Genomic DNA, 57,345 nt, shown 5'->3' with positions numbered 1-57,345 from the left:
CGGGTTCAAGCTCTATGATCCGTGTTGTGGTTCGGGTTATCTGTTGACCGTGTTGGGTTTTTTGCATGCTTCCAAGATCCGTGAAATCGCGGCTTCGGATGATGATGAAAAAATGGTGGCGTTTGCGCGGAAAAATCTGTCCTTGCTTTCTTTTGCAGGGCTTCGTCGCAGAGAAGAAGAAATCCGGAAATACGTTAAGGAGTATGGAAAACCTTCGCATATAGAAGCGTTGGACAGTGTGCAGGTGTTAAAAGCTTATTTGAAGAAGGAACCCATCCAAATCACTTGTTTTCAAAGGGACATCACGAAGCCGGATGAAAACCCGGTCCAACGGGTCCAGGTCATCATCACCGATCTTCCATACGGGAATCTGGTTTCCTGGCGTGGAAATGATGAAAATCCGGTCCAATCCCTGTTTGAAAATCTGCGGAAAGCGATGGACTTAAACAACTCCGTCGCCGTCATTATTACCGGTCAGAAGATAAAACCGGAGCATGAGGGATTCAACCGGGTTCATCATTTTAAAGTCGGCAAACGGCATGTTTCATTTTTTAAACCGGTATCCTCATGAATTTTTTCAGCCGCTGATCAAAAAAAGCTGTCTGTGAAATCACAGACAGCTTTCGACTTCATTATTGAGAGACAGATTTTGCGGCATTGACACGGCCGTGTGCCCAATATTGGCCGGTTCCGGAGATTTGGTCAGCCGTTCCTTCGATGGCTTGACGGATTTCACTCGCACTTTTGCCTTGGGAGGCGAGCAATGCTGCCTGACCGGCAACCAGCGGTGTGGCCATGGAAGTTCCGGAAGCCGTTTGGTATCCCCCGCCGGGAACCGTGGATAAAATGTTTACCCCCGGAGCGGCTACATCAACCCAGCTTCCATAGTTCGAGAAGGAAGCGATTTTATCGTTGGAGTCGGTTGCGGCAACTGCGATGGCTTTTTCATAATAAGCCGGATAGCTGGGAGCGCTGGTGGATTCGTTCCCGGCTGCCGCCACCACAACAGCTCCTTTGCTTGCGGCATAATTCACGGCATTTTCCAATGTTGAAGCGCCTTGGGGAGATCCCAAGCTCAAGCTGATCACGTCAGCACCTTGGTCAGCGGCATGGGTGATTCCTTGTGCAACGGAATCCAGGGTGCCGGATCCGTTCGCATCCAAAACACGTTCTGCCAGAATTTTCACTTTCGGAGCCATACCGGCAATCCCGACGCCGTTGTTGGTCAAAGCAGCCGCGATTCCGGCACAGTGCGTTCCGTGCATATTTTCATCCATGGGGTCGTCATCGTTGTCAACGAAGTCTTTTCCTTTGATCACTTTTCCTTGCAGGTCGGGATGGTTGTAGTCAACCCCGGTGTCCACGATGGCCACCGTCACATTGGAAGAACCTTGGGTCACATCCCAGGCTTCTTCAGCACCGACGAGTTGAGGAGCATATTGCTCGCTGTATCTGGGATCATTCGGAGTGAAAAAGGCATGCACTTCATGGTTGGGTTCCACATATTCCACATTGGGGTTGGATTGGTATTGTTTCAGTACGTCTTCCATGTTTTGACCTTCGTTTACTTTCACCACTTGATAACCCAGTTGTTTATTGGTGGAAGTGATGGAGGCTTTTGCTTTGGCATGCAAGGCGGAAACGTCAGAAGATGTTGCGTTTTGTTTGAATTTTACGATAATTTCCTGAGGCTGTTTTTGAACCGTCTCCGCGTTGGCGTTGGATACGGTCGGAATGGACATAAACGTTCCCAATGCAAAGATGGCCGCCAGAGACAATACACGTTTCAGCAATGGGCTCATCCTTTCTATACTAAAATATTTTCAGTTAGGATTCTATTTTCAATTTGTTACAAAAGTTTAACGAATTTTATTCATTATTGTAAAAATGAATTTATATTAAAAAATAATAAAAATAACCTTTCAGAAAATAGAGCGTTGCCGGAGTTCCCGTCGAAAAATGCGGAAGTGTTTTCTTGTCCGCTTGACCGAAAGACGGAAGGAAACTTTTTTTTCATCGTATGAAGGCGGCGAAAGATGAGTTCCGGATTCCATCCGTGCTATAATGGGCGTGACGAATTGATGATGGGTGAAAATATGGACCAAACAAAACTCAAGATGTTGATACAAGCAGCCAAAATGTATTACCAGGAGGATTACAACCAGCAGGAAATCGCCAACCAGTTGGGGGTTTCGCGTCCGACTGTGTCGCGCCTTTTGCAACAGGCCAAAGAAGAAGGAATTGTGCGGATTGAAATCGTGGATCCTTCTCTTCGTTTGGATCAACTTGCAGCTGCTTTAAAAGAAAGATACCGGATGAAAAAAGTGTTGATTGTACCGGTTCACAACTATGACGAAAAAACGGTGAAAAAAATGCTTGGCAGGCAGGCGGCCTTGTACTTGGACCAAATCGTTGCAGACGGGGATTTGATCGGTGTTGCCTGGGGGACAACCTTGTATCAGGTTGCGCTTCATTTGAAGCACAAGCCGGTCAATCATGTGCATGTGGTGCAATTAAAAGGAGGCGTCAGTTACTCGGCGGAGCATACTTATGCCTCGGAAATCATGCAAAGGTTCGGGCAAGCTTACGGAACGATTCCGCATTATCTCCCGCTTCCCGCCATTGTCGACAAGGCGGTGGTGAAAGAAGCAATCGAAGCCGACAAGCACATTCAAAAACTGCTGAAAATGGGGAGACAGGCCAATATTGCGGTTTATACCGTCGGGGAAGCGTTGTCCGATTCCCTGTTGTTCCGGTTGGGTTATCTGAACAAGGAAGAGTTGGAACTGCTCTCCGCCAAAGCCGTCGGGGATATTTGCTCCCGTTTTTATGATGAAAACGGCAAGATTTGCGATGAACGTTTAAATCAACGAACCATCGGCATTGAATTGGACGAATTGAGAAAAAAGGAGCACTCCGTTTTGGTGGCGGGGGGATTGAATAAAGTGAAGGCGATCCGCGGGGCTTTGCGGGGACGGTATGCCAACGTGTTGATCACAGATCAGCACACGGCCCGATTGCTTCACGAACAAAGCGGCGGAGAAAACGAATGAGCGACGATACGGGGCATTCGGATTGAATGCTCTTTTTTATTTTCCGTTTCGCCGATCATAATAAGGAGAAAGAGGATTGGAAAGATGTTGGTTTTACATTTGTTAATATTTTAATTTACATATGTTCACCCCTTTGATATATTTGCTTTGAAGGCAGGAATGGAATAAGTCGGATGGCTTTGTGCGATAAAGAATGAAGGGAGTCGTTAGGAAAATGCGGATGATCGATTTGATCGAAAAGAAAAGAGATAAAAAGGCGTTGACCGAAGAAGAGATTCGGTTTTTGGTGCAAGGTTACACCCGGGGAGAGATTCCGGATTATCAAATGGCCTCCTTTTTGATGGCGGTTTATTTTCAAGGGATGACTCCTGAGGAAACCGCTCATTTTACCATGGAAATCGTCCGCTCGGGAGAGCAGATCGACTTGTCTTCCATTGAAGGGATCAAGGTGGATAAGCACAGTACCGGAGGCGTGGGGGATACCACCACATTGGTGCTGGCGCCGCTGGTGGGTTCGGTCGGTGTGCCGGTTGCCAAAATGTCCGGCCGCGGGCTGGGGCATACCGGCGGAACGATTGATAAACTTGAATCCTTTCCCGGATTTCATGTCGAGGTGGATAATGAGCAATTCATCCGGCTGGTGAATCAAAATAAAGTCGCCGTCATCGGCCAGTCCGGAAAGCTGACGCCTGCCGATAAAAAGTTGTATGCCTTGCGGGATGTGACCGGAACCGTCAATTCCATTCCGCTGATTGCCAGTTCGATCATGAGCAAAAAAATTGCTTCCGGTTCGGATGCCATTGTATTGGATGTGAAGGTGGGAGCCGGGGCTTTCATGAAGAGCATGGAAGATGCGCGGCAACTTGCCCGGACCATGGTGGAAATCGGCGGCAATGTGGGAAGAAAATCCATGGCGGTGATCTCGGATATGAGCCAACCGCTCGGTTTCGCCGTCGGAAATGCCCTCGAAGTCAAAGAAGCCATTGACACGTTGAAAGGAAAAGGGCCGAAAGATCTGGAAGAGCTTTGTTTGACGTTGGGCAGCCACATGGTTTGCCTGGCCGGCAAAGCCCAAACTCCGGAAGAAGCCCGATCATTGCTCAAAGAATCCATGAACAACGGAAAAGCGCTTGAAACCATGAAGCAATTTATCCGGGCGCAAGGCGGGGACGACCGGTATGTCGATCATCCGGAGCAGTTGCTGACCGCAAAGTATACGATGGAAGTGAAAGCGAAAGAGGACGGATATGTCTCCGAAATCACAGCCAATGAAATCGGAACGGCCGCCATGATGCTGGGAGCCGGACGGGCCACCAAAGAATCCGAAATCGATTTGGCGGTGGGATTGGTGTTAAACAAAAAGATCGGCGATTCCGTCCGCAAAGGAGAGACACTCGTCACCATTCACAGCAACCGTTCGTCGGTGACAGACGTCATTGAAAAAGTGGAACAGGCTTATGCGATCAGCCAAAAACCGGTTCAACCGCCTGCTTTGATTCACGACATTGTTCAAGGATGACAGGAGGAAGAAGAAATGGAAAAAAGTCAAATTGCCAAACTGATCGATCACACTTTGTTGAAACCGGATGCAACCAGGGAACAGATTGTCCGTCTGGCGGAAGAGGCCAAAAAATATGATTTTGCGTCCGTATGCGTCAATCCGGTTTGGGTTCCGCAGGTCTGTGAAATTTTAAAAGAGACTGATGTGAAGGTGTGTACGGTGATCGGATTCCCGCTCGGGGCAACCACACCGGAGACCAAAGCCTTCGAAACCCGCAACGCAATTGAAAACGGGGCGACGGAAGTCGATATGGTGATCAATATCGGTCTGTTAAAAAGCGGCCGGTATGAAGAAGTGGAAGAAGACATTCGTGCAGTGACCAAGGCGGCCGAAGGAAAAGCGTTGACCAAAGTGATCATTGAAACCTGTTTGTTGACGGATGAAGAAAAAGTCCGGGCATGTGAAATAGCTGCCAGAGCCGGGGCGGATTTCGTCAAAACGTCGACCGGTTTTTCAACAGGAGGAGCCACCGTGGAAGATGTCGCACTGATGCGCAAAACGGTGGGAGACGATCTGGGCGTGAAAGCATCCGGAGGCGTACGCAGCCTGGAGGATCTGATGAAAATGGTTGATGCCGGAGCCAACCGCATTGGAACCAGTTCCGGAGTCAAAATCATGGAAGCAAAATAAGCATTAAGCAGAAAGGTTGAGATCCATGGACCGTGACCAACTGATTGAGGAAGCCAAAAAAGGGATGGAACGGGCTTATGTCCCTTATTCCAAATTTAAAGTCGGCGCCGCTCTTTTGACCAAAGAGGGGAAAGTGATCCGCGGGGCCAATATTGAAAACGCTTCTTACGGACTGACCAATTGTGCCGAACGGACCGCCATCTTTAAGGCCGTTTCAGAAAACGAACGTTCTTTTTCCGCCATGGCCGTGGTGGCGGATACAGACGGGCCGGTTTCGCCTTGCGGTGCGTGCCGCCAGGTGCTTTCAGAGTTTTGCGATACGGACATGCCGGTTTATCTGTCCAATTTGAAGGGGGATGTCATGGAGACGACCGTTGGAAAACTGCTTCCCTATTCGTTCTCCAAAAAAGACTTATAGATCCACGATCTCTTGAGCCTTGCGAAGCCGGTTTCGCAAGGTATTTTTAATTAAAAGAAAATTAATCATTTTCTACATATATTTATTGACATAAAATAGCGTTTTTTCTAATATTAAGAGGAGCACCCTGAATGTCGGGGGTTCATGAATTTGCTTCATTTATCGGTGTTTTGAGATCCTCAAGAAGACAGAAAAAAGGGGGAAACAATTTGAGTATACTGATTTTCAACCGATTGCCCCATTATGATGTTCCTTATAACCAATGGTTGAAGGAACTGAATGAGGATCTGTATCTCATGACAAACACCACTTATGCCAAGGATTTTACTCAATATGCCCAAGTTTTTGCTTTTGAAAATTATGATTATAATTCTGCCATTGAATTTCAAGCTTTGCAATTGTACCGCGAACATCCGTATCACACCATCATTGCAACGGCCGAGAGAGATATCCTGAGGGCAGCCAGGCTGAGGGAATATTTGGGGATTGAAGGGCAATCCTGGGAAAGTGCCATCGCGTTCCGCGATAAAGTCAAAATGAAATCCATTCTAAGCGAGGCACGCATTCGGGTTCCTCAATATGCCCGTTTGAATTCAGCCATTGATTTGTATGCGTTTATTCAGGATCATCATTATCCGGTGGTGGTGAAGCCGGTTGACGGAATGGGGTCGAGGAATACCACCGTTCTGGAGAATGACCGCGACACCATCCGGTACCTGACCAAAGGCTTGGAGCATAATCTGGAAGTGGAACAATTTATTGAGGGAGAAATGTATCATATTGATGGTTTGATTCTAAACGGCGAAATCGTTTTATGCTGGCCGTCCAAGTATTTGAATGATTGCTTGGCTTTTCACGAGGGCAAATATTTGGGAAGTTATTTGTTGTCACCGCAAAATCCGCTGACGGCGCGTATGCAAGAGTATGTTTGTTCCGTTTTGAAAGTAATGCCGACGCCTGAGCACACTTCTTTTCATGCCGAAGTGTTCCATACACCGGATGATGAATTGGTCTTGTGTGAGGTGGCTTGCCGCACCGGGGGATCCCGGATTTGCGAAGAGTATCGCCAAGCTTTCGGGGTTGATTTGACGAAATTTTCTGTACAAGCCCAGTGCGGGATACCGGTTCAGCTGCCAAAACGGTTGCAGAAAGAGAAAAAACCAAAAACCCAATTTGGTTTTGTCGGGATTCCCCCGAAATACGGCACGTTTGTAAAGGGACCCAAAGCGGAAGAATTGCCGGAATGGATCACGGAATACCGGTTGCTCGCCAAACCGGGGCAATCTTATGCCGGAGCCAGCACGAGCGTGGATTACGTCGTGACCATGGTGATTACCGGACGGACGGAACAAGAAGTGCTCAGCCGGATTGAAGAGGCGGTCGAAATGGTGAACAGAAAAACGGAGTGGAAGTAGATCAGTATCGTCTTGGATATTTTTATCCAAGACTTTTTTTATTGAATGTATGATAATGGTGGAAAAGCAAAGAGTTTGAAAAGGAGGAGTTGGATGAATCAAGATGCATGGATCACCAGCCCTTTGGGAGTGGGGGCCGTAATCACTTTACTTATTTGGTTTTGCTTTTGGCTGGATCAAAAATACCGTTTTTTCTCTTTTCTCGGAACCGCGATCCTGGTGATCACCGGCGGGGCGGTTTTGGTCAATTTGCATGTGATTCCTTCTTCTTTGGGGGAATCAAATCCCGTTTATCAATTTGCCGGAGATTACGGTGTACCGCTGTCCATTGTCCTGTTACTGTTATCCACGGATTTTCGAAATTTGCGCCGATTGGGAAAACCGGCGTTTATCGCTTTTGGCCTCGCCGCCATCGGTACCGTTTGCGGGGCAGTGTTGGGAGGGCTTTTGACGGCCGGCTGGATCGGGGAAGAGAGTTGGAAAATCACCGCCCAATTTGCGGCCAGTTACATCGGCGGCGGGATTAATTATGCGGCGGTGGGAAAAGCGCTTGAAACATCAGAAACCATGTATGCGACCGGAGCTGCCGCCGACAACATCATGACCAACGTCTGGATGGTCGCGACAGCCGTGATTCCGGTGTTGTTCCGCCGCTTTTACCCTTCGGTTCAGGACAAGGGAGAGAAAGGGGAAAAAGCCGGTGAAGGTTTCTTCCAACCCAAAAAAGTGACGATTTTTGATCTGGCGGCAATGCTTGCGGTTGCCTTTTCCATCGTGGCAGTCTCCGAATGGGTCACGCCATGGATTCAGCAAGCCAGCGGCCTTGAAATCCCAAGTGTGATCTGGTATACCACATTGGCTCTGTTGTTGGCCTGGTTTACGCCGGTCTCCCGGTTGCAAGGGGGAGAGGCGATCGGGAATTATTTGCTTCATCTGTTTTTTGCCACCATGGGCGCCGGGACTATCTTGAATACATTGGTGGAAAAAGGACCGGTGGTGTTTCTATTTCTCGTTCTTGTCATCGCCATACATGCACTGATTGTTTTCGGTGTGGGGAAATGGTTCAAACTGGAAGTGGAGATGTTGGCGGTGGCCAGCCAGGCGGCCATCGGAGGGCCATCGACGGCCCTTGCGCTGGCATCGTCCAAAGGTTGGGCTTCATTAATGACTCCCGCCGTGTTAATGGGGATCTTCGGTTACGCGGTGGGCAATTATATCGGGATCATGGTGGGGAACCTCATGAGAATGATTATCTGAGATTTTTGGTTTTCGGTCAAAGGGACTCCATCCTTGGGCAGCCGGTGCGTCGCCTGTCTGTGTCTGCCCAAGGAACACCCCGTTATGTGTTGAACCACCCGCCCGTTTCCGGCCGGATCGGTTTCACCACATGATAAAACCTGTTCCACGGTCACTCCCCCTGATCCGTTAATTCATCCGTTTCGGGATCGGCCGGAGTCGGGGGGATGCTTTTGGGTTGGGGCAGGTTTTCCACTTTGTTCAGTTTCTTTTTCATGGTTTCCGTTTGCCGGCTCGCCTGGCCGATGGTTTTTCCGGCTTCTTCAATTTTTCTTTGTGCTTTGGCCAGGTAGTCTCCGAACCGGTACAAATCATTTTTTAAAATGCTGAGCCATTCCCAAGCTTCATGGGTATGCTTTTCAATTGCCAAAGTGCGAAAGCCCATTTGCAAACTGTTTAAAAAAGCGGACAATGTTGCCGGCCCGACAATGGAGACACGGTATTTGCGCTGAATGCTTTCCCATAATCCCGGACGGCGCAAGATTTCGGCATATAAACCTTCCAAAGGCAAAAATAAAATGGCAAAGTCCGTTGTTTTCGGGGGGGATATATATTTTTCGCTGATCTTTTTGGCTTCTTGTTTGACCCGGTTTTCCAGGTTTTTTCCGGCCTGGGCCATTTGATGGACATCTCCGCTTTCCTGCGCTTCCAAGAGGCGCTGATAATCTGCGAGGGGAAACTTGGAGTCGATCGGAAGCAATACAAATTTCCCTTCTTCCTGTTTCGAAGGCAGTTTGATGCAAAATTCCACATTTTCCTTGCTGTTTTCTTTGACACGCACATTTTTTTCATATTGTTCTGAAGACAACATTTGTTCCAAAATATTCTCCAGTTGAATTTCGCCCAACACCCCGCGGTTTTTGACATTGGATAATATTTTCCGCAAATGGTCCACACCGGTGGCCAGATTTTGCATTTCCCCCAAGCTTTTATGTACTTGTTCCAGACGTTCGCTGACCAGTTGAAAGGATTCACCAAGACGTTTTTCCAAGGTGTTGTGCAACTTTTCATCCACCGTTTTGCGCATTTCCTCCAGTTTTTTCTGGTTTTCGGTTTGGATGGCCGCCAGTTTTTCTTCGACTTGGGTCCGGAGATGATCAAATTTTTGATCGTTCATCCGGGTCAGATCATTCAGTTGTTTGGAAAAGCTGTCCAAGAGATCTTTTTGTTGCGATGCCGATTCGCGTAGCGTGGATAAAGTGGCTTTGGTCAACGTGGTGAAAGACTGCTGCAATTCTCTCCGGTTTTCCAGTGAAGACGTATTCCACTCCTGACGGTTGTACCCCATTTCTTCCCGCACTCTTTTTTCCAATTTTTCTTGCTGGGCTTGGAGCGTTTGCAGCTGGTAAAAAAGATCGTTCCAAGGATTTTCTTTCGTTTTCGTGAGCGATTGCCGGTACAAAAAATAGAGAACCCCCCCGTTCAGAAGAAGAGAGAGGATGGCGATCAGTGTACTCACTCTGCATCCCACCTTTTTGTCTTTGGTTAAAAATTCCTTATCTTATTATAGCGATCTTTTTTTCTTTCGTCTCCGGGAGCGGAAGATCAAGGATCGGATTTGTCGTTTTTTAGGTGTTGGAAAAAATTTAACAGTTTACCGGACCTGAATGTTTGTTTTCCACAATTGTGACCAGATTGATCCATGTTGTTCAATAAATCTTATAGAATACAAGCCGTGGAATCTTGACCCTCTCCGTATTCCTTTTTAAAATGAAAACACAGGACGAAGCGTTTTAATATAAGGAGTGAAAAATGAACAAAACGTCTTTTTTGATCATCGTAGCTTCTGTCATGACTCTGATCGTACTGATGCCACCAAGCAATAAAATATGGCTGAATCATTGGGAAATGCTGCTTCAGTCGGGAGGAATCGAAAAAGGCGTTTCTGCTGAGAAAAATCCGGAAAAACAAACCACCCTGTGTTGTTATATAAAAGAACGGTTGGAAGGGTTGGCGACGGAATGATGGATATATCCTTTTTGGAAGAGTTGCACCATGGCAATCACCAATGCTGAAAACGGGTGTTAATCTTCTCCCAAGATTAACACCTTATTTACTTTTTCTTTTTATCGTTTTTCTTCATCAGGGGTGCTGAGACAGACGGAGGTGAGGTCTGATGAAAAGTTTGACATCCTGGTTGTCCCGATCGGATCAATTTTTGATCCAACTGGTGAATTGCCATTTCAAGTGTCGTTTGTTGGATTGGCTCATGCCCCGGGTGACCCATTTGGGAGGGGCCACGGCGACCATCGTTTTTTTGTTGGGCTGGCTTCTTTTTATGCCCAAGCCGGTGAAAGGATGGGCGTTGGAGGCATTGATTGCGCTGGGGACAAGCCATTTGGCCGTCCGGTTTTTGAAAAAGTATAAGCCAAGAATCCGCCCTTATCTGAAATTAACGCATTTGCACACATTTCCAAATCCGCTGACGGATTATTCTTTTCCTTCCGGCCATACCACAGCCGCTTTTTCCATTGCCATGACGTTTGCCCTTCATTCGTCCGTCATGATGATGATTTTGATTCCATATGCCATGATCATTGGATTCTCCCGCATGTATCTGGCTTTGCATTATCCGACCGATGTGTTGATCGGAACCTTCTTGGGAAGCAGTTTTGCTTTCATCGTGGTCAATCTATTTGAGAGGATATAAAGGGAGAGAATTTCCTTTTTTTGATTCATTCTTTTTTCTTTTCAAAAAAATATGGTAGAATAAGCGTATCTAAATATTTAATTACCCCATAAAATGTTGGGGTTTTTTCTTTCTTCAGGGGATGTTTGGGTGCTTTACCCCGTCATGACATAAAAATTAGCTGAAAATTTTATATAGTGTTACATATGTGGTGAAATTTGATCAGGTGTCAGGGATGGTGAAGAACGTGGACTATATTCATCCAATTCAAATCGGGGAATTGCTCCGAAAAAGGAGAAAGGAATTGGGACTGAGGCTGGAAGATCTGGCCGACGATTTCATCTCTCCTTCCACGATCAGCAATATCGAACGGGGGATTACTTATGTCAATGAAGAAAAAGTGCGGTATATTGCGGAAAAGTTAAATGTGAATCTGGATCGGGCCCATGATTTGTTGGCCAAAGAAAAACAAGAAGAAGAGCAAATGGTTTTAAAGTTGACCGCCATCGAGAGCATGGTGGATTTGATGAATCCGGACAAGGGATTGGAACGGCTTCGCAAATTGGATGTGCCCGCCAATCATAAGCTGGCCGGCATGATTCATTATTTGCGGGGGAAAATTTATTTAAAGAAGAAAAACTGGGTGAAGGCCAAAAACTACTTTCTGGAAGCGATCCGGATCATGGAACAACGGGAAGACCGTTCCATGACCAACATCAAAGCAGCCAGTTACCATGAATTAAGCCGCATTGCTTATGAAAACAGAGAATGGAATCAAGCATTAAGCTATATCGAGGAAGGAATCAGCCACTTTAAGGAAGAGGGACAACGGAGCCATTACAAATATCTTTTGCAGGTTTCACGCATCATCTATCTGAATGAAGCCAACCGTCTGGAAGAAGCGTTGCGCCAAATCGAAAAATTCTGGAAGGAGATCAGCTGCATTGAGAGCGTTGATACTGTGTTGGAATTATACATGGTTCGCATCAAGGTGTTAATGAAGTTGAAGTTGCATGACGAGGCCATCCGGTATGCCATCCAAGGAATCGAACTGGCGCGGATCAACGGGAAAGCGGGAAAAGCGTGCAGGTTATGGCAATTGATGGGAAAGGTGTATTTGTTGATCAAAAAATGGGAAGAGGCCGAAGACTGTTTCCTGACGGTATTGAGCCTGCAGGAAAGACTGAAAAACGATCTGTTAAAAATCCGGGGGCAAACGCACCTGGGCCTCAGTTATTTGGGGCAAAACCGATGGAGCGAAGCGGAGGAAGTCTTGAAAGAAGCCGCTTTGGGTTGCGAACGATCCCGGCAGACGGAAGTGAGCCGGGAAACGTACATGGCTTTGGGCGATTGCTACCTGCAACAAGCCAGATATCAAGAAGCCATTTTGTATTATGAAAAAGCGCGGGAGTTGGCGGGAAAGGAAGGCGACCGGGAGGAGGAACACAAAATCATTTTAAAACTGGCACAGTGTTATGAACGGGTGGATCTCAACAAGTTTCAGGAGTATGTGACCGAGCTTTACAAAATCGAGATGGCCGTGGAACAAGAAAAAGAATTGTCCGTCCATTGATTGTTTTAACCGTTTTCCTCCACCTGAAGGGACAAACAGGTGGAGGAAAAAAATTATTTCCGGTTGTTGTAATACATGACCCGGCCGTTAAACAAGTGGAGTTCTCCCTTTAACTGTTTGGCAAAAAACTTGGAAAACTCATTTCCTTTGGCAAGGTCCCCGTGGGATGCATTGGCAGGAAGAACAATTTGGATATAATGGACGCCCGACGCTTCTTCCTTGCTTGTTCCAATGATTAAGCCGTTATATTTATCCGGGCTTTTGCCTTTGAGGTATAGATAAGAAATGCCGTCTTGCTCCTCGTGGCTCACCTCATAAGGAAAAGCCGCCGCTTCATAAGACCACCCCAATTGTTTTCCCGTCAGACCGGTCATTTCGCAGTAGGTGTCGAGCAATTGTTTGACCCCGTCCAAATCAATGGTTTCTTGTTTGGAACCGGGAACCAGTTTTATGTATGCGCTTTTACTCACGGCGATCGCTCCTTCATATCAATACTTCTTTCGTTATATTAACATGTGTATGAATATTTCATCAAATTGTTTGATGTTTTGTTGGCTTGATCAATAAATTTATGTTTGAGCATGATAATATACGGGTATATATTATTTATCTTCTGTATTTTAGGATTCGCGTTTGAAATGATATTCTTCTAAATTAAAGCGAGGAGGAGATAAGATGAGCCTTTATGAACGTTTGTATGACGAGGCAGAAAAGGCCAAAGTGCGATTTGTCGGTTTTATTTCGGATAACGGCCGTTATGATTATGGCATCGTCTACACCAATCTGTTCTTTGGAAAGCCGTTAGTGGTTTGTATGCAGACGGGACGCTCCTCGTTGCTTTCTTTAGAAGACGCCGAAAATTTAGATTATTTGAAAAGAATTTTCCATCTCCGATCCATGGATGAAGCGAGAGAAGTTTCGATCTTTTTGAAAAGCTGTCTCCCGGCATTGGGGAACCAGGCCGAACGGGAATATTGACAGAAAGAGCAAGTCTCCGGATTTGCTCTTTTTTAATGGAAAAATGAAGAATATGACATCCCATCCTCTCCTTTGACAAAATTAGTATATCATAATATACTATTAATACATCATAATTGAATCGTTTTCACTCTTTATGAGATGTTATTGGAGGGGGTTCCTGTGTTGGAAGTCATCGTATGCCAAACCTGCGACAAAGTGATTGCTTATGTCGAATCAGAAAAAGCAGGCACCTTGTACGGTTCCTGCCAAGGTTGCGAAGATCATCCGTCCAAATCGTCTGAAAAACAAGTGGAAGGCGTGGCTTAAAGATAAAGAAGGACAAAGGTGGGTATAAAAAAAGGCCGCATCAAGCGGCCTCTTTTTTATTCAATCACCCGGATCATTTTTACGTTCGGATCTTCCGTTCCTTTGACAGGCAATCCGGCGTGGATGTGCTCTTTGATATAGTCGATGTTTTCTTCCGTGATCCGTTCACCCGGCGCAAAAACAGGGATCCCGGGCGGATAAATCATGATGAATTCGGCACTGATTCTTCCGGCGGCTTCTTCCAGCGGAACCGACACCGTCGGGCTGTAAAACGCCTCGCGCGGCGACAAAACCAGTTCCGGAATTTCCGGGGTTTGAATGGGAACATGATTGGAACGTCCAGGCTGATAAAAATGATCGGATAAATCCTGAAGGGCATCTATTAACGGAAGAATCGTTTCTTCGCTGTCGCCCGGCGTGACCAGACACAAAATGTTGTATAAATCGCTCAATTCGACTTCAATGCGATGATGTTCCCGCAACCATTTTTCTGCATCATATCCGGTGATGCCCAAATGTTTTAAATGGATGAGCAGTTTGGTTTCATCGATGTCATATAATGCATCGCTTCCCAGCCATTCTCTCCCGATGCAATGCAGCCCGGGGATTTCATTGATCCGTTTTCGTGCCGTATCGGCCCAATATAATGTTTGTTCAATGATATCACTACCGTTTACGGCCAGATAACGGCGGGCGGTATCAAGGGATGCCAGCAAGGGATAGGAAGTGGAGGTGGTCGTCAACATGCTGATAATGGATTGCACCCGGTGGGGATTGACCAGTCCTTCCCGTAAGTTGAGCACCGAGCTTTGCGTGAGCGATCCGCCCAATTTGTGGACACTGGTTGCGGCCATGTCCGCACCGGCATCCATAGCTGACAAAGGTAACCGGTCATGAAAATGGGTGAGCACGCCGTGTGCTTCATCCACCAAGACGGGAATGCCGTGCCGGTGGACAACCTCGACAATTTCGCGCAGATTTCCGGCGATTCCGTAATAAGTGGGATTGATGACCAGCACCGCTTTGGCATCCGGATGTCGGTTCAACGCTTTTTGAACCTGACTGGCGGTGATGCCGTGGGCGATTCCCAACCGCTCATCCATTTCCGGGTGGACAAAAACCGGGTAAGCACCGGCCAGAATAATGGCTGTAATCACTGATTTGTGCACGTTTCTCGGCACAATAATTTTTTCCCCCGGATGGACGACGGACATCACCATGCTCATGATTGCTCCGCTGGTTCCCTGAACGGAAAAGAAGGTATGGTCGGCCCCGAAAGCTTCGGCAGCCAGCTCCTGAGCTTCCTTGATCGCCCCCTTGGGAAGATGCAAATCATCCAACGGCTCTATGTTAATGAGGTCGATCGACAGGATGTTCGACCCGACAAACTGGCGAAATTCCGGATCCATTCCCTGCCCTTTTTTATGGCCGGGGATGTGGAATTGCAATGGATTTTTTTGTGAGTGTTCAATCAGCTTGGAAAACAGTGGTGTTTGATATTGTCTTTGGTTCATTGCTGTTGCCTGCCTTTTCGAGTAAATCATGCACGACCGTTAGTATAACAAAAAGCATTCTTAAACAAAAGAAAAAAATCCATAAAAAAACCTGCAAAACCCTCAGGATTGCAGGCAAGAACCAAGGTCAGGAAGAAACTGCCAACCGGTACAAAGGATAAAGCGTTTGAAAGACCGATTCGCTACGTTGGATGATGTCTTTACCTTTTAGGGAAACCGCTTCATCCCGGGGGATGAGAATTCCGCACAAAAACTCGGCTTTTTTCACCTTTTCCAGCCGGTCCAGCCCTTTTTCCACATCCCAATCCTTTTTGGGAGTGGTTTCAGGAACGGTGTGATCTTCCGAAATGTGGAAGTGGTCAGGAATCGCCGGCCAGATCTCGTCCAATTGCATACGAAGGTTGCGGGCAAAACTTGGTTTGCGTCCGCATTCATAAATCAAAGCAAACCAGATGAAAAGATGCGTGTCGCGGATTCCCAGTTGAAAATGCGGATGGGCTTTATACCCGCGTTTGTTGGCGGCCCAGGCCATCCAAGTTTCATCCGGCGGATTCACGGTCCGGCGGGCATGTTTTGCAATATGCAGATAAAACGGTTCTCCGATCATTTGCTCAAGAAACGGAGTAATTTGTTCCCCGATGCTTTCAAACTTCGGCCGGATCCGTTTCTTTAACTCTCCCATGCGTTCTTCAAGGCCGTTTACTTGAAAGACAGCAAAATCTTCTTCCGTAAATGAAGGAATTGCCATCGATTTTCACCACCCTTTTCCGTTTTGATCACTATCTTACCACAAGGCAGTTCCATTCTGAAAATCATCCACTTTGTCAAGTGTCGTTCCGTTTGCAAGTTTTTAAGCATAGATTATAGAAAATCAGAACCGGAGATTTCGAAGGGACAAAACGTTTTTCCGGGCAGGTTTATTTCTTGAAAAACAGGCAATGCTGTAGCCAAGCAACAAGATGGCAGGCATCCTAAGATACCCGATTAAAAAATAAGGGGTGTAGCGGAACCATGGAGGATTTGATGAAGGCTTACCGTTGTCGGGATGCGGAAGAAAGGATCCTGGTGTTGAGAATGGAGTTGGATTATGAGCTGTTAAACCTGTACGATGCTCTCAAAGAAAACCATCCCCATAAAATCGACCAATGCAAAGCGCGACTGGAGGAAATCAGAAAAGAGATGATGATGCTGGAAGCGTTATGATCTACATCCGGACCCGCTCACGTGGGTCTCTTATTTATGGCGATAAATTATTTAAATATTATAAAAATTAAAAGGGATGAGAATTATTGATCGTGCGAAAACCGGCGAAAGAACAAACATGCCAAAGATGTATATAAGTATATATATTGTATATATTCATATTTCAATCCGCTTGATGCTTAGTTGTGTCTGTTATAAAACAATTTCGTCTATTTATCCAAGACAGGAAACGGGTCTGATTTTGTCGAAACTGTTACATGCAAGAATTTTTACAGAGATAATGCACTTTTAATTTAAGACATCCAGAAACCGATTTGGGGAGGCGTTTGAATGGAATGGAAATTGACGAGAGAACCGCTTGCTTCATTGTCTGCGGATGCGATTGTGGTTTTTCATTTTCAAAAGCGCGAATCTTTGCTGGGCGTTACCCGGGAAATCGATGAAGCACTCGGTTTTCGGATTTCCAATCTCATTTCGCTGGGGGAAATCACCGGAAAGTTCGGTGAGATTACGACTCTTCACAATTGGGGGAAAATTCCGTCCGGTCGTGTCTTTGTCGTCGGTTTGGGCAAAGAGGGCAAACTGGATTTGCCGGCGTTTAAAGATGCCGTGGCGGCCGTGGCCCGCACCGCCAAAAAGAAAGGCATTGACAGTTTGGGAATCGGTTGTCCTTCCATTGTCATTGAAAGGTACAATCCGGTTGATGTCGTACAATCGGTCGTTGAAGGCATGGAATTGGGTACTTATGAGCATCACACCTATAAACAAGAGCAATCGAAAAAGAAAATCAACGCTGTGTGGATTTCCGACGCAACGCTCCGGGAATCGGCGTTTGAAGCCGGAAAACAACGCGGCCAAATCTTTTCCAAGGCCACCAATTACGCCCGTTATCTGGTACATGAACCGGGCAACCGCATGACTCCGGACCAATTGGCCGAAGAAGCAAGACAAATCGCCGAAAAACGCAATTTGAAAGCTGATATCATCACCACCGGCCGGTTGGAGGAGCTGGGGATGTACGGGTTATTGAGTGTGGCACAAGCCGGAGCCCATGATCCGTACATGCTTGTGCTGACGTATCAAGGCGCGCCGGACAGCCAGGAAGTTCTGGGGCTGATTGGAAAAGGAATCACTTTCGACTCCGGCGGATTGCAAATTAAACCGGCACGCTTGATGGGGGAAATGAAAGACGACATGGCCGGGGGGGCAGCGGTCTTGGCGGCGATGGATGCCATCGGTGAATTGCAGCCGCACTTTAATGTATGCGCTGTCATTCCGGTGTGCGAAAACGGAGTGGGTCCGAAAGCATACCGTCCCGGCGATGTGATTTCCACTTTTAGCGGCAAAACGGTTGAAATCCAACATACCGATGCGGAAGGCAGAGTGGTGTTGGCTGATGCGATCGCTTATGCGAAACGGTTGGGAGTGACCCGGATTGTTGATGTTGCGACGTTAACCGGGGCGGTCCAAGTGGCGTTGGGCTATGAGGTGACCGGTTTGATGAGTAATGATGAGAAGTGGGCAGAGGAAGTGAAAGCAGCTGCACGCATCGCGGGGGAAAAGGTGTGGGAGCTTCCGCTGTACGAAGAATATGATGAATATCTGAAAAGCGATATTGCCGACTTGAAAAATGAAGGAGGTTTTCCGGCCGGAGCCATCCAGGGGGGCATGTTTTTAAAAGCTTTTGCCGGAGACACCCCGTTTGTCCATTTGGATATCGGCGGAACGGTTGAATCCCCCAAAGAAAAAGGGATATTCGTCAAAGGGGCAACCGGCGTGATGACGCGCACGTTGATCCAACTCGCCGTCCGGTTGGGATGAGGGCATCTTTTTTCCCGAATTGACAAGGAATGCCAAAGCGGCGTGTGGAAATCAACAGGAAAGAACGAAAGTATTGTGGGTGGAATCGGTGAGTTTGACCAAAGTGTTTGCCCACCGGGGCTTTTCGGGGGCGGCTCCGGAAAATACGTTGTCTGCCTTTGAAAAAGCCGTGGAAGCCAAGGCGGACGGCGTGGAGTTGGATGTGCATTTAAGCCGCGACGGGCATGTGATTGTGATGCATGATGAAAAAGTGGACAGGACCACCGACGGAACCGGATGGATCAAAGACATGACGCTGGCAGAGCTGAAACAACTGGATAATGGAAGTTGGTTTCATCCATCCTTTCAAAACGAACCCGTTCCCACATTGGGTGAAGTGCTGGAAAGGCTCGAAGGGGTTCCTGTTGAGATCAACATCGAGCTGAAAAACGGCATCATCCGGTATCCCGGATTGGAACAGAAAGTGATTGCAGAAGTGGAGCGGTTTCACGTGCAGGGCCGGGTCATTCTCTCTTCTTTCCGGCATGAGTCGCTGTTGGCTGTGAAACAAGCCCGTCCCGGCATGCAAACCGGTGCGCTTTACGCCTGCGGCATGGTCGATCCTTGGGTGTATGCAAAGTATCTGGGGGTGGATGCGGTTCATCCGCATCATCTGGCCGTCACCACCGGGATGATTGACGGTTGTCACCGGCATGGAATCCGGGTCCGTCCGTATACGGTGAATGAGGAAAAAGAGATGAAACGGTTGATGGATGCCGGGGCGGACGCAGTGATCACCAACTATCCGGACCGGATGAGAAAGTTGCTATCGCCAAAGGAAAAGTGATAAAATATGAACGTGAACGGCGCCTTTACCTCAGGCGCTTTTTGTCTTTACAGGAGGAGAAGTCCATGAAAATCGGTTGTCATATCAGCGTTGCCAAAGGTTTTTACAAAGCTGCGCAAAAAGCCCGCGAATTGGGAGCGGATTCGTTTCAGGTGTTTACGAAAAATCCGCGTGGCTTACGCCCCAAAAAATTAAATCACACGGATGCCGGGCGGGGAAGGCGATTTTGTGAAGAGCACGGCATTTCGTTGGTTTGCCATACACCTTATATCACCAATTTGTCCACCCCCAAACCGGATCTTCATGAAGTGACCATTCGTTCCATCAAGGAAGATTTAATGATTGCCGAAGCTTACGGCGCTGTCGGAGCGGTGGTTCATTGCGGAAAACATGTGGGGGAAGGGGAAGAGTACGGTCGTGAAAGAATGGTGGAGACACTGAATAAAATTTTGGCGGATTATGAAGGAAACACCAAGCTGCTGCTGGAAAACACCGCCGGGCAAGGCAGCGAATTGGGACTTACGATTCAGGAGCTTGTCGACATTCGGGAAGCCACCGATGCGCCGGAGAAAATCGGATTCTGTTTTGACACATGTCACGGGTTTGCCGCCGGGATCTGGACGGAAGAAACCTTTTCAGATCTTGTGAACGAAATGGAAAAGACGAAGTATCTTGAAAATTTGGTGGCGATTCACTTTAATGACAGCAAAGCCCCGGCCGGAAGCCGGAAGGACCGGCATGAAAAAATCGGCAAAGGGGAAATCGGGGAAAAAGCCTTGTCGCTGTTTCTGAAAGAACCCCGTTTTGAAGGATTGCCCGTGGTTCTGGAAACGCCGGTGGAGGATGAACAAGAATACAGTGAAGAGATGAAATATCTCCATCAATTGAAAGGATAAAAGGGGTGTAAGATGTTGGCATGGCTCAATAACTGGTTGAATTCTTTACCGATTTCAGGCATTTATCTCGTGATTTTGGTGTTAACGGCCGTGATTTACAAAACGGCATTTGCGGTCCGGCTGCCCGTGTTAAAAACGGTGTTGGTTTACATTACTTTGGCTGTCGGCTGTTGGCTGCTCGCCCTTTTTCATCTGATGGGACTGCCCATCGTTCCCGCGCTGCTGGTCACGGTGGTGTTGATTGCAGTGACGCGGTTGCGGCTTTATCTGGTGCGAAAGAAAGAACAAGACGAAAAAATGGCATGAAATCAGGGAGAGATGACCATGCAACTCAAGGATGCTCTGTTTAACTGGCTGCAAATTCAAGTGGTTCAGGATGCAAGGCCCAGCGATCGTTCTGCACGGGACACCGTGCAGTTTTTTGAGGAAATGTTGCGGGAAGATCACCGCGTGGAAAATTTGGAAAAGAGAAAAGAAAAAGACCGGTATGTGGTTTGTTATCAGGTGGATGGAGAAGAAAAAGAGGAGATTTTCCCAAAAGACACGGCGGAACAATTGCTCCGCGACATCATGGCGGAACCAAAGTACAATCAAGTCTTTGAAGATTGATTTTTTTTCCGTTCCGTCACTTGTTTGGTGATTCGTTCGTGACATTGCGGACAAATTTGAATCCGGTGCGGATGCTTTTTGATTTTTTTCTCTGTGAGCGGGTCCGGACGGAAAACTTGGTCACACAAAATGCAAATCACTTTCATGAGGCATCTTCCTTTAACGGATCAAATAGGCTATTTTCTAGTATACTATATTTTATGAAAGCGGAAGGCAAACAAGTTTGATCAATTGATTAACAAAAGAAAAAGAAGAAAAGCAAACATGGGAAAATCCCGATGTTTGCTTTTTTATTTCAGCCGCTGTTGATCTTCCTTCGAGGGGGGGTGTTCGTTTTTCTCGGTTTCCCTGGAAGGTTGCGGAACGATACGGGCTGCGATTTCGGCCAGTTCTTCCATCACTCCTTGAACCGGACGGCCGTTTTGAAGATCTTCATTCAGTTCCCGGATCCGCTGTGTGATGTCGGGGTCCGCGGTGACCAGTGCATTGGCTCCTTGCGGATCTTCTTTCAGGGCTTGGGCCACCGTATATTTGATGGTGCCGGTTCTTCCCCGGTCCAGGGTCGGATCCAGGTCCACCCCGACAATGGTGTATTTGCCAAGCACGATGGCGGAGGCCCCTTTGACGTTCGGGACGTTTTGAGCAATGGTCACCAGGCGGTTTGCAACGGCCTGGGACGACTGGTCTTTCTTTTCGTTCGGAGCGGTCTGCCTGACTTTCACAGTTTGCGGTGGCTGATTGGGTGAAGGCGATGCATTGTCCGCCGGAGGTTCATTTTTTTGCGAACAAGCCGAAAGAATCAAGACAAGGCCGGCAAGACCGCTGATGGTTTTCAGAAGTGTGTTCATCCGGTCCCACTTCCTTTCCGTATATTTGTGTTTATTTTGTCCGAAAACGGAACTTCCATGTACCGTTTTGCTGAAAAGCGCATTTTCAGTGTAGAATGAGCATAAATCCGATGAATGAGATGGGGTGAGAAGATGAAGGTGGAATCTTTTGTATTGGGGCCGGTGATGGTCAACACTTGGTTGCTTTATCTTCCGGATGAAAAACGCGGTGTGGTGATTGACCCGGGCATGGAACCGGCACCATTGGTTGAACGGATTCAGGAATTGGAACTCAAGATTGAAGCGGTGCTGTTGACGCACGCTCATTTTGACCATATCGGCGGGCTGGAAGAGGTTCGTTCATTGACCGGGGCTCCGGTCTATGTCCATGAGGCGGAAGCGGATTGGCTGACCAATCCGGATCTGAACGGCTCCTCGTTTTTCGGGTTGCCGAAAGTGCAAGCGAAACCGGCGGACCATTTGCTGAAAGGCAAAGAGGTGCTGACTTTGCTCGGAAAATCATGGGAAGTGATACATACGCCGGGCCATTCGCCGGGCAGTGTGACTTATGTGGTGGATTCCCTTTTATTGAGCGGTGATGTCTTGTTTCAAGACTCCATCGGGCGAACGGATTTGCCGGGAGGGGATCACGAGACCCTGATGCGCACCATTCACGACATCATCATGGAGTTTCCCGAAGAAACCCGTGTTTTGTGCGGACACGGACCGGAAACCACGATCGGGAGGGAACAGATGCATAATCCGTTTGTGACCGGAATGCTGTAAATAAGGTTTAAAGAATCCGGCCGTTGACATATACTTTGGACAACGAAGCAATGAGTCCATCATCAAAGGGTGTTTGCAATGAACAAGCGACAAACCGTTATTGCCGCGGTTTTGGCTGCAGCGGTGGCAGGAGCCGTCTTCATGGCCGTTGACAAACCAAAAGGAAATTCGACTTCCGTGATGAACCGGGTGGTGTGCCAAGGGGAACCCAAACCGGCACAAGGATTTTGTGCGCCCAATTTTAAGTTGCCCGTCTTATCCGGTGAAGAAGTGGAGTTATATCAAAACCAGGGGAAACCGACCGTCGTGAATTTCTGGGCTACCTGGTGCCCGCCATGCAAGGAGGAGATGCCTTATTTCCAAAAATTGCATGAAACATACGGCGAAAAGATCAATGTGATCATGGTGAATGAAACCGCGATGGAGCGCGATGAAAGCGATGTCAAACCTTATCTTGACAACCACCGGTACACGTTTCCGGTCGCCCTTGACCGGGACCGGAACGGGACGGTGGTCGGTGTGGACCAATATCAATTGTTCAGCATTCCCGCCACGTTTATCATCAATGAAAACGGAAAAATCACCCATCACTTTATGGGGGCCGTTTCGGAAAAACAGCTTTTTTCTGCGGTGCAAGAACTGATGCAATGAAAAAGGGAGGGAAGAAATCATGGTTGAGCAAGTCAGCTGGTGGTTGGCTTTTGGAGCGGGGGTGCTTTCCTTTGTCTCTCCGTGCTCTTTGCCGCTGTATCCGTCCTATCTTTCCTACATCACGGGAATTTCAGTCAACCAGCTGAAGGAAAAACGCCGGATGCGGGAAGTCATGTTGCATACCGTTTTTTTTCTTATCGGTTTTTCCATGATTTTTTATGCCATTGGATTCAGCGCAAGCTGGTTTGGCGCTTATTTTAAAGAATACCAGGATCTGATTCGGATGCTGGGGGCCGTTCTCATTGTGGCGATGGGTTTGTTTATGCTGGGGATTTTTCGGCCCGCTTTTTTAATGCGTGAGTATAAATGGCAGGTGTCCAAAAAAAATGTCAGCTATTTGGGTTCGCTGGCCGTGGGGATCGGTTTTTCCGCCGGATGGACCCCCTGCATCGGCCCGATCTTTGCCGCCATCATCACGCTTACGGCTTTGAATCCGGAAATGAGATTTGTTTATGTGACGGCTTATATTTTAGGATTTTCGATTCCATTTTTGCTGATGGCATTTTTCATGGGAAAAACCCGTTGGATTTTGCGGTATTCGGAAAAATTGATGAAGGCCGGCGGGGCATTGATGGTTTTGCTGGGGGTTTTGTTATATACTGATCAGATGACGGTTTTCACCGCCTGGCTGGCAAAAGTCACAGGTTTTCAAGGATTTTGATTTGAGGTACATTGGATTAGAAAGTCGGGTGAGGCCATGGACAAAAAAACGAGGTACTGGGTGCGGCGCATCTTGTTTCTTGTGATGGTGGTTTTAATTGGTTATGCTTTATATCAGGCCGTGACCCAGGATTCAAAAAGCAGATTGCAGGAAGGAGAACCGGCACCCAACTTTACCCTGACGACATTGGACGGGAAAACGGTGCAGCTGAGCGATTACCGGGGAAAAGCCGTTTTACTCAATTTCTGGGGGACATGGTGTGAACCTTGCCGCACAGAAATGCCGGCGCTGCAAAATGCTTATGACCAGTACAAAGACCAGGGGTTTGAGGTGTTGGCCGTCAATATTGCGGAAACCGATGTGGCTGTTTCTTCTTTTGTGGAGCAATATCAATTGAATTTTCCGGTTTTGTTGGACCGAAATCGTGAAGTCACTGAGCTTTACGGCATTGTTCCGATTCCGAGCTCTTTTTTCATTGATAAAGAGGGAAAAATCCGCAAGATAGTGGAAGGTCCCTTGAACCTTGACCAACTTCGCATTCATATTTTACCCATTTTACCAAAGGAGTGACCGGTGTGAGCAAATATCAGGATATTGAAGCCAAAGAATTAAGCAAGGCTTTTGACCCGGAGCAATATGTGGTGGTGGATGTGCGCACGGATGAAGAATATCAAGAAGGGCATATTCCCGGAGCGGCCCACATTCCATATGATGAAATGGAAAACCGTTTTCATGAATTGGAACATGCCAAAGACAAACCGATCTTGCTGGTTTGCCGGAGCGGCCGGCGGAGTGTGATCGCGGCAGAGGTTTTGTCCCAAAAAGGTTTTGAACAATTGTTTAATTTAAAAGGTGGAATGTTGGAATGGAACGGACCCGTCAGCAAAGAGTAAGCGTTGCGGAAAATATTTTGGAATTGGTGGGCCGGACCCCGATGGTCAAATTAAACCGTCTGGTTCAGCCGGACTGGGCGGATGTGTATGTGAAGCTGGAAAAATTTAATCCCGGTGGAAGCGTCAAAGACCGCACGGCGCTGAACTTGATCCTGGATGCGGAAAAACGGGGAGTCTTAAAACCGGGGGCAACCATTATTGAGCCCACCAGCGGCAACACCGGAATCGGATTGGCACTGGTCGGTGCCGCGCGCAACTATGAAACCATTTTGGTTATGCCGGACAATATGAGCCAGGAACGGATTAAACTCTTAAAAGGCTACGGGGCCAAAGTGGTGTTGACACCGGGCAGGGAAAGGATGCCCGGGGCAATTAAGAAAGCGGAAGAACTGGCCAAAGAAATTCCGAATTCCTTCATGCCTTATCAGTTCCAAAATGAGGCCAATCCGGAAGTTCACCGCAACACGACCGGACCGGAAATCTTGGAGAAGATGGAAGGAAAGATCGATGCATTTGTGGCAACGGCCGGTACGGGAGGAACCATTACGGGAACCGGAGAATATTTAAAATCTCATTTGCCGGATTTATTTATTGCGGTGGTCGAACCCGAAAACTCCCCCGTCCTGGCGGGCGGCAAACCCGGACCGCACCAAATTCCGGGGACAAGCCCCGGGTTTATCCCGCCGGTGTTGAATCAGTCCATTTATGATGAAATTTTTCATGTCAGTGATGAAGACGCCATTGAAACCACACGCAAGTTGGCCAGCCAAGAAGCCCTGCTGGTCGGCCCTTCATCAGGAGCATCGGTGTGGACGGCTCTGCAAGTGGCGAAGCGGTTGGGAAAAGGCAAGAAAGTGGTTTGCATGGCTCCGGATACCGGCGAACGGTACCTGAGCGCCAATGTGTTTGATTTCTCATAAGGGGAGCTTGTCATGAGTAATTCTCTCTTGGACGGGTTGATTCAAGAAATTGAATCGACCCGCCTCCGTGCCATCGGGTTTCCCCGGTTTATGGAACAGGCGTTGTATCATCCGGTATGGGGTTATTACGCAAAAGAACAGACCAAATTGGGGAAAAAGGGTGATTTTTTCACCAACGCGCACGTGGGTGACCTGTTTGGCAAGGTGCTCAGCCGTTTTTTTGCAGACTGGCTGAAAAGAAACCAAATCCGGTCCCGTTGGACGATTGTTGAATGGGGAGCCGGTGACGGCCGCATTGCCGAACAGTTTGCGCAAGGTTTGATGGAGCAGGGTTTTTCCCCGGAAGAGATCTCATTTTACTTAATCGAAACCAGCCCGTATCATCGCCGTTTGCTGGAAGAACGTTTCGCCTCGTCCCCGGTCGGTTTTCGGACCGTCAACCGCTTGAGCGACATTCCTGCACGGCCTTTCTCATTTATTTACAGCAACGAGCTGGTTGACGCTTTTCCGGTTCATCGGATAAAAAAAGATCAGGGCAGATGGACTGAGGCGTTTGTGACCACCATGAACCGGAAGCCTTATTTGAAGGAAAAGTGGATTCCTTTGTCTGAAGACAGTCCCGTCCGTCAACAAATGGAAAGTTGGCTTATGAAATTAAAAGAAGGCCAAGAGATGGAAATCTGTCTGGCGGCGCGTGACTGGCTGCAGGAAATTGCCGGCTGGATGGAGCAAGGAGTGCTGGTTACCATTGACTATGGCGGGACCGGCGAACAATTACTGCAAAAGGGAAAAACCATCCGCGCCTATCAAGCGCATCGGGTTTGCCATGATTTCTATTCGGATCCGGGTGAAAAGGATCTTACATATGACGTGAATTTTTCCCATTTGATCGAATGGGGCCGGGAGGCCGGGTTTACGGGGGAGCAGTTATGGTCCCAGTCCCGGTTTTTGATTGAGGCGGGCGTGTTTGACTGGCTGCCTGAATCCCCCGGGAGGGATCCGTTTGGCGAGGATGCAAAGCGGCTTCGGGCCATCAAGCAGCTCATTCATCCCGAAACCATGGGCGAAGCATTCCAAGTGCTCATCCAGACCAAATCCACTGGTGAAAAAAAATGAATGAAAGAGGATGAAAGATGATCATTAAACCGAAATTTCGCGGCTTTATCTGCACAACGGCCCATCCGGACGGTTGTGCGAAGCAAGTGCAAAATCAAATCGATTATGTCAAAAGCAGGCCCAAAATTGACGGGCCGAAAAAAGTGCTGGTTATCGGTTCTTCAACCGGTTACGGACTGGCTTCGAGGATAGTGGCGGCTTTTGGTTGCGGAGCCGACACCATCGGGGTGTTTTTTGAAAAACCCAGTGTGAAAAACCGGACGGCCACGGCAGGCTGGTACAACACGGCGGCTTTTGAGAAAGAAGCCCGTAAAGCCGGATTGGTGGCAGAGAGCATAAACGGGGATGCATTCAGCAAAGAGATCAAAGAACAAACGATCCAAAAGATCAAAAACCGTTTGGGGGGCAAAGTGGATATGGTGGTTTACAGCCTGGCGGCCCCCCGGCGAGTCCATCCGGAAACGGGAGAGACCTTCCATTCCGTTTTGAAACCGATCGGAAAACCCTTTAGCAACAAAGCGGTGGATTTCCACAGCGGAAACGTGTCCGAAATGACGATTGAACCGGCCACCGACGAAGAGGTTCATGACACCATTCAAGTCATGGGCGGGGAAGATTGGCAGATGTGGATGGACGCTTTGAAAGAAGCGGATGTGTTGGCAGAAGGCGTCACCACCATTGCCTATTCCTATATCGGTCCGGAATTGACTTTCCCCATTTACCGGGAAGGGACCGTCGGAAAAGCCAAAGACCATTTGGAAAAAACCGCTCATGAACTGGACGCAAAACTGAAAGACTTGGGCGGACGGGCATTTGTGTCTGTCAATAAAGCCCTGGTGACGCAATCCAGTGCCGCGATTCCGATTGTTCCGCTTTACATTTCCATCTTGTACAAAGTGATGAAAGAAAAAGGGTTGCACGAAGACTGCATCATGCAAATGTACCGTCTCTTTTCGGAAAGACTTTACCAAGGCGGAGAAGTGCCCGTGGATGAAAAAGGGCGCATCCGGATTGATGATTTGGAAATGATGCCGGAAGTGCAGCAGGCGGTGATGGAGCAGTGGGAGTTGATCGACAGCGCCACTTTGGAAGAAATTTCGGATATTGAAGGATATCGCCGCGATTTCTTCCAGCTGTTTGGTTTTGAAACAGAGGGCGTCGACTATGATCAAGAAGTGGATCCGGCCGTGAACATTCCAAGTATCGATGAAGCATGAAAAAGAGCCGTCAAAAAAGACGGCTCTTTTCTTTTGCTTTCACCACAAAGAAAAGAGCCGCCGGGATGAGGTTTTTTAAAGTGAAAACGCTTTGCAATCTTTTCGTAAATATTACATCATGAAAGTGGCATACCCAACCATACCGATAAAGGAAATAAACATATAACCACCAAACAGATACATATATGTTTTTTCCGTGAAACGCATGTAACCCAATACCGTGAAGAGGATGGTTTGCGCGATGAAAAGGAAGGCCGGGATGTACATTTGGCCAGCCAGGAACATGAGGGCGATCGCAAAAGCCCAGAAACCGAGAACACGAAACATGCGGTCCATGGTCCCACTCCTTTCTATGTACCCTGATACGTTGAGATCTCAGAAGACGATGACAGATTTATTATACCCTCAGTGTCATGCGGCTATCAAGCAATGAAGAAAGGATGTTCCATGATGGAGACAATTCAAGTGAAAAAAACGGGGAAAACCGGATGGATCCGTTTTCACCGGCCGGAAGTCCGAAATGCAGTGAATCAGAAGATGATGGAAGAGTTGGAGTCCGTATGGAATGAATGGGAAAAGGATGAACAATTGCAGGCGGTTGTATTTTACGGCGATGAGAAAGCTTTTTTATCCGGAGGCGATGTGGGGGAATTTCACCAAATGACCAAAACGGAAGAAATCCGGCCCGTCATGTTGCGGATGGGAAAATGCCTGGAACGGATTTACCAGTCGCATTTGCTTTCGATTGCGGCGGTGGAGGGGCCTGCCGTGGGAGGCGGGTGTGAGTTTGCCACCAGCTGCGACCTTTGTGTGTCTTCGGATTCGGCACGGTTCGGGATGATCCAGGTGAATTTGCATATTACTTCCGGGTGGGGAGGCGCCAGCCGGTTGATGAAAAAAATCGGACCGGGACGGGCCTTGCCGGTTTTGTTGTCCGGAAAAGTGATGGAGGCAAGAGAGGCTTTTGAGACGGGACTGGTTGATCGGGTATGGGAGCGTGACCGGTTTTGGGATGAAGTCAAGCGGTTTGTTGATTCCCTGGTGAAAGGTTCTCCGGAAGTCACTGCCCGATATAAATTGCTTGCCAAAGCAGTCCGGGAGGGCAAAGACACTGCGGAGCTTTTGCATCAAGAGGCGGAAAATTGTGCCGCTTTGTGGGAAAGCGAGAGTCACCATCGGGCGGTTTCCGATTTTTTAAAGCGTACCCGCACGAAATGAACAAAGGAAAACCGTAACTTCGATTTCTTTTATTTCGCCCTGCTGGGGTATACTTCTACATTCGGATGGTAATAAAAATTAGTAGATCCATATACTATGATTTATATCAATTGCATATAGTAAGGATAAGGAAGTTGACCTTGTGTGAGAGGGGCTTAAGAGGGATAGGAGGTACGGTTTATGGCAGTGAAACGCCAGGATGCTTGGACTCCTGACGATGACATGATTTTGGCGGAAGTGACTTTAAGGCATATCCGGGAAGGAGGAACACAATTATCCGCGTTTGAGGAAGTGGCCGAGAAGTTGGGAAGAACCCCGGCTGCTTGCGGATTCCGATGGAACAGCACGGTACGCAAAAAGTACGAATCCGCCATTCAAATCGCCAAGCAACAGCGGCAAAAAAAGTTACAGGAACGGGGCAAAACCGGTTACCGTTTCCGGCCGGATTCTTTGTCTTCCGAAAACATGGTTCAGTCCATCGATAAGATCATCCGCTTTTTGCGTCAATATAAAACGGAAGTGAGTGAACTGCAAAGGCAACAACAACAATTGGAAAAGGAATTGAAGGAACGGGAAAACCAGATCCGGAAGCTGGAAAAAGAAAACCAAGAGATGAAAGAACAACTGAATGATGTAAAGAGCGATTACCGTCTTGTCAATGATGATTACCGCACCCTGGTGCAAATCATGGAGAGAGCCCGCAAGCTGGCGATTCAAGGGGATGGGGAATTGCAAGACAAGAGCCGGTTCAAACCGGGGGAAGAATCCCTGGAGCAGATCGACAAGTAAAAAAAAGACCCGCATATTGAAACATGTGGGTCTTTCCGTTTATGGGTGTGAAAATCCCTCAATCTTTTAAAGCGACCCCTTCCGGCAACCAGACATAGGGACTTTCGCCGCGGTCGCGTTCCGGGTGGTATTTGACGGGGGTGAAGCCCATTTTTTTCCAAAATTCATCCGTCCGGCAGCGGGCATTGGTTTTGACCGGCAATCCCAAACTTTTGGCGTAGGAGACCAGCGCTTTTCCCATGCCTTGTCGGCGAAACGGGGGTAACACTTCCAACTTCCAAATTTCATAATAATCCTGAGCGGGTGAAAAATAGCGGTCATATTTGGCATCCACCCGGTATAAGCTGATTCTGGCCGCCAGTTTTCCATCTTGGTATATGCCGTAAAAAGGGGAATGGCTGTTGTTTTCCACCATATTCTCTTGCAGATCTTCCAACATGGATAATTCCGGAAGTCCGAACTCATGGAATTGTTGGAATTCCTCGAATGTTTTATAATTAATTTTCAATCTTTCGACTTTTAAAGCATTCATGGTTCCTGCCCCCTGAATTTTTAAGATTTTTATTCTTGTTCCCCCTATTTTACCACAAAACTTTGATTTATTTGAGAAGGAGTAAAAACCGTTTTTGTAGAACAATTTAAAATATAATCATTAATAATGATTATATTTATTTTAGAATAAAGAGGTGAATTATGTCGATAAAAAAGGTACTTGTTGCAAACCGGGGAGAAATCGCCTGCCGTATCATCCGAACGTGCCGGGAAAAAGGGTTAAAAACCGTGGCGGTCTTTTCCGAAGCGGATCAGGAAATGCCGTTTGTCCGGATGGCGGATGAAGCCGTCTGCATCGGTCCACCCCCGGTTCCCAAAAGCTATCTGAATATGGAAGCGATCTTGGATGCCGCTTTTCAAACCAAGGCGGATGCGATTCATCCGGGTTACGGCTTTTTATCGGAAAATGCCGTGTTTGCCGAAAAAGTGCAAGCCAACGGGCTGATTTGGATCGGATCGGATCCTTCCGTCATTTCGCGGATGGGCGATAAAGTCGTGGCCAGAAAAACCATGAAAAAAGCGGGAATTCCGGTCATTCCGGGCTCCGACGGTTTGTCCCGCCCGGATGACGCCGTCGCCGTGGCCGGGGAAATGGGTTATCCGGTTTTGGTCAAAGCAAGCGCCGGCGGGGGCGGAATCGGGATGCGAGTTTGTTTGAGTGAAGAAGAGCTGAAAAAGCATTTTCAATCGCTGAAAAGCCGGGCCAAGGCTTATTTTGGCCATGACGGTTTGTTTATCGAAAAAGTGATCTCTCCTGCAAGGCACATCGAAGTCCAAATTGCCGCAGACCAACACGGAAATGTGGTTCATTTGTATGAAAGAGAGTGCTCGGTGCAAAGACGGAATCAAAAAGTGATCGAAGAGGGATTATCGCCGTCCATTCATGAATCCACCCGCGAAAAATTGAGAAAAGCGGCGGTCCAAGCAGCCAAAGCGGCACAGTTTACCGGAGTGGGCACGGTTGAATTTTTGGTGGATGCATCCGAACAATTTTATTTTTTGGAAATGAACACGCGCTTGCAGGTGGAACATCCTGTCACGGAAGCCATCACCGGTGTTGATTTTGTGGACTGGCAAATCCGGCTGGCGGAAGGAAATTGCTTGCCGCTAAAGCAGGAGGAAATTTCGTGCCGGGGCCATGCCATGGAGTTTCGCATCTATGCTGAGGATCCGAAACGTTTTTTGCCTTCGCCGGGTAAAGTGACCCGACTCTCTTTTCCCGAAGGAGAAGGTGTGCGCGTGGATACGGGGATTCAGGAAGGAAACGTGGTTTCGCCCTTTTATGATCCCATGATTGCCAAGTTGATTGTAAGCGGTTGCAGTCGGGCGGAAGTGTTGGAAAAAGCCGGAGAAGCTTTGCGAAAGTGTAAGGTGGAGGGGATCCAAACCAATCTTCCGCTCTTAAAAAGCGTGTTGGAGAGCGAACTGTTTCAGCAAGGGAATTATGATACGAAATTGATCCAAAACATTTTAAAATGAGGTGAGTCAAATGGCCAAAGTGGAAGCGACCATGGCGGGAACCGTCATGCAAGTATTGGTGGCCGTGGGGGACAAAGTGGAGGCCGGACAGGATGTGGTGATTTTGGAATCGATGAAAATGGAAGTGCCGGTACAGTCGGAATATTCTGGCGTTGTCAAAGAAATCAAGGTGGAATCCGGTTCCTTTGTCAGTGACGGAGATGTTTTGATCGAGCTTTCTTAAAAACTCTGATCCGAGGTGGCGTAATCCAAGTGGATGTCAAAATTGTGGAAGTCGGCTTGAGGGACGGGTTGCAAAACGAGCCCGTCACGTTGGCAACCGAAGTGAAGCAGGAACTTATCGAGCGCTTGTTTCAATCGGGGGTAAAGCATCTGGAAGTGACTTCGTTTGTCCATCCCAAATGGATTCCCCAATTGTCCGATGCCGATCGGTTGGCTTCCGGTCTTCCCCGTTTGCCGGTGACCTATCGAGCGCTCGTTCCGAATCTGCGGGGGTTGAAGCGAGCCCTTGACACCCGCGTCGATGAGTATGCCGTGTTTTTGTCCGCGAGCGAAAGCCATAATCGGAAGAATATCAATAAAAGCATCCGGGACACGATTCCGGTTTTAAGGGAAGTGGTTCAACTCGCACACCAACATGGGAAGAGGGTGCGGGGGTACGTTTCCACCGTCTTCGGATGTCCGTATGAAGGGGATGTTCCGCTTCAAAACGTGGTTCACATTTGTGAACAGCTTCTGGATATGGGGGTTTACGAAATTTCATTGGGCGATACGATCGGGGTTGCCGCGCCTCTTGAAGTGAAAAAACGGTTGAAAGACCTTTTGACAGCGGTTCCAGCTTCGAAACTGGCCGGTCACTTCCATGACACCCGCGGGACCGGATTGGCCAACGCCTATGTTTGTCTGGAAGAAGGAATTCACACCCTGGATACTTCCTTCGGCGGCTTGGGCGGTTGTCCGTACGCACCGGGAGCGGCGGGGAATCTGGCCACCGAAGACCTGGTTTACATGCTGAAGAGGCAAGGTATCGACCCGGGAATCGATCTGGACCGGCTGTGTGAAACCAGCCTGTATGTGCAGAAGTATTTGGGAAAAACGTTGCCCTCCAAAGTGTTGCAAAGTTATGTGGCCAAGAAAAAAGAAAGCGGGGGAGGGAATGAAGATGGCACCGGTGGTCACTGAGTGGAAAGAGCATACGGCCATTGTCACGATCAACCGTCCTGAAGTACACAATGCCCTGAACATGCCGGCACTTCAGGCATTGCAGTCGGCGATTGAAACGTTGACCGATCATCCGAAGGCACGGGCCGTGATTATTACCGGAGCCGGAGAAAAAGCTTTTTGCGCGGGAGCCGACCTCAAGGAGCGCCGCACGATGGATGACAGGGAGGTTCGCCGTTTTATCCGGTTGATTCGGGATACCTTCACCCGCATCGAACAAATGCCGCAGCCCGTCATTGCCGCCATCAACGGGTTCGCTTTCGGGGGCGGGACGGAACTGGCTTTGGCCTGTGATATCCGGATTGCCGAACAACATGCGGTGATGGGGCTGACGGAAACGTCGCTCGGGATCATTCCGGGAGCAGGGGGGACACAGCGCCTTCCACGGTTGGTCGGAAAAGCAAAGGCAAAGGAATGGATATTCACGGCACAAAAAATCACCGCATCCGAAGCGGAAAAACGGGGTCTCGTCAATGAAGTGACGGAGAAAGGAAAAGCTTTGGAGACGGCTTGCCGGTTGGCCGGACGAATCGGAGAAAATGCACCGCTTGCGGTCCGGCAGGCCAAGCTGGCCATTGATCGCGGATTGGAGACTGATCTCATGACCGGGCTGGCTCTGGAAACATCGGCTTATGAAACGCTGATTCCGACAAAAGACCGGCAGGAAGGGCTCAAAGCATTTGAAGAAAAAAGAAAACCCCGCTATACCGGGGAATAAACCGGGAGGGATGGTTTGTGAAAGAATCCGTTGTCGGGCAATTGCGCAAAAACAAAGAAACCGTGCAAAAAGGGGGTGCCCCCAAATATCATGAAAAGCTGAAGCAACAAAACAAGCTTTTCGTGCGGGATCGATTGAAACGGTTGTTTGATGACGAGTTTCAATTGGAAGACGGGTTGTTTGCCAACTTCATGGCCGGTGATCTCCCGGCGGACGGTGTGGTGACGGCGATTGGAAAGGTCAACGGCCAAACGGTTTGCGTTATGGCCAATGACTCCACTGTGAAAGCCGGTTCCTGGGGAGCGCGGACCGTGGAAAAAATCATACGAATTCAGGAGACGGCCATGAAATTGAAAGTCCCCATGATTTACCTGGTGGACTCGGCCGGTGCCCGGATTACGGACCAAATTGAAATGTTTCCCGGCCGGAGGGGAGCGGGCCGCATTTTTTACAACCAGGTAAAAATGTCCGGAATGGTTCCGCAAGTCTGTCTTTTGTTCGGGCCTTCAGCGGCCGGCGGAGCTTATATCCCCGCTTTTTGCGATATTGTGATCATGGTGGACAAAAACGCGAGCATGTACTTGGGTTCCCCGCGCATGGCGGAAATGGTGATCGGGGAAAAAGTTTCCCTGGAAGAAATGGGCGGAGCGCGGATGCACTGTACCGTGAGTGGATGCGGGGATGTGCTGGTTTCGTCGGAGGAAGAAGCGATTCAATCCGCACGAAAGTATTTAAGTTATTTCCCGGCCAACTACCAGACAAGCCCGGAGCCTGTTGAAGCGAAGGAACCGTCCCCAAAGGCGCGTCCCGTTTCGGAAATTGTCCCGGATCACCAAAACACTCCTTTTGACATGATGGAAGTGATTGAAAGCCTGGTGGATGAAGGGTCGTTCTTTGAGATCAAAAGCTTGTTTGCCAAAGAATTGATCACCGGATTGTCTCGGATTGACGGGCAGGTTGTCGGGATTGTGGCAAACCAGTCAAAGGTCAAAGGCGGGGTTTTGTTTGTGGACTCGGCGGACAAAGCAACCCGTTTCATTAACTTATGTGATGCTTTCCATATTCCGTTGTTGTTTTTGGCGGACGTCCCCGGTTTCATGGTCGGGACGCAAGTGGAGCGGGCCGGGATTATCCGGCACGGAGCAAAGATGATTTCCGCCGTTTCGGAGGCGAGCGTGCCCAAAATCTCGGTCATTGTCCGGAAAGCATATGGCGCCGGATTGTATGCCATGGCCGGCCCGGCCTTTGAACCGGATTGTTGCCTGGCCCTCCCGACGGCACAAATTGCCGTGATGGGGCCGGAAGCGGCTGTCAACGCGGTGTACAGCAACAAAATCCGGGAGTTGGAAGAACCGGAGAGAACCCGTTTTGTCATGGAAAAGCGGGAAGAATACAAGCAAGACATCGATATTTACCGTCTGGCCGGCGAAATGGTGATTGACGGCATTGTGGAGCCGGATGAATTGCGGACGGAATTAAGCCGGCGCTTCGAGGCTTATGCGAGCAAACAGCTTCAATTCAGCCAACGGAAACATCCCGTTTACCCTGTATGAGAAAAAGGTTATGATAGAAAATGAAGACGTTTACGAGCCATGATCCCAATGGCTCTCTTTTTTTAGCCAAAGTGAGGGATGAAACGGTGAGAATAGCAGTATGGGGAGGCGGAGCGCTGGGATTGTTATGGTCTGCACGCCTTGCACCCCGAACCGGTCCGTTTTTGCTGGTCACCCGTACGGCCGGTCAGGCCCGGCAAGTAAACAATACGGGAATCACCTTGACAACGTTGTCGGGAGAACGGAAAAAAATCCGGGTAAAGGCCCGGCCGGCCGGTTGGATCCGGGAAGACCCCCCTTTTGATGTCATTTTGGTGATGGTGAAACAACACCATTTGCCATCGGTTATTCCCCTGTTGAAAAACGTGATTCACCCGGAAACACAGGTGTTGTTTTTTCAAAACGGATGGGGCCACCAAAAATGGTTGGAACAGTTGTCTTCCCGTTGCGAAACCTATTTGGCGGTTACGACGGAAGGCGCATTAAAAAACGGCAATCATGTGAGGCATACGGGAAAAGGAACGAGCTGGATCGGCTCTTATCCCGATGGGGATAAAAAAACGTCGCCGGCACTCAGGTCTTTGCTGGAAACAGCGGGAAAAGACCTTCTTCAATATGATGAAGACATCCGGCAAAGGCTTTGGGGGAAGTTGGCCGTCAATTGCGTGATCAATCCGATGACTGCTTGGTATGAAATCCGAAACGGTGCGTTGTTACACCCCAAATATGATGCGGAAAAAGAGGGGATTTTAACAGAAGTGGCGGAAGTGGCGTCACTGGAAGGGATTTCGCTTCCGTTCCAGCAGATGTGGGAACAAATTCATGAGGTTTGCCGGCGGACTTCCGCCAATTTTTCTTCCATGCTGCAGGATGTGAAACACCACCGGCCGACGGAAATTGATTATTTAAACGGGGCGATTGTCCGTTTGGGGGCCAAACACCAAAGAAATTTGCCCGTCAATCAACTGTGGACCGGACGGATTCGGGAGAAAGAAAAGTTCATGCTATAATGGGAAGACTGAAGACAATTATGGATAGGAGTACTGTGGGGGGATTGGTTTGTCTCGTCCCAAATCGTTGTCATTTGATACGTATATCATCAGCATGGTTTTCAGCACATTCGATTTGTTGACGGTGGTGCCCGTTCTATCTTTGATTATCCAGGAGTACCATTTGTCGATGAATTGGGCGGTGTGGGCCGTTTCACTCCATTTGGCTTTTTTTGCCTTTTCTTTGCCCATGATGGATAACTGGGTGGCTTCCAAAGGGAAAATGGAAGTATTGTGGACGGCTCTCACTTTCTTTGTGCTTGGAACCTTGCTCGCCGGATTGGCCGTGGAGTGGGTATGGTTCATGTGCGGCCGTGTCATTCAGGCCATCGGAACCGGCGGCATGGTGCCAGTTGTCTCCTCGCAATGCCGGCGCAAACTCGGCAAAATGCCCAAAGGCAAACGCAGTTTGATCATGCTGGCATTTGCAGTCACATGGTGTTCAGTTCCCTTGGCATCCGCCGGGCTGGCAGGAGCCCTGGGATGGAAATCGGTTTTTATTTTGCATATTTTGTTTGCTTTTTTGGTGCTGTTGATATCCCAAACGTGGAAAATCGTTGATCAGCCGAACCGCAAAGGGGTCGGCGGCGAATCCATCGTATTTTTCGGGTTGATCGTCTTGTTTTTGATGATGGCCGTCACCAGCACCGATTTTTCCGGAGGGATCTCCTCAGTCTTGCATAAAGAAGTGTTGCCGCTTTGGATTGTGGCCATTGGAATGGTGGTTCCTCTGTTGATGGTTGAACGCCAGGGAAGCTATCCGTTTTTTGAACCGCATCTGTTTGCCAATTGGCGTCTGTGGATTTTATATATACAGGTCACTTTGCAAGGGTTTCTGTGGACGATTCTGACCTTGCTTCCTTTTTGGTTTGCCCGGCAGTATGAAACCGGGACATACGGCACAGCGGTCTGTTTGAGTTTGATTGTGACCGGTGCCATGATGGCGCTATCTGTCATCGGTTTTTTGTCCAATCCTGTGTATGTGCACCGTCTGGCTTATACGGCTTTTTTGCTTTCGGCCGTCACTTGTGCGGGTTTGATCTGGGTCCCGGACAGCCGGTGGATGCTTTTTGCGTTCAGTTTCTTGGGATGGTTTCTGAGCTTTGCAGTGGCTGATCCCGTTCACCGATATATGTTCAAATGGGTATCGCCCCGCCGGATCCGTTCAGGATTGATGGCTGCCGGCATGTTCAGGGCGGCCGGGGGAGCTCTGGGATTTGTGACGGCGGCCCGCTTGTTTGAACCCGGTGTGCTCATCGGTGAAGAGGTGCGCATCTTTTTGTTTGTTGCAGGAGTTTCTTTTCTGGGATTTTTGTTTAGTCTGTTTTTGGGGACAAAAAAAGTTAGCCACTATAATAATTGAAGTGATATACTTTGTAACGGTGGAGCATCAGACTTTTCTTTTAAAGAGGAGTTATATATGAGGTTACAAAAGATAGCAATGACCAAGAAATCCAGTATATTTGATGAATTTCTTCACGACCGGGAGTTTGCCGGTTCGTTTTATCAGTACCATCCTTGGCAGGAGGAAAGCATTTACGAACGCGCCCGCGATTTGAAAACATCGAAACCGGCCGTTTCGCGTCAGGAATTGGTCAGGGTGCTCCGGTCTTACCATCAGCCGGATTTGTTGCATCCCGAAGTGGAGCGAAATTTGAACCGGTTGGCCAAAGAGGACAGCATGGTCGTGATCGGGGGCCAACAAGCCGGTTTGTTGGGCGGACCGTTATATACTTTTTATAAAGCCATCACCATTATCCGGTTGGCAAAACAGGCAGAGGAACAACTGGGACAGCCGGTGATTCCCGTTTTTTGGATTGCCGGTGAGGACCATGATTTGGAGGAAGTGAACCATGTATGGGTGCAAAACGGCGAGAAAGAACCGGTGAAACACCGGTTTGCAGTGAAAGATCAGCGGAAAATCCCCATTTCCCGGCGTAGGCTGGATGAAAAACAGTACCGGGACTGGCTGGATCAATTGGCCAAGATCCTGCCGGACCGTCCTTACAAAGAAGAATGGCTGGCACAGTGCCAAAAGTGGGGAATTGGCACACGGTCATGGACCCGCTTGTTTGCCAAAGTGTTCCATCATTTTTTCGGCCCGTACGGATTGTTGTTGGTGGATTCCCATGACGAAAATCTGCGCCGGCTGGAGGTGCCGGTTTTTAAAAGCATGATCCGGCAAAGCCAAGCGATTGCCCGGGCGGTGCAGAACGCTTCCGGCCGTCTGGCTGCAAGGGGACTGGAAGTTCCGGTCGATTTAAAAGAGGATCAGGGAAATTTGTTCATTCAAGTCGATGACGAGCGGCAGCTCCTGTTTCAAAAAGGGGGGCAGTGGACCACCAAAGACGGCCTGAAAAAGTGGTCGGAAGATGAATTGATGTCATTGGTCGAACAAGAGCCTGCATTGTTCAGCAATAATGTGATCACCCGTCCGCTCATGCAGGAAGCCTTGTTCCCCACCCTTTACTTCGTGGCCGGACCCGGTGAAATTGCGTATTGGTCCCTGTTGAAAGAGGCGTTTTACGAACTCGGCCTGAAAATGCCGATTGTGATTCCGCGCGTGTTTGTCACGATGATGGACCCGGCGTTGGAAAAACGAATGGACGAGTTTGCTTTGGGGCTTGAGGAACTGGATAATTTGAATCAGAAAAAATTGAAGTGGATTGATGAGCAACAGCCTCCGGATCTGACCGACCGGTTTCAGGAAGCGGCGGATGCCATCATAGGGCATCATGAGCAGCTGGTTGGTTATTTGCACCAAACCATCGGCATGAATATGAGGGAAATCGGAAAAAAAAATGAAGAAAAAATCAAAGCGCAAATCGATTACTTGCACCGTTTTGCCAAAAAAAGCCTGGAAGAGAAACATCGCGCATCGTTACGGAAATGGGACGAACTGATTCACGGAATTTATCCGAACGACAAACCCCAGGAAAGGGTTTACAATATGATATGGGCATGGAATGAACACGGGATGGATTGGGTTGACTTTTTGCTGCGGGCGCCTTCTTACGAAGTGCGGCTGGATGGTTCCGTCCATGTCCTGTTGATTTAGTCTTTTTCCTTTTGGAAGATAATCGTGTATAATAACCACGATTATCGGATTTACATATGGGAACAGGGGGATTTATATGTCAGCAGAAAACAGCATTGTCCGTGATATGAACCTGGCCCCGCAAGGCCGCTTGAAAATGGATTGGGCTTGGGATCATATGCCGGTGCTGAGCCGGTTGCGGGAACGGTTGAGCTCGGAAAAGCCGCTGGCCGGAAAAAAAGTGGCGATTTCCCTGCATTTGGAGGCAAAAACGGCTTGCCTGGCTGAATTGATTCGGGATGCAGGAGCGGAAGTGGCCATTACGGGAAGCAACCCGCTTTCCACCCAGGATGACATCGCCGCAGCCTTGGCTGATTCCGGCGTGACAGTGTTTGCCAAATACAACCCGTCTCCGGAAGAATATAAAGACCATTTGATCAAAACGCTTGAAACGAAACCGGATTTGATCATTGATGACGGCGGGGACCTGGTCAGCATTTTGCACTCGGAACGTCCGGACCTGTTGGAAAATGTTTTGGGCGGATGTGAAGAAACCACCACCGGGATTTTGCGTTTGCGCTCCCTGGAGAAAGAGGGGACATTAAAATTCCCGATGGTGGCGGTCAATGATGCTCATTCCAAATACTTGTTTGACAACCGGTACGGAACCGGGCAATCTGTTTGGGACGGAATCAACCGCACAACCAACCTGGTCGTTGCCGGGAAAACCGTGGTCGTTGTCGGCTACGGATGGTGCGGACGGGGTGTTGCCATGCGCGCCAAAGGCTTGGGTGCGAAAGTGATCGTCACCGAAGTGGATGCTGTCAAAGCAACGGAAGCATACATGGACGGCTTTGAAGTGATGCCGATCAAGGAGGCGGCCCGGCACGGAGACTTCTTCATCACCACCACGGGGAATAAAGGAGTCATTTCGGGTGAGCATTTCCAAGTGATGAAAAACGGAGCCATCATGGCCAATGCAGGCCACTTCAACGTCGAAATCGACGTGGAACAGTTGGAAAAAGCGGCCGTGAAACAACGCGTGGTGAGAAAAGACATCGCGGAGTATGAGATGGCTGACGGACGGAAACTTTACCTGTTGGCCGAAGGGCGTCTGGTGAATCTGGCCGCGGGAGACGGGCATCCGGCCGAAATCATGGATATGACCTTTGCCCTGCAGGCGCTTTCCCTGCTGTATGTGCATGAACATCATGGCGAATTGGGACCGAAAGTGTTGGATGTGCCTTATCAGATCGACGAGCAAGTGGCCCGCTATTTCCTGGAAGCCAATGGAGTGGCGATCGACCGCTTGACGGAAGAACAGGAAAAATATCTGGCAAGCTGGCAGTTGGATTGATTGGAGATGAAAGGAAATATACGGTTGAATCCTGCACATTGCGTGCAGGATTTTTTATATTCCGTGTGGTATAATTACCAGTGTGGTGGAGAGTGGTGGAAAGTGGTGAGGAAGGGAGGCCAGAGGGGAGGACAGCGGTATGTTCATGGGTGAATTCAGGCATAATATCGATGATAAAGGGAGATTGATCATCCCTGCGAAGTTTAGGGAATCATTGGGATCTTCTTTTGTGATCACCCGTGGCTTGGACCGCTGTTTGTTTGCTTATCCTCCTTCCGAATGGACGCAACTGGAACAAAAATTAAAAGCTCTTCCTTTTACCAAAGCGGATGCACGTAAATTTACGCGCTTCTTTTTTTCTGGAGCAAGCGAAGTGGAATTTGACAAACAAGGCAGAATCCATATTGCTCCCCATTTGCGGGAGTATGCTCGTTTGAAAAAAGAGTGTGTGATCATCGGTGTCTCCACCCGTGTTGAGATTTGGTGCAAAGAACAATGGGAAGAGTATTACTGTAACTCCGAAGAATCGTTTAATGAAATCGCAGAAAGTTTGATTGATCTGGATTTGTAGCAAAGGATGAATGAAAGTGTTTAAACATGAAACGGTATTAAGAGAAGAAGCAGTCCATGGACTTTGTATCAAATCGGATGGCATCTATGTGGATTGTACGCTGGGCGGAGGGGGACACAGTCAGTTGATCGCCGAGCAACTGTCTCCATCAGGAACCCTCATCGGATTAGACCAGGACAAGCAAGCATTGGATCATGCCAAAAATAAATTAAAAGAACACACATGCAACTTGCATTTGATAAACACCAACTTTCGACATGTCAGGAAAGTTGTGAATGAACTAGGTTATGAAAAGGTCGACGGCTTGTTGTTTGATCTGGGTGTTTCATCCCCCCAGCTCGATCAGGGAGAACGGGGCTTCAGTTATCACCAGGAAGCTCCGCTCGACATGCGGATGAATCAGTCACAGGAATTAAGCGCCTTTCATGTTGTCAATGAATGGCCGGAGGAAGAATTGGCTCGCATCTTGTTTGAATATGGCGAAGAAAAATTTTCCCGGCGAATTGCCGGCGAAATTGTCCGGACGAGAAAGCAAGCACCGATTCGCACCACTTTGGAGCTGGTGGACGTGATCAAGCAGGTGATTCCCGCTCCTGCACGCAGAAAGGGGCCTCATCCGGCACGTCGTTCGTTTCAGGCGATTCGGATTGCCGTCAATGATGAATTAAACGCTTTTCAAGAGGCGTTGAAAGAAAGTGTGAAATTGCTCCGCCCGCAAGGGCGCATCAGTGTGATCACCTTTCATTCTCTGGAAGACCGGATTTGTAAACAGTTTTTCAAGGAACAATCCCGGGGATGCATTTGTCCTCCTGATTTTCCTGTCTGCACGTGCGGCAGAAAACCGGAATTGAAGATGATTACAAAAAAACCCGTCCTGCCGAGTCCGGAAGAAATAGAGAGAAACCAACGGGCCCGGTCCGCAAAATTGAGGGTCGCGGAAAAAATATAAAAATGAAAGAAGCAGGTAGTGTGAGGAGGATTTATATATGAGAGCGGATCGTTTTCATGGTTCGGCTGCAAAACAGCTCCATAAGCCTTACAGAGTGGAGCGGAAGCAAAAAAGGCCAACCCCTTTTAAAGCGTTTCCGACCGGTGAAAGACTGCTTTACCTGTTCAGCGTTATTTTGTGCGTTGCTTTGGCTGTTCTGGTTTTGTCGCGTTATGCCAAAGTGTCGGAGTTAAATGTGGCGATTCAAAATACGGAACTTGAAATCGAAAAGGTGGAAAAAGAGAATCTCCAATTGGAAACAGAAGCCAACAAATTAAGAAGTGTGGAGCGTATTCGCAAATTTGCTGAACAGAAAGGATTAGAGTTGACAGCACCAAAATACTTACCTTCAACCAGCCCCTGATGCCGAAATAGACACAATATTTGTCAGAGAGATGGGAGAGGCTTGACATGGGTTCGATGTTTAAGAAGAGCAAACGGCGTTCTCTTCTGATCGGGCTCGTTTGGATCGTGGGATTCATCATTGTGATTGGAAGATTGTTTTGGCTGCAAGCGGTGGACCATAACAAATTGCTCGCGGCGGCCAAAGAAACGTGGATCAAAGAAGATGCACTTCGCCCCAAACGAGGCACTGTTTATGACCGGACCAAGCAGCAGCAATTGGCATGGGAAGTGGACGCTTATTACTTTGTCGCAGACACCCGGCAGGTGAAAAATCCTGAAAAAACCGCAAAGTATCTGGCACCGGTGTTGAAAATAAAAGAAGACGAGTTGGTCAAATTGCTGTCGAAGGATTCAGACTCTGTGGAACTCCGGTACAATGGGAAGTACAAGTATCCGGAAGAGACACTCAATCAGGTGGAATCCTTAAAAAAGGACGGGCTTATCCAAGGCATTTATGCTTTTCCCACTTTCATGAGGCAGTATAACGGAACCATGGCCGCTCATGTTTTGGGATTTTTGCGGTATGATGACACAGCCGTTGGCGGCATCGAAAAATATTACGATAAATGGCTCAGGGGAAAAGAAGGTTACATCAAATACCTGAAGGCCAGAAACGGTGTGATGGTCACGGATCAGCCGGAAAAAAACCAGCCTCCGGAGCATGGGAAAGATCTTGTCTTAACCATTGATTCGCGCATCCAACATCAAGTGGAACTGGAGTTGGACGAAGCGATCAGTGCTCATGAGGCCAAAGGGGGAACGGCGATTGTCGCTGATCCCAATACGGGAGAAATTTTGGCCATGGCATCCCGCCCGACTTTTGACCCGAACCGGTATGCCGAGACCCTGAGTGACGAAAACAGTATCAACCGGGCCGTGCAAGGACAGTTTGAACCTGGCTCCACCTTTAAGATTGTGACTTTGGCCGCGGCGATTGAAGAAGGCATATTCAATCCGGATCAAACATTCCCGTCCGGCTCGATCCGGGTGGATGACCGGGTGATCCATGATTGGAACGGAAGCGGATGGGGAAACATCACGTTTCGGGACGGAATCAAACTGTCCAGCAATGTCGCTTTTGTCATTCTGGGGCAAAAGTTGGGCGCACAGAAATTAACGGATTACATCAACCGGTTTGGTTTCGGAAATATCACGGAGCAATACGGGAAAAAAACCGGAATCGACCTGCCGGCAGAGGGAAGGGGATACTTTTTCGGACGGAACCTGTATGCCACGGAATTGGCCACCACCTCATTCGGACAAGGGATTTCGGTCACACCGATTCAGCAAGTTGCAGCCGTGAGCGCCATTGCCAACGGCGGTGTCTGGAAGACCCCCCATATCATGAAATCGATATGGGAACCAGGGTTGAAAAAAGAAGTGAAATCTTTTCAACCCGAAAGCCGTCGGATCGTAAAAGAATCCACGGCAAAACAAGTGCGGGAGTTATTGCGTGGGGTGGTACAAAACGGAACCGGTGTCGAAGCCGATTTACCGGGCTATGGTGTGGCCGGAAAAACGGGGACGGCACAAAAACCGGATCCGGACGGGGGATACATGGAGAATCAATACATCGTATCCTTTATCGGTTTTGCCCCGTATGACAAGCCTGAAGTGGTCGTATATGTCGCCATTGATGAGCCGTCATCGTCCAAAAATGCCACCGGGGGAACAGTGGCCGCTCCGATCGCCAGGGAGATCATGAAAAAATCGCTGCAAATCAGGCAAGTACAACCAAATGACAAATTCGCCGAGACGATTAAATAAAGGGATGGAAAGACCCGCTTTTAAAGCGGGTCTTTTTTTATGGAAGAAGACAGGCTGTGTCATTTTTTTCCGGCGGATTTCATAGTTTTAGAGTAAGAGATGGGAAGGAGAGGAAGGGGAAGATGCACGGCCAACAAATCACCGTTCGAAAACGATTGTTTTCTTTGTTTTTGATTTCCGTATTTGTATTTATGGTTTTGATGGCACGGCTTGCTTACGTCCAATTGATTGCCGGCGGGGAATTGGCGGAAAAAGCCAAAGACCTGTGGAGCCGGAATATTCCTTATGAACCGAAACGGGGAAAGATATTGGACCGGAATCAAAAGAAGCTGGCATACAACATCAGTTCCCCTTCCGTCATGGCGATTCCGGCCCAAATCAAAGATCCGGCCGATACAGCAAAGCAATTGGCCCGTATTCTCCAGGCACCCGAACAAAAAATCTATGAAAAAATCACACAGCGGCAATTGATTGTTAAACTTCATCCGTGGGGGAGAAAGATTTCGGAAGAGAAAGCACGGCAAATTCAAGGGCTCAGGCTCCCGGGGATTGCCATTGCAGAAGACAGTAAACGGTATTATCCCCATGGCAGTTTTGCCGCCCATCTTTTGGGATTTACCGGGATCGACAATCAGGGGCTGGCCGGGTTGGAATTGATCTATGATGAAAAATTGAAAGGAAAAAAGGGATATGTTTCGTTCAGTGCCACCGCCAGCGGGGACAAATTGCCGGGAGGGGTGGACCGGTTTATTCCCCCTCAGGATGGTCTGGACTTGATGCTTACCCTGGATTACCAGATTCAAACCATCATCGAACGGGAATTGGATCAGGCGATGGCCCAGTATCAACCGGAAAATGCCTTGGCCATTGCCATGAACCCCAATACCGGTGAAATTCTGGGGATGAGCAGCCGTCCCACTTTTCACCCGGATCAGTACAAGGTGACCGACCCGTTGATTTATAACCGGAATCTGCCGATCTGGAAAACATATGAACCGGGATCGACTTTCAAAATTATCACTTTGGCCGCGGCACTGGAAGAAAAGAAAGTGAATTTACAGGATCACTTTCATGATCCCGGTTACATCAAGGTGGGCGGTGCCCGGTTGCGTTGTTGGAAATCGGGAGGCCATGGACATCAGACATTTTTGGAAGTGGTGGAAAACTCCTGCAACCCGGGATTTGTCACGTTGGGACAGCGGCTGGGAAAAGAAACATTGTTTTCCTATATCCGCAAGTTCGGGTTTGGGGAGAAAACCGGGATTGACCTGAATGGAGAAGCACGCGGAATTTTATTTGAGGAAAGTCAAGTGGGGCCGGTTGAATTGGCAACCACGGCATTCGGACAAGGGGTTTCAGTGACCCCGATTCAACAGGTGGCTGCCGTTTCGGCCGCGATCAACGGCGGGAAGCTGATGGTTCCCCACATCGCCAAGGCATGGGTGGATCCGGAAACCGGAAAAGTGGTGGAAGAAGTCAAACCCAAAGTCAAACGGCAGGTCATTTCCGAAGCGACTTCCGCCCAAGTCCGGCAAACCTTGGAGAGTGTCGTGGCGAAGGGGACGGGACGGAAAGCGTTTGTGGATGGATACCGGGTGGGCGGAAAGACCGGAACCGCACAAAAGGTGGGACCGGATGGCAGATACATGCAAAATAACCACATCGTCTCGTTCATCGGCTTTGCGCCGGCGGATGATCCGCAATTGGTCGTCTATGTGGCAGTCGACAATCCCAAGGGAATTCAATTCGGCGGAGTGGTTGCCGCCCCCATTGTCGGCAATATTTTGGATGACAGCTTGCGGTATTTAAAAATCCCCAAACGAACCAAACAAATCCCGCCGGAAAACGGACCGGCAGAAATCCCGATTGTCCCGGCACCCAATTTGGTCAATCAAGACATCGATGAAATTCGTTCCAGTTTATATTCCTTTCCGCTGCAAGTTTATGGAAACGGGCAAAAGGTGATTGATCAAATGCCCAAGCCCGGGCAACGTGTCAAAAAAGGAACGACCATCAAAATCTATTTGGGGGATTCATAGAAAACCCCCGATTGGCTCGTCAACCAGCGCTTCTTTGTTACTTAAATGCAAACAATTTGCAAACAAAATGCAAACATTTCTAAGGGGATTCTGTGGCTTGATTTTGCTCACTCCTTGAATTCTCGGGGGTTTATCCGGTAATTGCAGGAAAGTGCGTACTTGCCAAGGAAAGTGACAAATGATAGAAAGGAGATTAAAATAGGGTATGTGAATAGACCATGCCAGGAATACCCCTGGCATTTTCTGTTGTCTTTCTGTTGTCGAAAAGGAGGAAGAAGATGCGAATATGTGAGTTAATCCGGCCGTTAATGTTGTACAAGACGACAGGGGATCTGATGACCGAAATTCATGGCATCCAAATCGATTCCCGTCAGGTTCAGCCGGGAGACTTGTTTATTGCTCTGAGAGGGACGAAGGTGGATGCCCACCGTTTTGTCGAGCAGGCGGTGGCCAACGGCGCCGCGGCGGTCATGGTGGAAAAACCGGTTGATTTGCCGGGCATTCCAGTGATTCAAGTGCCTGACACACGCAGAGCGATGGCCGTGGTGGCTGCGAAATTTTACCACTATCCGACGCAAGAATTAAAGCTGATTGGAGTGACGGGAACAAACGGAAAGACAACCACGACTTATCTGATTGAACAGCTTCTCAGACACAAAGGTTCTCTAACCGGCGTGATCGGAACCATTCAGACAAAAATCGGAAAGAAAAAGTTTGCAACCAAAAATACAACTCCCGAAGTGACAGATTTGCAAAAAACGTTTCGAATGATGAAAGATGAGGGTTGTGAGTATTCTGTCATCGAAGTTTCATCGCATGCTTTGGACATGGGAAGAACCAGAGGTTGTCAATTTCGGATCGCTGTTTTCACGAATTTGACGCAAGATCATTTGGATTATCATGAGACGATGGAAAACTACCGCGAAGCGAAAAGTTTGCTGTTCAGTCAATTGGGAAATGCTTATGCGGAAGATTTAGAAGATAATGCGTTTGCCGTTTTCAACGCGGATGACAAAGCTTCCGGTTATTTCATGCAACGGACGCCGGCGCAGGTTATCACCTACGGCATCGAGCAGCCTGCTGACGTCACGGCGGAAAATATCCGGTTTTCATCTTCGGGAACGACCTTTACGTTAAAGACATTTCGCGGAGAAGTTCCCATCCGGTCAAGATTGGTCGGCAAATTTAATGTATATAATGTATTGGCGGCCGTTTCCGTCGCGCTGATTGAAGGCATGGACCTGAAACAGATTCAGTCGGCCTTGGCCAAAGTGGAAGGAATCAGCGGACGGTTTGAACCGGTTGATTTGGGACAGCCTTATTCGGTTCTTGTGGATTACGCCCACACACCGGACAGCCTGGAAAATGCGTTGACCACCATTCGCGAATTTGCCAAGGGTCGGGTGATTTGCATTGTGGGTTGCGGTGGGGACCGCGATCGCAGCAAGCGTCCGCTGATGGCGGAGATTGCGGTGAAAAACAGTGATTTGGCCATTTTCACCTCGGATAACCCTCGTACGGAAAATCCGGTCACGATTTTGGAAGATATGTTGGTCGGGGTGGATCAGTATCCCAAAGACCGTTATTTGGTGGTTGAAAACCGCAAGGAAGCGATTTATGAAGCGGTGGCCAAAGCCAAACCGGAAGATGTGATTTTAATTGCCGGAAAAGGTCATGAAACCTATCAGGAAATCAACGGTGTACGCCATCATTTTGATGACCGGGAAGTGGCCGCCGATGCCATTCGATCCATGTGGGCAAAGTGAGGAATGATGAAATGCAACGTACATGTCAATGGATTTTGGAAACAACCGGCGGAAGCTGGAGGGGAAGCCCTGTCGATCTTCACCGGCTGGTGTGCGGGGTGTCGACAGACACGCGGAACATCCGGGCCAATCAGCTTTATGTTCCGCTTGTTGGCGAACGTTTTGACGGGCATCAGTTTGTAAAGGATGCCGGAGAAAAAGGGGCGGCAGCCGTCTTGTGGCAGCAGGACCGGCCGTTTCCGGAGCTTCACCTCCCTGTCATTGTGGTTGAAGACACGTTGAAAGCATTGCAACAACTGGCTGCCGGATACCGCGCGGAATGTCAGGCCAAAGTCGTAGCGGTGACGGGAAGCAATGGAAAAACCACCACCAAGGATCTCATCGCATCTTTGTTGGCTGAAAAATATGCGGTGCATAAAACGAAAGGAAATCTTAATAATCATATCGGTGTGCCTTTAACCTTGTTATCGATGCCGGAGGAAACGGAAATTGCGGTGATCGAGATGGGAATGAACCATCGCGGGGAGATTTCCGTCCTTTCGAACATTGCCCGTCCGGACGTCGCGGTGATCACCAACATCGGCGAGTCCCATATCGAACATCTGGGGAGCCGGGAAGGAATTGCGAAGGCAAAATTGGAAGTTAAAGATGGACTGTCCCCGACGGGGGCACTGGTGATCGACGGAGATGAACCGTTGCTTCGGAACTTGTTGAAAGAGGAGTCCAGGCTGTTGATCAAAACCGGATGGGAAGCCGATTCTGACGAATCTCCGGAACAAATAGAGGTCAGGGGAACCGAGGGGGTTTCTTTTCAATCCCGGAAAACCGGTACCCGTTTCACTTTGCCGTTATTGGGAAGGCACAATGTCAAAAACGCGTTGCTTGCCATCGAGGTGGCCCGGTATTTTAAACTTCGGGAAGAGGAGATTGTCCGTGGCCTGGCAAATGTGACCCTGACCGGCATGCGTTTGGAGACGAAGATGGCAAGAAATGGAATGTTGCTGATCGATGATGCCTACAATGCCAGTCCCACATCCATGAAAGCAGCATTGGACTTGTTGGCAGAGATTGAGCCGGAAAAAGAGAAATGGGCTCTTCTGGGAGATATGCTTGAAACCGGAGAACAAGAGGAGCATTATCATAGAGAGTTGGGGGTGTATGCCATGGAAAAAGGCATTCACCGCTTATATACGATTGGCGAACGGGGCCGGTGGATTCATGAGGGAGCTATGAAAGCAAAAGCTTGTGACAATCAAGCCCTCGTTCATTTCCATACGCCGGATGAAGCTGTAGAAACATTGCTCCGGGAAGGACATCCAGAGACCATCCTCTTAGTCAAAGCTTCACGTGCAGCGAGGCTCGATCAGATTGTCAAAAATATGACTGAAGGAGCGTAGGGGAAGAACTATGGGGAATCTAGAATTTCGATTTATTTTAATTCCACTTGCAGTTGCTTTTGGTATTGCCGTCATCCTGGGACCGATGATCATTCCGGTGTTAAAACGGTTGAAATTTGGTCAAAGCATCCGTGAGGAAGGGCCGCAAGCCCATTTGAAAAAAGCGGGAACCCCGACGATGGGCGGAGTGATTATCCTCACCGCGATTGTGTTGACGGCCGTTCCGCTCAGCAGTTTGACCTTGTTGAACAACAACGATGCCATTATTAACGCAGACCTGTTCTTTTTGGTGTTTGCGACATTGGGTTACGGAATTCTCGGCTTTTTGGATGATTATATTAAAGTGGTTATGAAACGGAATCTCGGACTGACCGCCAACCAGAAATTACTCGGTCAGCTGTTTATCGGTTTGGTTCTTTTCTGGGTGCTTTTGGAAGTGCGGACAGGCGGTCCCAACAACTATATTTTCAGCTTGGACATTCCTTTTACTGATTTGACCATTCATCTGAATTGGTTATATCTGCCTCTTCTCTTGTTAATGATGATCGGTGCTTCCAATGCCGTGAACCTGACGGATGGTTTGGATGGCTTATTGGCTGGAACAGCAGTGAGTGCGTACGGCGCTTATGCCGTGATCGGGATTTTGCAAAGCAACCCGACGGTGACGATTTTTTCCGTGGCCGTGGTCGGAGCGCTTCTGGGATTCTTGGTGTTTAATGCCAATCCGGCTAAAGTGTTTATGGGAGATACCGGTTCATTGGCTCTCGGCGGCGGCATTGCAGCGTTGGCCGTGATTACGAAAACGGAATTATTGTTACCCATTATCGGTGGAATTTTTGTGATTGAAACATTGTCTGTGATGATCCAGGTGACTTCATTTAAATTCCGTGGCAAACGGGTGTTTCGCATGAGCCCGTTACACCACCACTTTGAATTGTGCGGCTGGTCTGAGTGGCGGGTGGTGACCACCTTTTGGTTCTTCGGTCTGGTACTCGCCGGTTTGGGTGTCTTCTTGGAGATGTGGTTGTAATGAAAAATACCGGAATTTGGGCGGGCCGCCAGGTGGTTGTTTTGGGGCTGGCCCGCAGTGGAGTTGCTGTTGCAAAATGTTTGCATGAGTTGGGCGCCAACGTGGTGGTCAATGATTTAAAACCGCGGGAAGCATGTCCCGAAGCCGAAGAATTGGAAGGAATCGGGATCCCGGTTCTTTGCGGAAGTCATCCGGATGATTTGATCCATGATGAAGTGGATTGGTTGGTGAAAAATCCGGGCATTCCTTATCATGCCAAACCGGTGGCTCAAGCATTGGAAAAGGGGATCCCCGTCATAACGGAAGTGGAGATCGCCGGACTCCTTTCCGATTCGCCGGTCATCGGAATCACGGGTTCCAACGGAAAAACCACCACCACAACCCTGGTGGGGGAAATGTTGACCAAAAGCGGAATCCAAAATCAGGTGGCCGGAAACATCGGACAAGCATTGACGGAAGCGGTCCGCTCCAACCCGGACAACGGGTGGCTGGTTGCGGAGCTCAGCAGCTTTCAGTTGAAAGGCACCCGCACATTCAAACCTGAAATCGCTTGTCTCCTGAATGTTTATCCGGCGCATTTGGACTACCATTCGAATATGGAAGATTATATTGCTTCCAAAATGAAATTGTTTCAAAATCAGACGCCGGAAGACATCGCCGTCCTGAACCGGGATCATCCGGTATGTCAAGAGGCGGCCGGACAAATCAAAAGTGAGGTTTGGTGGTTCAGCCGGAAGGAGGAAGTGCCGGAAGGAGTGTTTGTCCGAGAGGGCATGGTGACCGCCCGGATCGGGGACAAAACGGAACCCGTCCTTCCGGTGAATGACATTGCCCTGCGCGGTGAATTCAACCTGGAAAATGTACTGGCGGCCACCGCGATGAGTCTGGCAGCCGGAGCGGACGTGTCTGCGATCCGTGAGGTGCTGAAAAACTTTCGCGGGGTGGAGCACCGCTTGGAATTTGTGGCTGAGATCAACGGAGTCCGTTTTTACAATGATTCCAAAGCGACCAATCCGCAAGCGGCTTCCAAAGCCTTGGAATCCTTTCGTGAACCCGTCATCTGGATCGGGGGAGGATTGGACCGGGGCATCGACTTTAAAGAGTTGATCCCGGTTTTTAACAAAAGGGCGAAAGCGTTGATTGCATACGGCCAAACCAAAGAGATCCTGACCCGGCGGGGAAAGGATGCCGGGCTGAAAGATGTGTATTCCGTGGACGGTTTGGAAACGGCTGTGAAACGGGCATTTGACCTGGCCCGGCCCGGGGATGTGGTGTTGCTCTCCCCGGCATGTGCAAGCTGGGACCAGTTCACCTCTTTTGAGGAAAGGGGAAGCATATTTAAGAAGACTGTGCATAATCTTCAAGTATAAGAGCTTGCCCAAATTTTCAAGAGGTGAAAACGCCCATGAATCCAAAGAGCCAAACACCCGATATCGTCATTGTGGTTGCGATCGTTTTGCTTTTGACCATCGGTGTATTGATGGTGTACAGCGCAAGTGCCGCTTTTGCTTATCATAAATACGACGACGCGTTTTATTTCGCCAAGCGGCAATTCTTGTTTGCATCTTTGGGTGTTTTCTTGATGTTTTGGATTGCAAAACTGGACCCGGAAAAGTTTCGTGAATGGGCGAAACCAGGGATTGTGATATGTTTCATTCTGTTGTTGATCGTCTTGATCCCCGGGGTTGGAATTTTGCGTAACGGTGCAAGAAGCTGGTTGGGAATCGGGGCTTTCAGCATCCAGCCTTCCGAGTTTATGAAACTGGCCATGATTATGTTTTTGTCCCGCATATTTTCCAACCCCGACTATGACATCAAACATTTTACCCGGGGTTTTTTACCTGCACTTCTGTTGTTGGGGCTCGCTTTCGGGCTTATCATGATGCAGCCGGACCTGGGAACGGGCACCGTTTTGATGGGAGCCGGAATTATTTTGATTTTTGCTGCCGGAGCCAGAAAAAAACATTTGGCTTTCTTTTTCTTATTGGGTGTGGTCGGATTCGTCATGCTGATACTGGCTGCACCTTACCGTATTCAACGGATTGTCGCTTTTTTAAATCCGTGGCAGGATCCGCTTGGTGCGGGTTATCATTTGATCCAGTCATTATATGCCATCGGCCCCGGCGGGCTCATGGGGCTGGGGCTTGGCATGAGCAAACAAAAACACCTGTATCTTCCCGAACCGCATACGGATTTTATTTTTTCGATTTTAGCCGAAGAGTTGGGTTTTTTGGGAGCGGCCACGGTGATTTTGCTGTTTGCCGTCCTGGTATGGCGCGGCATCCGGGTGGCCATGGGTGTTCCCGACATGTTTTACAGCTTGGTGGCAACAGGGATCACGGCGATGATCATCATTCAGGCCGTGATCAATATCGGGGTTGTCTCCGGGGTTTTTCCAGTGACCGGAATCACATTGCCTTTTTTGAGTTACGGAGGTTCTTCCCTCACATTGACATTAGCAGCCGTAGGAATATTGATGAATTTATCGCGGTTTGTACGTAAATCCAAATAATCAGGAGGAAGGATCATGAAACGAATCTTGTTATCCGGTGGCGGAACCGGCGGGCATATTTACCCGGCTTTGGCAATTGCCCGGGCAGTCAGAAAAAAATTCCCGGATGTGGAAATCGCTTATATCGGTACCAGTGAAGGATTGGAATCACGAATTGTTCCCAAAGAAGGGAACATTCATTTTTATACCGTGGAAATCCAAGGGTTTAAGAGAAGCGTTTCTTGGGAAAACGTCCACACCTTGCACAAATTCATCAAAGCCGTTCGCAAATCCAAAGAATATATGCGCGAATTTGAGCCGGATGTGGTGGTGGGAACCGGCGGTTACGTCAGTGGTCCGGCTGTGTATGCGGCCCATCAGATGGGAATTCCGACCCTGATTCATGAGCAAAATGTCGTGTTGGGCTTGACCACCAAATTTTTATCGCGGTTTGTGGATGTGGTTGCCATCAGCCTGGAGGAATCGCAAAAATATTTGAGCCGTGCCAACCGCATTGTATTCACCGGCAACCCGAGGGCGACCGAAGTGGTACAAGCCAATGCCGCGAACGGGAGAAAATCTTTGGGAATCACGGATGCCCACAAACCGATTATCTTGATTTTCGGGGGAAGCCGGGGAGCCAAAGCCATTAATGAAGCGGTTCTCGAAATGATCCCCCGCATGAAAGAAATGCCGGATGTCCATTTTGTCTATGTGACTGGCGAAGTTCACTATGATAAAATTCGTGAAATGGTTGAAACCGATGATATCCCCAATCTGGATATCAAGCCGTTTATCTATAACATGCCGGATGTGCTGGCAGCCACTTATCTGGTGGTTGGACGAGCAGGGGCTTCGACGCTGGCCGAGTTGACAGCATTGGGTTTACCCTCTATTCTGATTCCGTCCCCTTATGTCACCAACAACCACCAGGAAGCCAATGCAAGATGGCTGGAGGAACAAGGGGCATCCAAAATGCTTCTGGAAAGTGAATGCACGGGCGAAAACTTGTGGCGTGAAGTGAAACGGCTGATTGAAAATAAAGAGGAACATCATGCGATGAGTGAAGCGGCCAGCCGTCTGGGGCGCCCCCATGCGGCGGAAGTATTGGTCAGCGAGTTGGAAAAAATTGCAGTTACCCATGAATGAGAAAAGTAGGGTCTCTACCAATTAGACGTTCGTCACAATCAGTACGGACCGGCATAAACTATGTTAAGCCAGTGGTTGGAGGGACTCTTTCGGGGTAGGCGAGGAGGGACGATCAAGTGGAACAAATCATACAAGAGATGAAAAGCATCGGAATCCAGGATGTGCGAGTCAATGAACCTTTGTCCCGCCATACGACGTGGAAAGTGGGAGGCCCTGCCGATCTCCTGATCTATCCGCGCAATAAGGAAGAATTGGAACAGGCGATGCAGGTGGTGTACCGGCATCAGATTCCTTGGAGAGTGATTGGCAGAGGGTCCAATCTGTTGGTGCGGGATGGTGGAATCCGGGGTGTGGTGTTCAAATTGGATGAAGGGTTTAACGAGTTGAAAGTGGATGGAACCAGGGTCACCGCCGGCGGCGGGTATTCCACCATCTTGCTGGCAACCATGACCTCCAGACAAGGGCTGACCGGATTGGAGTTTGCGGCGGGAATCCCCGGTAACGTGGGGGGCGCCGTCTACATGAATGCGGGTGCGCATGGTTCTGACATTTCTAAAGTTCTTCATTCCGCGACTGTGCTTTTGGAAACCGGTGAATGGGTGACATTGTCGAATGAAGAGATGGAATTTCGCTATCGTACTTCCGTGCTTCAAACCAAACTGAAAGGAATCGTGACCGAAGCTTCCTTCACATTGGAGTACGGTGAACGGGATGAGATCATGTCGCGGCTGACTTCTTATAAAGACCGCCGGAGAAAGACACAGCCATTACAATATCCTTGCGCTGGTAGTGTTTTCAGAAATCCGCCGGGGGATTACGCCGGCCGCCTGATCCAGGAAGCCGGTTTAAAGGGCTTTCGGATCGGGGATGCCGAAGTGTCTACCACGCATGCGAACTTTATTATCAACCGGGGTAATGCCACGGCCAAAAATGTTTTGCAATTAATCGAGCACATCATTCAAACCATTGATGAGAAATACAATATCCGTCTCGAACCGGAAGTGCAGGTGGTGGGTGAAGAGTAAACGGAGGTGACACATTGGAACGGTTTGTGATTGAAGGTGGCAAACCTCTGTCCGGATCTGTTCGTGTCCAAGGATCAAAAAATGCAACCTTACCCATCCTGGCTGCTACGGTTTTAGCCGAAGGAATTCACCAAGTCGAAAACGTTCCCGGACTGACCGACATTTTTGCAATGTGTAAGATTTTGGAATCGTTGGGAGCGGAAATCGTTCGTGAACGGTCGACGTTGTATGTGGATACACGGAACATGGAAAGACATTGCATTCCGGAACATCTAATGAGGCAAATCCGGTCATCGGTTTTTCTGATGGGGCCGTTGCTTTCACGCCTTCAGCGGGTTCGTGTGACCAAACCCGGGGGATGCAATATCGGTGCACGGCCGATTGATCTCCATCTCAAAGGGCTTGCCATGTTGGGAACGGAAATTGTGGAGACGGATGGGATCATTCAGTGCGAAGCGCCCAAACTGACCGGCACACACATCCCGTTGGAGTTTCCGAGTGTCGGCGCCACGGAAAACATCATGATGGCGGCGGTGTGTGCCGAAGGGGAGACCGTCATTGAAAATGCAGCTTGTGAGCCGGAAATCGTTGAGTTGGCAACATACCTGACCAAAATGGGAGCTCAGATTGAAGGAGCCGGCACGCCCGAGATTCGGGTCATTGGGGTCGATTATTTGACAGCCGCTTCCCATCAGGTCATGTCCGACCGGATTGCCGCGGGCACTTTCGCAATTGCCTCGGCAATCACCGGGGGAAAATTGGTTATGAAAGGGATCAAGGAAGCTGAGATGGAAGGGCTCGCCGAACATCTTGAGCCATTGGGGGTTCATTTCAGTCGGGATCCGGAGGGCATCCGGGTAAAGGCGGGTTCATCCATCCGGCCGGCTTCTGAATTGGTGACAAAGCCGTTTCCCGGATTTCCGACCGATATGCAACCACAAACCATGGTCCTGCTTGCGCTGGCGGAGGGCGAAAGCCGGGTGACCGAAAACATTTTTGAACGGCGCCTGAAACATGTGCATGAATTGAAGAAAATGGGAGCGGATATGCATTTGAACGGGCGTACGGTCACGATTCGCGGGGTAAAAAGACTGAAGGGAGCGGAAGTGTTTGCATCAGATTTGCGTTCCGGAGCGGCATTGGTGATCGCCGGATTGGCGGCTTGCGGCCGGACCATTGTTCATGGCGTTCATCATATTGACCGGGGTTATGAGCCAATGGAGGAAACATTCGGACAATTGGGAGGAAATATCAAACGGATCAAGAAGGATGCTGAACAGTAGCACAGATTGTGCCGCTGTTTTTTTGTGCGAAAACCTTTCAACATCCCATATTTGTGGTAATATATAGGGAAGATTATATTTTTTGCATCTTGGTCAGTCAGGCGAAAGCAGAGGAAAGGAGTATCATTTGGTGGATGAACGCATTCCTCCCTTTCGCAATTGGATTGGCAAAAAACGGTCCCCGTCACCATGGATTTTGGCATTTATCTTTTTGTTTTTTATGGGAGCGTTGTTTGCCATATTCTTGCGATCGCCGCTGAGTAAAATCAAAGAGATTCAAGTGTCCGGAAACCAATTGGTATCAACCGAAACGATTTTAAAGAAAGCGCAGATACAGGAAGGGGTTTCTTTTTTTGGTGTCCAACCCGACGAAATCGCAAGTCAAATCCGGACCATTCCCGAAGTCCGTCACGCAGAGGTCAAAAAATCGTTTCCGGACAAAGTGACCATTTTGATTCGGGAAAAACCGGTTGTCGGTTGGTTTGAAACCAAAGATCAGAAACATCTCCCCATTTTATTGGACGGTACTATTTTACCTCACCGGCAGCTTTCATTCAAATCTGACCGGATTTTATTTAAAGGATGGGATCTTGCCCATC

The 57,345-nt window shown here is 48.8% G+C and carries 60 protein-coding genes (2 of these 60 only partly in view); 51 read left to right on the top strand and 9 right to left on the bottom strand.

What is annotated here, in order from left to right:
* Window positions 1-571, top strand: partial view of a hypothetical protein gene (locus I8U23_RS04275; protein ID WP_049720312.1) — the 3' portion only. Its footprint begins 152 nt before the window's first position; only the last 571 of its 723 coding nucleotides appear in the window; its start codon lies off the left edge, out of view; its stop codon occupies window positions 569-571.
* Between the two features lie 61 nt (window positions 572-632).
* On the opposite strand, the gene I8U23_RS04270 is transcribed toward I8U23_RS04275, so the two are convergent.
* A complete protein-coding gene (locus I8U23_RS04270; RefSeq protein ID WP_369813511.1) occupies window positions 633-1,742 on the bottom strand; it encodes a S8 family peptidase in 1,110 nt (369 codons plus the stop codon).
* A 354-nt stretch (window positions 1,743-2,096) separates the two neighbouring features.
* Between I8U23_RS04270 and I8U23_RS04265 the strand changes: the two genes are divergently transcribed.
* From I8U23_RS04265 to I8U23_RS04240, 6 genes are all read left to right on the top strand, one after another.
* Window positions 2,097-3,053 carry a DNA-binding transcriptional repressor DeoR gene (locus I8U23_RS04265; RefSeq protein WP_049720404.1) on the top strand — a complete coding sequence of 319 codons (957 nt, stop codon included), beginning with the start codon at window positions 2,097-2,099 and terminating at the stop codon, window positions 3,051-3,053.
* 214 nt (window positions 3,054-3,267) lie between these two features.
* Window positions 3,268-4,572, top strand: coding sequence for a pyrimidine-nucleoside phosphorylase (locus I8U23_RS04260; protein ID WP_037995053.1), 1,305 nt, complete (start codon window positions 3,268-3,270; stop codon window positions 4,570-4,572).
* A gap of 15 nt (window positions 4,573-4,587) precedes the next feature.
* Entirely contained in the window at window positions 4,588-5,244 is a 657-nt protein-coding gene (gene deoC, locus I8U23_RS04255) for a deoxyribose-phosphate aldolase (protein WP_037995051.1), read from the top strand.
* Window positions 5,245-5,269: 25 nt separating this feature from the next.
* The gene (locus I8U23_RS04250; RefSeq protein ID WP_037995049.1) at window positions 5,270-5,662 is read left to right on the top strand and encodes a cytidine deaminase; all 393 of its coding nucleotides are present in this window, start codon (window positions 5,270-5,272) and stop codon (window positions 5,660-5,662) included.
* Window positions 5,663-5,871: 209 nt separating this feature from the next.
* On the top strand, window positions 5,872-7,077 hold the full coding sequence (locus tag I8U23_RS04245; RefSeq protein ID WP_069201540.1) for an ATP-grasp domain-containing protein: 1,206 nt from the start codon (window positions 5,872-5,874) through the stop codon (window positions 7,075-7,077).
* A 93-nt stretch (window positions 7,078-7,170) separates the two neighbouring features.
* Window positions 7,171-8,334: a DUF819 family protein gene (locus I8U23_RS04240; protein ID WP_049720309.1), complete on the top strand. Its 1,164-nt coding sequence runs from the start codon at window positions 7,171-7,173 to the stop codon at window positions 8,332-8,334.
* Window positions 8,335-8,485: 151 nt separating this feature from the next.
* On the opposite strand, the gene I8U23_RS04235 is transcribed toward I8U23_RS04240, so the two are convergent.
* On the bottom strand, window positions 8,486-9,832 hold the full coding sequence (locus I8U23_RS04235; RefSeq protein WP_049720308.1) for a DNA recombination protein RmuC: 1,347 nt from the start codon (window positions 9,830-9,832) through the stop codon (window positions 8,486-8,488).
* Window positions 9,833-10,125: 293 nt separating this feature from the next.
* On the opposite strand from I8U23_RS04235, the gene I8U23_RS04230 reads away from it, so the two are divergent.
* The 3 genes from I8U23_RS04230 (at window position 10,126) to I8U23_RS04220 (ending at window position 12,575) form a co-directional block, all read left to right on the top strand.
* Window positions 10,126-10,338 (top strand): hypothetical protein, encoded by a 213-nt coding sequence (locus I8U23_RS04230; RefSeq protein ID WP_049720307.1) that lies wholly within the window; start codon window positions 10,126-10,128, stop codon window positions 10,336-10,338.
* A 151-nt stretch (window positions 10,339-10,489) separates the two neighbouring features.
* Window positions 10,490-11,023: a phosphatase PAP2 family protein gene (locus I8U23_RS04225; RefSeq protein WP_037995045.1), complete on the top strand. Its 534-nt coding sequence runs from the start codon at window positions 10,490-10,492 to the stop codon at window positions 11,021-11,023.
* Between the two features lie 217 nt (window positions 11,024-11,240).
* Entirely contained in the window at window positions 11,241-12,575 is a 1,335-nt protein-coding gene (locus I8U23_RS04220; RefSeq protein ID WP_165489737.1) for a helix-turn-helix domain-containing protein, read from the top strand.
* Between the two features lie 53 nt (window positions 12,576-12,628).
* On the opposite strand, the gene I8U23_RS04215 is transcribed toward I8U23_RS04220, so the two are convergent.
* Window positions 12,629-13,045 carry a DUF1885 family protein gene (locus I8U23_RS04215; protein ID WP_037995041.1) on the bottom strand — a complete coding sequence of 139 codons (417 nt, stop codon included), beginning with the start codon at window positions 13,043-13,045 and terminating at the stop codon, window positions 12,629-12,631.
* Window positions 13,046-13,250: 205 nt separating this feature from the next.
* On the opposite strand from I8U23_RS04215, the gene I8U23_RS04210 reads away from it, so the two are divergent.
* Both I8U23_RS04210 and I8U23_RS04205 read left to right on the top strand, forming a co-directional pair.
* Window positions 13,251-13,553, top strand: coding sequence for a DUF3055 domain-containing protein (locus tag I8U23_RS04210; RefSeq protein WP_037995039.1), 303 nt, complete (start codon window positions 13,251-13,253; stop codon window positions 13,551-13,553).
* Between the two features lie 165 nt (window positions 13,554-13,718).
* Window positions 13,719-13,862: a GapA-binding peptide SR1P gene (locus I8U23_RS04205; RefSeq protein WP_121874250.1), complete on the top strand. Its 144-nt coding sequence runs from the start codon at window positions 13,719-13,721 to the stop codon at window positions 13,860-13,862.
* A gap of 56 nt (window positions 13,863-13,918) precedes the next feature.
* On the opposite strand, the gene I8U23_RS04200 is transcribed toward I8U23_RS04205, so the two are convergent.
* Window positions 13,919-15,376 (bottom strand): aminotransferase class I/II-fold pyridoxal phosphate-dependent enzyme, encoded by a 1,458-nt coding sequence (locus tag I8U23_RS04200; RefSeq protein WP_037995036.1) that lies wholly within the window; start codon window positions 15,374-15,376, stop codon window positions 13,919-13,921.
* A gap of 127 nt (window positions 15,377-15,503) precedes the next feature.
* Window positions 15,504-16,124, bottom strand: coding sequence for a YktB family protein (locus tag I8U23_RS04195; protein ID WP_037995034.1), 621 nt, complete (start codon window positions 16,122-16,124; stop codon window positions 15,504-15,506).
* A 275-nt stretch (window positions 16,125-16,399) separates the two neighbouring features.
* On the opposite strand from I8U23_RS04195, the gene I8U23_RS04190 reads away from it, so the two are divergent.
* From I8U23_RS04190 to I8U23_RS04165, 6 genes are all read left to right on the top strand, one after another.
* Window positions 16,400-16,579 (top strand): hypothetical protein, encoded by a 180-nt coding sequence (locus I8U23_RS04190; RefSeq protein WP_231564588.1) that lies wholly within the window; start codon window positions 16,400-16,402, stop codon window positions 16,577-16,579.
* A gap of 330 nt (window positions 16,580-16,909) precedes the next feature.
* The gene (locus tag I8U23_RS04185) at window positions 16,910-18,400 is read left to right on the top strand and encodes a leucyl aminopeptidase (RefSeq protein ID WP_049720305.1); all 1,491 of its coding nucleotides are present in this window, start codon (window positions 16,910-16,912) and stop codon (window positions 18,398-18,400) included.
* Window positions 18,401-18,488: 88 nt separating this feature from the next.
* On the top strand, window positions 18,489-19,226 hold the full coding sequence (locus I8U23_RS04180) for a glycerophosphodiester phosphodiesterase (protein WP_049720403.1): 738 nt from the start codon (window positions 18,489-18,491) through the stop codon (window positions 19,224-19,226).
* A 65-nt stretch (window positions 19,227-19,291) separates the two neighbouring features.
* Window positions 19,292-20,122 (top strand): deoxyribonuclease IV, encoded by an 831-nt coding sequence (locus tag I8U23_RS04175; RefSeq protein ID WP_037995029.1) that lies wholly within the window; start codon window positions 19,292-19,294, stop codon window positions 20,120-20,122.
* Between the two features lie 15 nt (window positions 20,123-20,137).
* The gene (locus I8U23_RS04170) at window positions 20,138-20,428 is read left to right on the top strand and encodes a YlaH-like family protein (protein ID WP_170151240.1); all 291 of its coding nucleotides are present in this window, start codon (window positions 20,138-20,140) and stop codon (window positions 20,426-20,428) included.
* A gap of 18 nt (window positions 20,429-20,446) precedes the next feature.
* Complete coding sequence (locus tag I8U23_RS04165; RefSeq protein WP_037995025.1) at window positions 20,447-20,731, top strand: hypothetical protein; 285 nt, start codon at window positions 20,447-20,449, stop codon at window positions 20,729-20,731.
* Here the strand turns inward: I8U23_RS04165 and I8U23_RS04160 are convergent.
* Window positions 20,713-20,877 (bottom strand): DUF2197 domain-containing protein, encoded by a 165-nt coding sequence (locus I8U23_RS04160; RefSeq protein ID WP_082240649.1) that lies wholly within the window; start codon window positions 20,875-20,877, stop codon window positions 20,713-20,715. The genes I8U23_RS04165 and I8U23_RS04160 overlap by 19 nt on opposite strands.
* Window positions 20,878-21,021: 144 nt before the next feature.
* On the bottom strand, window positions 21,022-21,579 hold the full coding sequence (locus tag I8U23_RS04155; RefSeq protein ID WP_082813532.1) for a YhcN/YlaJ family sporulation lipoprotein: 558 nt from the start codon (window positions 21,577-21,579) through the stop codon (window positions 21,022-21,024).
* 132 nt (window positions 21,580-21,711) lie between these two features.
* Here I8U23_RS04155 and I8U23_RS04150 point away from each other — a divergent pair, with 132 nt between their 5' ends.
* The 8 genes from I8U23_RS04150 to fabV all read left to right on the top strand — a co-directional run bounded on the left by I8U23_RS04150 (window position 21,712) and on the right by fabV (window position 27,862).
* Entirely contained in the window at window positions 21,712-22,344 is a 633-nt protein-coding gene (locus I8U23_RS04150) for an MBL fold metallo-hydrolase (RefSeq protein ID WP_082240647.1), read from the top strand.
* A gap of 78 nt (window positions 22,345-22,422) precedes the next feature.
* On the top strand, window positions 22,423-22,995 hold the full coding sequence (locus I8U23_RS04145) for a TlpA family protein disulfide reductase (RefSeq protein WP_049720304.1): 573 nt from the start codon (window positions 22,423-22,425) through the stop codon (window positions 22,993-22,995).
* Between the two features lie 16 nt (window positions 22,996-23,011).
* On the top strand, window positions 23,012-23,716 hold the full coding sequence (locus I8U23_RS04140; protein ID WP_369792448.1) for a cytochrome c biogenesis CcdA family protein: 705 nt from the start codon (window positions 23,012-23,014) through the stop codon (window positions 23,714-23,716).
* Window positions 23,717-23,752: 36 nt separating this feature from the next.
* On the top strand, window positions 23,753-24,286 hold the full coding sequence (gene resA, locus I8U23_RS04135; protein WP_049720303.1) for a thiol-disulfide oxidoreductase ResA: 534 nt from the start codon (window positions 23,753-23,755) through the stop codon (window positions 24,284-24,286).
* 5 nt (window positions 24,287-24,291) lie between these two features.
* Window positions 24,292-24,609 (top strand): rhodanese-like domain-containing protein, encoded by a 318-nt coding sequence (locus I8U23_RS04130; protein ID WP_049720302.1) that lies wholly within the window; start codon window positions 24,292-24,294, stop codon window positions 24,607-24,609.
* Entirely contained in the window at window positions 24,582-25,529 is a 948-nt protein-coding gene (gene cysK, locus I8U23_RS04125) for a cysteine synthase A (protein ID WP_049720301.1), read from the top strand. Before I8U23_RS04130 ends, cysK begins: the two co-directional genes overlap by 28 nt.
* 12 nt (window positions 25,530-25,541) lie before the next feature.
* On the top strand, window positions 25,542-26,645 hold the full coding sequence (locus I8U23_RS04120; RefSeq protein ID WP_037995011.1) for a class I SAM-dependent methyltransferase: 1,104 nt from the start codon (window positions 25,542-25,544) through the stop codon (window positions 26,643-26,645).
* 17 nt (window positions 26,646-26,662) lie between these two features.
* The gene (gene fabV / locus I8U23_RS04115) at window positions 26,663-27,862 is read left to right on the top strand and encodes an enoyl-ACP reductase FabV (RefSeq protein ID WP_037995008.1); all 1,200 of its coding nucleotides are present in this window, start codon (window positions 26,663-26,665) and stop codon (window positions 27,860-27,862) included.
* A gap of 111 nt (window positions 27,863-27,973) precedes the next feature.
* On the opposite strand, the gene I8U23_RS04110 is transcribed toward fabV, so the two are convergent.
* Window positions 27,974-28,198: a DUF2626 family protein gene (locus I8U23_RS04110; RefSeq protein ID WP_037995005.1), complete on the bottom strand. Its 225-nt coding sequence runs from the start codon at window positions 28,196-28,198 to the stop codon at window positions 27,974-27,976.
* 114 nt (window positions 28,199-28,312) lie between these two features.
* Between I8U23_RS04110 and I8U23_RS04105 the strand changes: the two genes are divergently transcribed.
* Together I8U23_RS04105 and I8U23_RS04100 are read left to right on the top strand one after the other, a co-directional pair.
* Window positions 28,313-29,080 (top strand): enoyl-CoA hydratase/isomerase family protein, encoded by a 768-nt coding sequence (locus tag I8U23_RS04105; protein WP_049720300.1) that lies wholly within the window; start codon window positions 28,313-28,315, stop codon window positions 29,078-29,080.
* 180 nt (window positions 29,081-29,260) lie between these two features.
* Window positions 29,261-29,869, top strand: a complete 609-nt coding sequence (locus I8U23_RS04100) for an RsfA family transcriptional regulator (protein ID WP_037995000.1) — start codon at window positions 29,261-29,263, stop codon at window positions 29,867-29,869.
* 58 nt (window positions 29,870-29,927) lie between these two features.
* Here I8U23_RS04100 and I8U23_RS04095 read toward each other — a convergent pair whose 3' ends face one another.
* Complete coding sequence (locus I8U23_RS04095; protein ID WP_049720299.1) at window positions 29,928-30,401, bottom strand: N-acetyltransferase; 474 nt, start codon at window positions 30,399-30,401, stop codon at window positions 29,928-29,930.
* Between the two features lie 167 nt (window positions 30,402-30,568).
* On the opposite strand from I8U23_RS04095, the gene I8U23_RS04090 reads away from it, so the two are divergent.
* From I8U23_RS04090 to I8U23_RS03980, 23 genes are all read left to right on the top strand, one after another.
* A complete protein-coding gene (locus tag I8U23_RS04090) occupies window positions 30,569-31,900 on the top strand; it encodes an acetyl-CoA carboxylase biotin carboxylase subunit (protein ID WP_037995151.1) in 1,332 nt (443 codons plus the stop codon).
* A gap of 10 nt (window positions 31,901-31,910) precedes the next feature.
* Window positions 31,911-32,123, top strand: a complete 213-nt coding sequence (locus I8U23_RS04085; RefSeq protein WP_037994995.1) for an acetyl-CoA carboxylase biotin carboxyl carrier protein subunit — start codon at window positions 31,911-31,913, stop codon at window positions 32,121-32,123.
* 29 nt (window positions 32,124-32,152) lie between these two features.
* The gene (locus tag I8U23_RS04080) at window positions 32,153-33,082 is read left to right on the top strand and encodes a hydroxymethylglutaryl-CoA lyase (RefSeq protein ID WP_037994992.1); all 930 of its coding nucleotides are present in this window, start codon (window positions 32,153-32,155) and stop codon (window positions 33,080-33,082) included.
* The gene (locus I8U23_RS04075; protein WP_049720298.1) at window positions 33,063-33,839 is read left to right on the top strand and encodes an enoyl-CoA hydratase; all 777 of its coding nucleotides are present in this window, start codon (window positions 33,063-33,065) and stop codon (window positions 33,837-33,839) included. The genes I8U23_RS04080 and I8U23_RS04075 overlap by 20 nt, the downstream gene beginning before the upstream one ends.
* Window positions 33,840-33,856: 17 nt before the next feature.
* A complete protein-coding gene (locus I8U23_RS04070) occupies window positions 33,857-35,392 on the top strand; it encodes an acyl-CoA carboxylase subunit beta (RefSeq protein WP_037994990.1) in 1,536 nt (511 codons plus the stop codon).
* A gap of 20 nt (window positions 35,393-35,412) precedes the next feature.
* Complete coding sequence (locus I8U23_RS04065; protein WP_084712915.1) at window positions 35,413-36,402, top strand: ketopantoate reductase family protein; 990 nt, start codon at window positions 35,413-35,415, stop codon at window positions 36,400-36,402.
* Between the two features lie 49 nt (window positions 36,403-36,451).
* The gene (locus tag I8U23_RS04060; protein WP_049720296.1) at window positions 36,452-37,804 is read left to right on the top strand and encodes an MFS transporter; all 1,353 of its coding nucleotides are present in this window, start codon (window positions 36,452-36,454) and stop codon (window positions 37,802-37,804) included.
* 57 nt (window positions 37,805-37,861) lie between these two features.
* The gene (bshC, locus tag I8U23_RS04055; RefSeq protein ID WP_082813533.1) at window positions 37,862-39,499 is read left to right on the top strand and encodes a bacillithiol biosynthesis cysteine-adding enzyme BshC; all 1,638 of its coding nucleotides are present in this window, start codon (window positions 37,862-37,864) and stop codon (window positions 39,497-39,499) included.
* A 76-nt stretch (window positions 39,500-39,575) separates the two neighbouring features.
* On the top strand, window positions 39,576-40,835 hold the full coding sequence (locus I8U23_RS04050) for an adenosylhomocysteinase (protein WP_037994981.1): 1,260 nt from the start codon (window positions 39,576-39,578) through the stop codon (window positions 40,833-40,835).
* Window positions 40,836-40,974: 139 nt separating this feature from the next.
* Entirely contained in the window at window positions 40,975-41,406 is a 432-nt protein-coding gene (gene mraZ, locus I8U23_RS04045; protein ID WP_062843156.1) for a division/cell wall cluster transcriptional repressor MraZ, read from the top strand.
* Between the two features lie 16 nt (window positions 41,407-41,422).
* Window positions 41,423-42,355: a 16S rRNA (cytosine(1402)-N(4))-methyltransferase RsmH gene (rsmH, locus tag I8U23_RS04040; protein ID WP_370525369.1), complete on the top strand. Its 933-nt coding sequence runs from the start codon at window positions 41,423-41,425 to the stop codon at window positions 42,353-42,355.
* Window positions 42,356-42,392: 37 nt separating this feature from the next.
* On the top strand, window positions 42,393-42,758 hold the full coding sequence (gene ftsL, locus I8U23_RS04035; protein ID WP_049720293.1) for a cell division protein FtsL: 366 nt from the start codon (window positions 42,393-42,395) through the stop codon (window positions 42,756-42,758).
* A gap of 47 nt (window positions 42,759-42,805) precedes the next feature.
* Window positions 42,806-44,566: a peptidoglycan D,D-transpeptidase FtsI family protein gene (locus tag I8U23_RS04030; RefSeq protein WP_049720292.1), complete on the top strand. Its 1,761-nt coding sequence runs from the start codon at window positions 42,806-42,808 to the stop codon at window positions 44,564-44,566.
* 122 nt (window positions 44,567-44,688) lie between these two features.
* The gene (locus tag I8U23_RS04025) at window positions 44,689-46,605 is read left to right on the top strand and encodes a stage V sporulation protein D (protein WP_049720291.1); all 1,917 of its coding nucleotides are present in this window, start codon (window positions 44,689-44,691) and stop codon (window positions 46,603-46,605) included.
* A gap of 278 nt (window positions 46,606-46,883) precedes the next feature.
* On the top strand, window positions 46,884-48,371 hold the full coding sequence (locus I8U23_RS04020; RefSeq protein ID WP_037994976.1) for a UDP-N-acetylmuramoyl-L-alanyl-D-glutamate--2,6-diaminopimelate ligase: 1,488 nt from the start codon (window positions 46,884-46,886) through the stop codon (window positions 48,369-48,371).
* 11 nt (window positions 48,372-48,382) lie between these two features.
* The gene (locus tag I8U23_RS04015) at window positions 48,383-49,768 is read left to right on the top strand and encodes a UDP-N-acetylmuramoyl-tripeptide--D-alanyl-D-alanine ligase (RefSeq protein WP_084712913.1); all 1,386 of its coding nucleotides are present in this window, start codon (window positions 48,383-48,385) and stop codon (window positions 49,766-49,768) included.
* 10 nt (window positions 49,769-49,778) lie between these two features.
* The gene (gene mraY / locus I8U23_RS04010) at window positions 49,779-50,798 is read left to right on the top strand and encodes a phospho-N-acetylmuramoyl-pentapeptide-transferase (protein ID WP_037994974.1); all 1,020 of its coding nucleotides are present in this window, start codon (window positions 49,779-49,781) and stop codon (window positions 50,796-50,798) included.
* Complete coding sequence (gene murD / locus I8U23_RS04005) at window positions 50,798-52,168, top strand: UDP-N-acetylmuramoyl-L-alanine--D-glutamate ligase (RefSeq protein ID WP_049720290.1); 1,371 nt, start codon at window positions 50,798-50,800, stop codon at window positions 52,166-52,168. Before mraY ends, murD begins: the two co-directional genes overlap by 1 nt.
* 35 nt (window positions 52,169-52,203) lie before the next feature.
* A complete protein-coding gene (spoVE, locus tag I8U23_RS04000) occupies window positions 52,204-53,310 on the top strand; it encodes a stage V sporulation protein E (protein WP_037994969.1) in 1,107 nt (368 codons plus the stop codon).
* A 15-nt stretch (window positions 53,311-53,325) separates the two neighbouring features.
* The gene (gene murG, locus I8U23_RS03995) at window positions 53,326-54,438 is read left to right on the top strand and encodes an undecaprenyldiphospho-muramoylpentapeptide beta-N-acetylglucosaminyltransferase (protein WP_037994966.1); all 1,113 of its coding nucleotides are present in this window, start codon (window positions 53,326-53,328) and stop codon (window positions 54,436-54,438) included.
* Between the two features lie 116 nt (window positions 54,439-54,554).
* The gene (gene murB / locus I8U23_RS03990; protein ID WP_037994964.1) at window positions 54,555-55,463 is read left to right on the top strand and encodes a UDP-N-acetylmuramate dehydrogenase; all 909 of its coding nucleotides are present in this window, start codon (window positions 54,555-54,557) and stop codon (window positions 55,461-55,463) included.
* A 14-nt stretch (window positions 55,464-55,477) separates the two neighbouring features.
* Window positions 55,478-56,746 (top strand): UDP-N-acetylglucosamine 1-carboxyvinyltransferase, encoded by a 1,269-nt coding sequence (gene murA / locus I8U23_RS03985; RefSeq protein WP_049720289.1) that lies wholly within the window; start codon window positions 55,478-55,480, stop codon window positions 56,744-56,746.
* A 130-nt stretch (window positions 56,747-56,876) separates the two neighbouring features.
* Window positions 56,877-57,345 carry the 5' portion of a cell division protein FtsQ/DivIB gene (locus I8U23_RS03980; RefSeq protein ID WP_198050786.1) on the top strand. It continues 263 nt past the right edge of the window, so the window shows 469 of its 732 coding nt (coding positions 1-469); the start codon lies at window positions 56,877-56,879; its stop codon lies beyond the right edge, outside the window.

Origin of the sequence: Thermoactinomyces sp. CICC 10735 (assembly GCF_016055175.1) — a bacterium.
GTDB classification, from domain to species: Bacteria; Bacillota; Bacilli; order Thermoactinomycetales; family Thermoactinomycetaceae; genus Thermoactinomyces; species Thermoactinomyces vulgaris.
Note: the sequence above shows the minus strand (reverse complement) of the source record. Positions and strands in the feature narration are given on the sequence as shown.

Excerpts from the sequence above, each read along its gene's own strand:
- I8U23_RS04110 (WP_037995005.1), bottom strand. The coding sequence starts at position 28,198 with ATGGACCGCATGTTTCGTGTTCTCGGTTTCTGGGCTTTTGCGATCGCC.
- I8U23_RS04190 (WP_231564588.1), top strand. The coding sequence starts at position 16,400 with ATGAAGGCTTACCGTTGTCGGGATGCGGAAGAAAGGATCCTGGTGTTG.
- I8U23_RS04030 (WP_049720292.1), top strand. The coding sequence starts at position 42,806 with ATGGGTTCGATGTTTAAGAAGAGCAAACGGCGTTCTCTTCTGATCGGG.
- I8U23_RS04050 (WP_037994981.1), top strand. The coding sequence starts at position 39,576 with ATGTCAGCAGAAAACAGCATTGTCCGTGATATGAACCTGGCCCCGCAA.
- bshC (WP_082813533.1), top strand. The coding sequence starts at position 37,862 with ATGAGGTTACAAAAGATAGCAATGACCAAGAAATCCAGTATATTTGAT.
- I8U23_RS04250 (WP_037995049.1), top strand. The coding sequence starts at position 5,270 with ATGGACCGTGACCAACTGATTGAGGAAGCCAAAAAAGGGATGGAACGG.
- I8U23_RS04160 (WP_082240649.1), bottom strand. The coding sequence starts at position 20,877 with ATGAAAGTGATTTGCATTTTGTGTGACCAAGTTTTCCGTCCGGACCCG.
- I8U23_RS04175 (WP_037995029.1), top strand. The coding sequence starts at position 19,292 with ATGAAAATCGGTTGTCATATCAGCGTTGCCAAAGGTTTTTACAAAGCT.
- resA (WP_049720303.1), top strand. The coding sequence starts at position 23,753 with ATGGACAAAAAAACGAGGTACTGGGTGCGGCGCATCTTGTTTCTTGTG.
- I8U23_RS04260 (WP_037995053.1), top strand. The coding sequence starts at position 3,268 with ATGCGGATGATCGATTTGATCGAAAAGAAAAGAGATAAAAAGGCGTTG.
- I8U23_RS04145 (WP_049720304.1), top strand. The coding sequence starts at position 22,423 with ATGAACAAGCGACAAACCGTTATTGCCGCGGTTTTGGCTGCAGCGGTG.
- ftsL (WP_049720293.1), top strand. The coding sequence starts at position 42,393 with ATGAGAGCGGATCGTTTTCATGGTTCGGCTGCAAAACAGCTCCATAAG.
- I8U23_RS04270 (WP_369813511.1), bottom strand. The coding sequence starts at position 1,742 with ATGTCCATTCCGACCGTATCCAACGCCAACGCGGAGACGGTTCAAAAA.
- I8U23_RS04150 (WP_082240647.1), top strand. The coding sequence starts at position 21,712 with ATGAAGGTGGAATCTTTTGTATTGGGGCCGGTGATGGTCAACACTTGG.
- I8U23_RS04265 (WP_049720404.1), top strand. The coding sequence starts at position 2,097 with ATGGACCAAACAAAACTCAAGATGTTGATACAAGCAGCCAAAATGTAT.
- fabV (WP_037995008.1), top strand. The coding sequence starts at position 26,663 with ATGATCATTAAACCGAAATTTCGCGGCTTTATCTGCACAACGGCCCAT.
- I8U23_RS04210 (WP_037995039.1), top strand. The coding sequence starts at position 13,251 with ATGAGCCTTTATGAACGTTTGTATGACGAGGCAGAAAAGGCCAAAGTG.
- I8U23_RS04100 (WP_037995000.1), top strand. The coding sequence starts at position 29,261 with ATGGCAGTGAAACGCCAGGATGCTTGGACTCCTGACGATGACATGATT.
- I8U23_RS04025 (WP_049720291.1), top strand. The coding sequence starts at position 44,689 with ATGCACGGCCAACAAATCACCGTTCGAAAACGATTGTTTTCTTTGTTT.
- I8U23_RS04185 (WP_049720305.1), top strand. The coding sequence starts at position 16,910 with ATGGAATGGAAATTGACGAGAGAACCGCTTGCTTCATTGTCTGCGGAT.
- I8U23_RS04020 (WP_037994976.1), top strand. The coding sequence starts at position 46,884 with ATGCGAATATGTGAGTTAATCCGGCCGTTAATGTTGTACAAGACGACA.
- I8U23_RS04230 (WP_049720307.1), top strand. The coding sequence starts at position 10,126 with ATGAACAAAACGTCTTTTTTGATCATCGTAGCTTCTGTCATGACTCTG.
- I8U23_RS04225 (WP_037995045.1), top strand. The coding sequence starts at position 10,490 with ATGAAAAGTTTGACATCCTGGTTGTCCCGATCGGATCAATTTTTGATC.
- I8U23_RS04075 (WP_049720298.1), top strand. The coding sequence starts at position 33,063 with ATGGCACCGGTGGTCACTGAGTGGAAAGAGCATACGGCCATTGTCACG.
- I8U23_RS04155 (WP_082813532.1), bottom strand. The coding sequence starts at position 21,579 with ATGAACACACTTCTGAAAACCATCAGCGGTCTTGCCGGCCTTGTCTTG.
- I8U23_RS04195 (WP_037995034.1), bottom strand. The coding sequence starts at position 16,124 with ATGGCAATTCCTTCATTTACGGAAGAAGATTTTGCTGTCTTTCAAGTA.
- I8U23_RS04085 (WP_037994995.1), top strand. The coding sequence starts at position 31,911 with ATGGCCAAAGTGGAAGCGACCATGGCGGGAACCGTCATGCAAGTATTG.
- murD (WP_049720290.1), top strand. The coding sequence starts at position 50,798 with ATGAAAAATACCGGAATTTGGGCGGGCCGCCAGGTGGTTGTTTTGGGG.
- I8U23_RS04200 (WP_037995036.1), bottom strand. The coding sequence starts at position 15,376 with ATGAACCAAAGACAATATCAAACACCACTGTTTTCCAAGCTGATTGAA.
- I8U23_RS04105 (WP_049720300.1), top strand. The coding sequence starts at position 28,313 with ATGGAGACAATTCAAGTGAAAAAAACGGGGAAAACCGGATGGATCCGT.
- I8U23_RS04240 (WP_049720309.1), top strand. The coding sequence starts at position 7,171 with ATGAATCAAGATGCATGGATCACCAGCCCTTTGGGAGTGGGGGCCGTA.
- I8U23_RS04165 (WP_037995025.1), top strand. The coding sequence starts at position 20,447 with ATGCAACTCAAGGATGCTCTGTTTAACTGGCTGCAAATTCAAGTGGTT.
- cysK (WP_049720301.1), top strand. The coding sequence starts at position 24,582 with ATGGAACGGACCCGTCAGCAAAGAGTAAGCGTTGCGGAAAATATTTTG.
- I8U23_RS04120 (WP_037995011.1), top strand. The coding sequence starts at position 25,542 with ATGAGTAATTCTCTCTTGGACGGGTTGATTCAAGAAATTGAATCGACC.
- murG (WP_037994966.1), top strand. The coding sequence starts at position 53,326 with ATGAAACGAATCTTGTTATCCGGTGGCGGAACCGGCGGGCATATTTAC.
- deoC (WP_037995051.1), top strand. The coding sequence starts at position 4,588 with ATGGAAAAAAGTCAAATTGCCAAACTGATCGATCACACTTTGTTGAAA.
- mraZ (WP_062843156.1), top strand. The coding sequence starts at position 40,975 with ATGTTCATGGGTGAATTCAGGCATAATATCGATGATAAAGGGAGATTG.
- I8U23_RS04095 (WP_049720299.1), bottom strand. The coding sequence starts at position 30,401 with ATGAATGCTTTAAAAGTCGAAAGATTGAAAATTAATTATAAAACATTC.
- I8U23_RS04015 (WP_084712913.1), top strand. The coding sequence starts at position 48,383 with ATGCAACGTACATGTCAATGGATTTTGGAAACAACCGGCGGAAGCTGG.
- mraY (WP_037994974.1), top strand. The coding sequence starts at position 49,779 with ATGGGGAATCTAGAATTTCGATTTATTTTAATTCCACTTGCAGTTGCT.
- I8U23_RS04065 (WP_084712915.1), top strand. The coding sequence starts at position 35,413 with ATGAAGACGTTTACGAGCCATGATCCCAATGGCTCTCTTTTTTTAGCC.
- spoVE (WP_037994969.1), top strand. The coding sequence starts at position 52,204 with ATGAATCCAAAGAGCCAAACACCCGATATCGTCATTGTGGTTGCGATC.